The 53,192-nt window shown below is 64.6% G+C and carries 47 protein-coding genes and 1 pseudogene; 29 read left to right on the forward strand and 19 right to left on the reverse strand.

The window, feature by feature from the left end:
- Positions 1 to 41 precede the first annotated feature (41 nt).
- Positions 42 to 335, reverse strand: coding sequence for a hypothetical protein (locus HGQ17_RS12690; RefSeq protein ID WP_168888323.1), 294 nt, complete (start codon positions 333 to 335; stop codon positions 42 to 44).
- Between the two features lie 113 nt (positions 336 to 448).
- Between HGQ17_RS12690 and HGQ17_RS12695 the strand changes: the two genes are divergently transcribed.
- A complete protein-coding gene (locus tag HGQ17_RS12695) occupies positions 449 to 1,666 on the forward strand; it encodes a phosphotransferase (protein ID WP_168888324.1) in 1,218 nt (405 codons plus the stop codon).
- A 139-nt stretch (positions 1,667 to 1,805) separates the two neighbouring features.
- Complete coding sequence (locus tag HGQ17_RS12700) at positions 1,806 to 2,054, forward strand: WhiB family transcriptional regulator (RefSeq protein WP_028463811.1); 249 nt, start codon at positions 1,806 to 1,808, stop codon at positions 2,052 to 2,054.
- A gap of 94 nt (positions 2,055 to 2,148) precedes the next feature.
- Here the strand turns inward: HGQ17_RS12700 and HGQ17_RS12705 are convergent, their stop codons facing one another.
- The 4 genes from HGQ17_RS12705 to HGQ17_RS12720 all read right to left on the reverse strand — a co-directional run bounded on the left by HGQ17_RS12705 (position 2,149) and on the right by HGQ17_RS12720 (position 10,614).
- Positions 2,149 to 3,681: a sensor histidine kinase gene (locus tag HGQ17_RS12705; protein ID WP_168888325.1), complete on the reverse strand. Its 1,533-nt coding sequence runs from the start codon at positions 3,679 to 3,681 to the stop codon at positions 2,149 to 2,151.
- Between the two features lie 22 nt (positions 3,682 to 3,703).
- A complete protein-coding gene (locus HGQ17_RS12710) occupies positions 3,704 to 8,524 on the reverse strand; it encodes an NAD-glutamate dehydrogenase (protein ID WP_168888326.1) in 4,821 nt (1,606 codons plus the stop codon).
- A gap of 105 nt (positions 8,525 to 8,629) precedes the next feature.
- Positions 8,630 to 9,973, reverse strand: a complete 1,344-nt coding sequence (locus tag HGQ17_RS12715; protein WP_211090662.1) for an AAA family ATPase — start codon at positions 9,971 to 9,973, stop codon at positions 8,630 to 8,632.
- On the reverse strand, positions 9,973 to 10,614 hold the full coding sequence (locus HGQ17_RS12720) for a CpaB family protein (RefSeq protein ID WP_168888328.1): 642 nt from the start codon (positions 10,612 to 10,614) through the stop codon (positions 9,973 to 9,975). The genes HGQ17_RS12715 and HGQ17_RS12720 overlap by 1 nt, the downstream gene beginning before the upstream one ends.
- A gap of 169 nt (positions 10,615 to 10,783) precedes the next feature.
- On the opposite strand from HGQ17_RS12720, the gene HGQ17_RS12725 reads away from it, so the two are divergent.
- Complete coding sequence (locus HGQ17_RS12725; RefSeq protein WP_168888329.1) at positions 10,784 to 10,996, forward strand: helix-turn-helix domain-containing protein; 213 nt, start codon at positions 10,784 to 10,786, stop codon at positions 10,994 to 10,996.
- Positions 10,997 to 11,009: 13 nt separating this feature from the next.
- Here the strand turns inward: HGQ17_RS12725 and HGQ17_RS12730 are convergent, their stop codons facing one another.
- Positions 11,010 to 11,531, reverse strand: a complete 522-nt coding sequence (locus HGQ17_RS12730) for a hypothetical protein (protein ID WP_168888330.1) — start codon at positions 11,529 to 11,531, stop codon at positions 11,010 to 11,012.
- 123 nt (positions 11,532 to 11,654) lie between these two features.
- Between HGQ17_RS12730 and HGQ17_RS12735 the strand changes: the two genes are divergently transcribed.
- From HGQ17_RS12735 to secA, 3 genes and pseudogenes are all read left to right on the forward strand, one after another.
- Positions 11,655 to 11,927, forward strand: a complete 273-nt coding sequence (locus tag HGQ17_RS12735; RefSeq protein ID WP_168888331.1) for a LysM peptidoglycan-binding domain-containing protein — start codon at positions 11,655 to 11,657, stop codon at positions 11,925 to 11,927.
- A 13-nt stretch (positions 11,928 to 11,940) separates the two neighbouring features.
- Positions 11,941 to 12,522 (forward strand): Rv3235 family protein, encoded by a 582-nt coding sequence (locus HGQ17_RS12740; protein ID WP_168888332.1) that lies wholly within the window; start codon positions 11,941 to 11,943, stop codon positions 12,520 to 12,522.
- A 79-nt stretch (positions 12,523 to 12,601) separates the two neighbouring features.
- Positions 12,602 to 15,187, forward strand: a pseudogene (gene secA, locus HGQ17_RS12745) (preprotein translocase subunit SecA); the annotation flags it as partial.
- Positions 15,188 to 15,225: 38 nt separating this feature from the next.
- Here the strand turns inward: secA and hpf are convergent.
- The 5 genes from hpf to mtrA form a co-directional block, all read right to left on the reverse strand.
- On the reverse strand, positions 15,226 to 15,954 hold the full coding sequence (hpf, locus tag HGQ17_RS12750; RefSeq protein WP_168888334.1) for a ribosome hibernation-promoting factor, HPF/YfiA family: 729 nt from the start codon (positions 15,952 to 15,954) through the stop codon (positions 15,226 to 15,228).
- A gap of 188 nt (positions 15,955 to 16,142) precedes the next feature.
- Positions 16,143 to 16,979 (reverse strand): ComF family protein, encoded by an 837-nt coding sequence (locus HGQ17_RS12755; RefSeq protein ID WP_168888335.1) that lies wholly within the window; start codon positions 16,977 to 16,979, stop codon positions 16,143 to 16,145.
- 62 nt (positions 16,980 to 17,041) lie between these two features.
- On the reverse strand, positions 17,042 to 18,802 hold the full coding sequence (locus HGQ17_RS12760) for an LpqB family beta-propeller domain-containing protein (RefSeq protein WP_168888336.1): 1,761 nt from the start codon (positions 18,800 to 18,802) through the stop codon (positions 17,042 to 17,044).
- The gene (gene mtrB / locus HGQ17_RS12765) at positions 18,802 to 20,526 is read right to left on the reverse strand and encodes an MtrAB system histidine kinase MtrB (protein ID WP_324615286.1); all 1,725 of its coding nucleotides are present in this window, start codon (positions 20,524 to 20,526) and stop codon (positions 18,802 to 18,804) included. The genes HGQ17_RS12760 and mtrB overlap by 1 nt, the downstream gene beginning before the upstream one ends.
- 86 nt (positions 20,527 to 20,612) lie before the next feature.
- Positions 20,613 to 21,296 carry an MtrAB system response regulator MtrA gene (mtrA, locus tag HGQ17_RS12770; RefSeq protein WP_168888337.1) on the reverse strand — a complete coding sequence of 228 codons (684 nt, stop codon included), beginning with the start codon at positions 21,294 to 21,296 and terminating at the stop codon, positions 20,613 to 20,615.
- 119 nt (positions 21,297 to 21,415) lie between these two features.
- On the opposite strand from mtrA, the gene HGQ17_RS12775 reads away from it, so the two are divergent.
- The 9 genes from HGQ17_RS12775 (at position 21,416) to HGQ17_RS12815 (ending at position 30,535) form a co-directional block, all read left to right on the forward strand.
- Complete coding sequence (locus tag HGQ17_RS12775; RefSeq protein WP_168888338.1) at positions 21,416 to 22,432, forward strand: hypothetical protein; 1,017 nt, start codon at positions 21,416 to 21,418, stop codon at positions 22,430 to 22,432.
- The gene (locus HGQ17_RS12780) at positions 22,432 to 23,070 is read left to right on the forward strand and encodes a DUF4129 domain-containing protein (RefSeq protein ID WP_168888339.1); all 639 of its coding nucleotides are present in this window, start codon (positions 22,432 to 22,434) and stop codon (positions 23,068 to 23,070) included. The genes HGQ17_RS12775 and HGQ17_RS12780 overlap by 1 nt, the downstream gene beginning before the upstream one ends.
- Positions 23,067 to 24,302, forward strand: a complete 1,236-nt coding sequence (locus HGQ17_RS12785) for a DUF4350 domain-containing protein (protein WP_168888340.1) — start codon at positions 23,067 to 23,069, stop codon at positions 24,300 to 24,302. The genes HGQ17_RS12780 and HGQ17_RS12785 overlap by 4 nt, the downstream gene beginning before the upstream one ends.
- Positions 24,302 to 25,273, forward strand: a complete 972-nt coding sequence (locus HGQ17_RS12790; RefSeq protein ID WP_168888341.1) for an AAA family ATPase — start codon at positions 24,302 to 24,304, stop codon at positions 25,271 to 25,273. The genes HGQ17_RS12785 and HGQ17_RS12790 overlap by 1 nt, the downstream gene beginning before the upstream one ends.
- Positions 25,274 to 25,289: 16 nt before the next feature.
- Entirely contained in the window at positions 25,290 to 26,585 is a 1,296-nt protein-coding gene (locus HGQ17_RS12795; RefSeq protein ID WP_168888342.1) for a DUF58 domain-containing protein, read from the forward strand.
- Positions 26,586 to 26,616: 31 nt separating this feature from the next.
- A complete protein-coding gene (mnmA, locus tag HGQ17_RS12800; RefSeq protein WP_168888343.1) occupies positions 26,617 to 27,738 on the forward strand; it encodes a tRNA 2-thiouridine(34) synthase MnmA in 1,122 nt (373 codons plus the stop codon).
- A gap of 130 nt (positions 27,739 to 27,868) precedes the next feature.
- Positions 27,869 to 28,264 carry a chorismate mutase gene (locus HGQ17_RS12805; RefSeq protein ID WP_168888344.1) on the forward strand — a complete coding sequence of 132 codons (396 nt, stop codon included), beginning with the start codon at positions 27,869 to 27,871 and terminating at the stop codon, positions 28,262 to 28,264.
- The gene (locus HGQ17_RS12810) at positions 28,261 to 29,343 is read left to right on the forward strand and encodes a uroporphyrinogen decarboxylase/cobalamine-independent methonine synthase family protein (protein WP_168888345.1); all 1,083 of its coding nucleotides are present in this window, start codon (positions 28,261 to 28,263) and stop codon (positions 29,341 to 29,343) included. Before HGQ17_RS12805 ends, HGQ17_RS12810 begins: the two co-directional genes overlap by 4 nt.
- A 109-nt stretch (positions 29,344 to 29,452) precedes the next feature.
- Positions 29,453 to 30,535, forward strand: a complete 1,083-nt coding sequence (locus HGQ17_RS12815) for a hypothetical protein (RefSeq protein WP_168888322.1) — start codon at positions 29,453 to 29,455, stop codon at positions 30,533 to 30,535.
- A gap of 27 nt (positions 30,536 to 30,562) precedes the next feature.
- On the opposite strand, the gene HGQ17_RS12820 is transcribed toward HGQ17_RS12815, so the two are convergent.
- Both HGQ17_RS12820 and HGQ17_RS12825 read right to left on the reverse strand, forming a co-directional pair.
- Complete coding sequence (locus HGQ17_RS12820; RefSeq protein ID WP_168888346.1) at positions 30,563 to 31,270, reverse strand: M50 family metallopeptidase; 708 nt, start codon at positions 31,268 to 31,270, stop codon at positions 30,563 to 30,565.
- A gap of 48 nt (positions 31,271 to 31,318) precedes the next feature.
- Positions 31,319 to 32,266 (reverse strand): LysR family transcriptional regulator, encoded by a 948-nt coding sequence (locus HGQ17_RS12825; protein WP_168888347.1) that lies wholly within the window; start codon positions 32,264 to 32,266, stop codon positions 31,319 to 31,321.
- Positions 32,267 to 32,357: 91 nt separating this feature from the next.
- On the opposite strand from HGQ17_RS12825, the gene HGQ17_RS12830 reads away from it, so the two are divergent.
- Entirely contained in the window at positions 32,358 to 33,326 is a 969-nt protein-coding gene (locus tag HGQ17_RS12830; protein ID WP_168888348.1) for an EamA family transporter, read from the forward strand.
- On the opposite strand, the gene HGQ17_RS12835 is transcribed toward HGQ17_RS12830, so the two are convergent.
- A complete protein-coding gene (locus HGQ17_RS12835) occupies positions 33,308 to 34,534 on the reverse strand; it encodes a cysteine desulfurase family protein (RefSeq protein ID WP_168888349.1) in 1,227 nt (408 codons plus the stop codon). The two genes, HGQ17_RS12830 and HGQ17_RS12835, sit on opposite strands and share 19 nt — an antisense overlap.
- 38 nt (positions 34,535 to 34,572) lie before the next feature.
- Here HGQ17_RS12835 and HGQ17_RS12840 point away from each other — a divergent pair, with 38 nt between their 5' ends.
- Genes HGQ17_RS12840 through HGQ17_RS12850 form a run of 3 tightly spaced genes read left to right on the forward strand, consistent with a single transcriptional unit; the run spans position 34,573 to position 37,743 of the window.
- A complete protein-coding gene (locus HGQ17_RS12840) occupies positions 34,573 to 35,574 on the forward strand; it encodes a J domain-containing protein (RefSeq protein ID WP_168888350.1) in 1,002 nt (333 codons plus the stop codon).
- Positions 35,571 to 36,080 carry a tRNA (cytidine(34)-2'-O)-methyltransferase gene (locus HGQ17_RS12845; protein ID WP_168888351.1) on the forward strand — a complete coding sequence of 170 codons (510 nt, stop codon included), beginning with the start codon at positions 35,571 to 35,573 and terminating at the stop codon, positions 36,078 to 36,080. Before HGQ17_RS12840 ends, HGQ17_RS12845 begins: the two co-directional genes overlap by 4 nt.
- Before the next feature lie 46 nt (positions 36,081 to 36,126).
- On the forward strand, positions 36,127 to 37,743 hold the full coding sequence (locus HGQ17_RS12850) for an anti-sigma factor domain-containing protein (protein ID WP_168888352.1): 1,617 nt from the start codon (positions 36,127 to 36,129) through the stop codon (positions 37,741 to 37,743).
- A gap of 189 nt (positions 37,744 to 37,932) precedes the next feature.
- Here HGQ17_RS12850 and HGQ17_RS12855 read toward each other — a convergent pair whose 3' ends face one another.
- Positions 37,933 to 38,694 carry a PIG-L deacetylase family protein gene (locus tag HGQ17_RS12855; protein ID WP_168888353.1) on the reverse strand — a complete coding sequence of 254 codons (762 nt, stop codon included), beginning with the start codon at positions 38,692 to 38,694 and terminating at the stop codon, positions 37,933 to 37,935.
- Positions 38,691 to 40,616, reverse strand: coding sequence for a S1C family serine protease (locus HGQ17_RS12860; protein ID WP_168888354.1), 1,926 nt, complete (start codon positions 40,614 to 40,616; stop codon positions 38,691 to 38,693). Before HGQ17_RS12860 ends, HGQ17_RS12855 begins: the two co-directional genes overlap by 4 nt.
- A gap of 52 nt (positions 40,617 to 40,668) precedes the next feature.
- Between HGQ17_RS12860 and HGQ17_RS12865 the strand changes: the two genes are divergently transcribed.
- The 6 genes from HGQ17_RS12865 (at position 40,669) to HGQ17_RS12890 (ending at position 46,084) form a co-directional block, all read left to right on the forward strand.
- Positions 40,669 to 42,174: a hypothetical protein gene (locus HGQ17_RS12865; RefSeq protein WP_168888355.1), complete on the forward strand. Its 1,506-nt coding sequence runs from the start codon at positions 40,669 to 40,671 to the stop codon at positions 42,172 to 42,174.
- A gap of 120 nt (positions 42,175 to 42,294) precedes the next feature.
- Entirely contained in the window at positions 42,295 to 43,101 is an 807-nt protein-coding gene (locus HGQ17_RS12870; RefSeq protein ID WP_168888356.1) for a PspA/IM30 family protein, read from the forward strand.
- Positions 43,102 to 43,181: 80 nt separating this feature from the next.
- Positions 43,182 to 44,093 (forward strand): pyridoxal 5'-phosphate synthase lyase subunit PdxS, encoded by a 912-nt coding sequence (pdxS, locus tag HGQ17_RS12875; protein ID WP_168888357.1) that lies wholly within the window; start codon positions 43,182 to 43,184, stop codon positions 44,091 to 44,093.
- The gene (pdxT, locus tag HGQ17_RS12880) at positions 44,093 to 44,683 is read left to right on the forward strand and encodes a pyridoxal 5'-phosphate synthase glutaminase subunit PdxT (protein ID WP_168888358.1); all 591 of its coding nucleotides are present in this window, start codon (positions 44,093 to 44,095) and stop codon (positions 44,681 to 44,683) included. The genes pdxS and pdxT overlap by 1 nt, the downstream gene beginning before the upstream one ends.
- A 68-nt stretch (positions 44,684 to 44,751) precedes the next feature.
- Entirely contained in the window at positions 44,752 to 45,513 is a 762-nt protein-coding gene (locus HGQ17_RS12885) for a DsbA family protein (RefSeq protein ID WP_168888359.1), read from the forward strand.
- Between the two features lie 124 nt (positions 45,514 to 45,637).
- Positions 45,638 to 46,084, forward strand: coding sequence for a hypothetical protein (locus HGQ17_RS12890; RefSeq protein WP_168888360.1), 447 nt, complete (start codon positions 45,638 to 45,640; stop codon positions 46,082 to 46,084).
- A gap of 10 nt (positions 46,085 to 46,094) precedes the next feature.
- Here the strand turns inward: HGQ17_RS12890 and HGQ17_RS12895 are convergent, their stop codons facing one another.
- A complete protein-coding gene (locus HGQ17_RS12895) occupies positions 46,095 to 47,168 on the reverse strand; it encodes a serine hydrolase domain-containing protein (protein WP_168888361.1) in 1,074 nt (357 codons plus the stop codon).
- 44 nt (positions 47,169 to 47,212) lie between these two features.
- On the opposite strand from HGQ17_RS12895, the gene HGQ17_RS12900 reads away from it, so the two are divergent.
- Together HGQ17_RS12900 and HGQ17_RS12905 are read left to right on the forward strand one after the other, a co-directional pair.
- A complete protein-coding gene (locus tag HGQ17_RS12900; RefSeq protein ID WP_168888362.1) occupies positions 47,213 to 47,608 on the forward strand; it encodes a hypothetical protein in 396 nt (131 codons plus the stop codon).
- Positions 47,609 to 47,618: 10 nt separating this feature from the next.
- Complete coding sequence (locus tag HGQ17_RS12905) at positions 47,619 to 48,149, forward strand: hypothetical protein (RefSeq protein ID WP_168888363.1); 531 nt, start codon at positions 47,619 to 47,621, stop codon at positions 48,147 to 48,149.
- 14 nt (positions 48,150 to 48,163) lie between these two features.
- On the opposite strand, the gene HGQ17_RS12910 is transcribed toward HGQ17_RS12905, so the two are convergent.
- Entirely contained in the window at positions 48,164 to 49,024 is an 861-nt protein-coding gene (locus HGQ17_RS12910) for an N-acetylmuramoyl-L-alanine amidase (RefSeq protein WP_211090663.1), read from the reverse strand.
- A 172-nt stretch (positions 49,025 to 49,196) separates the two neighbouring features.
- Here HGQ17_RS12910 and HGQ17_RS12915 point away from each other — a divergent pair, with 172 nt between their 5' ends.
- Positions 49,197 to 49,691, forward strand: coding sequence for a hypothetical protein (locus HGQ17_RS12915; RefSeq protein WP_168888365.1), 495 nt, complete (start codon positions 49,197 to 49,199; stop codon positions 49,689 to 49,691).
- A gap of 78 nt (positions 49,692 to 49,769) precedes the next feature.
- Here HGQ17_RS12915 and HGQ17_RS12920 read toward each other — a convergent pair whose 3' ends face one another.
- Positions 49,770 to 51,692 carry a C69 family dipeptidase gene (locus tag HGQ17_RS12920; RefSeq protein ID WP_324615287.1) on the reverse strand — a complete coding sequence of 641 codons (1,923 nt, stop codon included), beginning with the start codon at positions 51,690 to 51,692 and terminating at the stop codon, positions 49,770 to 49,772.
- Positions 51,693 to 51,874: 182 nt separating this feature from the next.
- Between HGQ17_RS12920 and HGQ17_RS12925 the strand changes: the two genes are divergently transcribed.
- Complete coding sequence (locus HGQ17_RS12925) at positions 51,875 to 53,041, forward strand: IS1249 family transposase (protein ID WP_168888366.1); 1,167 nt, start codon at positions 51,875 to 51,877, stop codon at positions 53,039 to 53,041.
- Positions 53,042 to 53,192 lie beyond the last annotated feature (151 nt).

Genomic DNA, 53,192 nt, shown 5'->3' on the forward strand with positions numbered 1-53,192 from the left:
TCACCCGGGCCCTACTGGACACCGGAGGATTCAGGCCCCTCCTACACCCTCATCTGCGATGAGCCGGTTTGGGGGTCGATGCCGCTTTCATGCAGGACCACGAATTCCTCCGCACCGGCCTGCAGCTCAGCGTTGATCCGGTCCTCGACCTGGATCTGCTGCAGGAAAAACACGGTGTAGCCGGCGACGATCAGCCCCATAGCGGCAAGGCCCACGACGGCGGCGAGTATCCTGGCACGCACGGAGAATCCGCCCAGGGGCAGGCGGCGACGTCGCGGTTTCTCACCGGAAGGGGCTTCTGCTTCCCCGTTTTTGGGCACGCTGACATCACTCACGCTGATTAGTTTCTCATTAGTTGGAGCCCAGAATGGCACCAAAGTGATGAGAATTTTCTCATTGTGCCCCGCAGCACATGGTTAGCTTCGGCTTCGCTGACACAATAGCGGGGATGAACTATGCGGCAGAGCAGTTTCTGCGCAGCGAGCAGATGGGCCCGCTGCTGGCTGCTGCTGTGCGCTCCACCGGACTGCACCTACGGTCCTGGTCCCTGGAGCGGGTCTACTCCCGGCCGCATTCGGCGACCTCAGCCCGGTTCGGTGTAGATGCCTCGGGCCACCCGGTGACCCTGATTGCCAGCACGAGGCCGCTGACCGATACCCAGCGGGATCAGCTGGGTGCCGTCCGGTGTGAGTCGCCATTGGCCGTGCTGCATATTTGGGCCCATCCCACGGATCCGGAGCTGCCCGGGCTGCAGGTGGTCGAGGACCAGGAGGCTCTTAGCTCCCGGCTCAGCGAACTGATGGCCGTTGATCTCGAGGTCGATCAGCTGCAGATGCTGGTGCTGCGCCCACTGCGCCGGGCTGTCTACCGGGTGAGGCTGAAGTCCGCCCTGGGCTACCGCACCGTGTATCTGAAGATCGTCCGCCCGCATAAGGTGGCCGAGCTGCTTGATCGGCATGCCGGCTGTGACCTCACCCCTGCCACAGCGGATCTCGGGGATGGGATCATCCTGCTCGATGAGGCCCGCGGTGCACCGCTGACCGAGCTGCTGTATCACCCAGTCTCCCCCAATCCAGGAATCACTGTTGAACCGGAGGTCATTCTCAGCGCCTTGGAGGGACTGAATGACAAAGCACTTCTGCTGCCGCCACGTCAAGCTCCGGCTCAGCGACTGGAAGGTTTCAGTGCGCCGCTGATCGCAGCCGGAGCCGATGCCGGGGTGCTGGAGGAACTCATTCGGGATATCTCTGCTCAGCTGGATGAGGAGCCCGGTGAGCGCGTGGCAGTACACGGAGATTTCCATCCTGCCAACCTCTTTCTGAGCCGGGACGGCAGGGGTGTTGAGGCCCTGATCGACGCTGATACGGTGGGCCCCGGCCACCGCGCTGATGATCTGGCAATGATGCTGGCCCACCTCTTAGCACTGCCCAGCTTCGACGCCGAGGGTTACCGCGGGGTCGCTGACCTGGTGGCCCGACTGTGGGCCCGACTGGTGGCCGATGGGGAGGCCGGTGATCTTCCAGCCCGTACTGCGGGGGCACTGATCTCCCTGGCACCCGGGGCTCGCAGCGCCGAACAACTCGATTTCTACCTGGCCACAGCGCAGCGATTGGTGGCCATTGGTGACATTTCTGCGGCGCAGCACACACCTGGCCAAAGAATGTGATCAATCACACATAGTTTTTTGAAAATTAATCCTTTGAGAGGTCTTGTTTGCCTGGCTGTAACATGCCAGCCTTAAATACAAGCCCATTAGCACATCTGACGTGATATCGAGCGTCGGCACCCAAGGAGTAGTGATCGCCATGGATTGGCGCAGCCGAGCAGCATGCCTTGATAAGGACCCCGAGCTGTTCTTCCCCGTCGGCAACACCGGCCCCGCCCTGCTTCAGATCGAAGAAGCAAAGAGCGTCTGCCGGCGCTGCCCCGTTATGGACACCTGCCTGCAGTGGGCCCTGGACACCGGCCAGGACGCTGGCGTGTGGGGCGGTATGAGCGAAGACGAGCGCCGAGCCCTCAAGCGGCGTGCCGCTAGAGCGAGGCGCGCGTCATAAGAGACCAAGCAGGGTTCCCTGCAAAGCCGTAGCTTTGCGAGGGAACGGAGCAGAGTGCGCTGAAGCGCCGCGCAGCCCGCGCCCACCGCTGGAACTAGCTCAGGATTGGGGCCCGGAGCACGACTCGTGTTCCGGGCCTTCCTGTATCTGCCGCCGTTCCGGCACTTTCACCCGGCAGCCATTCAATGGATCCGGAGAGTTCCCCACGGACCAGAGTCTTGACGATCTGCAGGCCCAGGCCCGGCTCCCAGTCCTCCTGCGGGATCCCCGTGCCGTCGTCGATGATCTCCAAGTCCAGGCGTTGCCGTCCTGCCACATCACTGTGTCGGCTGACTTCGAGGATGACATGTAGCTGATCCTCGGATTCTGCACCGGAGAGACCGTGTTCCACAGCATTGGCCACCACCTCAGTGATGACCAGAGCCAGCGGCGTGACCATATCTGGGGACAGCTGACCGAAGCTGCCGCGCAGCTCGGTATGGGCGATCCGTCCGGACTGGGCCATCTCGGCTGCCAGATGCAGCTGTCGACGCATGAGCTCGTCGACGTCGACGCTTTCCTCCAAGCCCTGGGACAGAGAATCGTGGACCATTGCGATGGTCTCCACCCGGCGCATGGCCCGCTTCAACCCCTCTTTGCCCTCCTGGGAGTCCATCCGCCGGGTCTGCATACGCAGCAGAGCAGAGACCGTCTGGAGATTGTTCTTCACCCGGTGGTGGATCTCCTTGATGGTGGCGTCTTTGCTCATCAGCTGCTTTTCCCGGCGGCGCAGCTCGGTGACGTCCCGGCAGAGCACCAGGGCGGCAAACCGCTCCCCCGCCTTATGCAGGGGGATGGAGCGCAGGGTCACGGCCGCACCATGGGCCTCCAGTTCTGCGCGCATGGCCCGGCGGCCGGTGAGCATCATCGGCTGGGATTCATCCACCGCGACCCCTGTAGCCCGCTGCAGCTCGGCACCGATTCCAGCCAGGGAACGCCCCTCCAGGGTGTCCTGGACACCCAGACGCAGCAAGGCGGATACCGCATTGGGGCTGGCAAAGGTGATCCGACCCTCGACATCTAGACGCAGCAGCCCGTCACCGACCCTTGGCGCCCCGGAGTAGCCGGTGAACTCCTGGCTGGTATCGGGCCAGGAACCATTGGCCACCATGCCCAGGAGGTCAGCCGAACAGCGCCGGTAGGTCAGCTCAAGTCGGGAGGGGGAACGCATTGCGGCCACGGAGAAGTGCAGGGTCAGCACAGCCACTGTCTGTCCCCGGCGTAGCAGGGGGATGGCTGTGACTCGGGTACGGGCCGGTGCCGGCTGGCCCTGATCCGAGGAGTTGGTCTCCACCTGTGAGGTCCAGGCCCGTTCCACCAGAACCCGGAGGTCGGCCCGGATCCGATCACCGACCACATCCCGGTGGATGAGAGTCTGGGTGGTGGAGGGCCGGGCCTGGGCCACCGCGATGAAGGACCGGCCCTCAGCTGAGACCATGCCCTGGTGGGTGTGGGGTGCCCACAGGACCAGATCTGCAAAGGAAAGATCCGAGAGAAGCTGCCAGTCACCTAACAGGGCATGGATCCACTCCACATCCGTGGGGTCCAGATGCGGGTTGGTGTCCAGTCGGTCGCTCAGCACGCCCATCCAGCTGGTTCCGGTTCTCGGCTCAGGCGCTGACCAGGCCGCGCAGGTGGCGCAGCAGCACGGTGATCGAGGCTACGGAGCCGGAGTCCTGCTCGGCCTCCTCGATCAGGCGCTCGGCCCGCTCCAGGCGAGTGGAGCGGTTTCCGCGCCAGGCCTCCAACCGTTCCTGGGCCGTACCGGATTCAGTGCTGGCCAGCACCGACTGGGTGATGTCCCGGACCGCTGAGTAAAGCTCCTCGCGCTGGGCTCCGCGGGCCAGGGCCTGCCATTTATCGGTCCGCGGCAGGGCCGAGATCCGTTCCATGATGGCATTGATCTCGAAGGCCGAGTAGACCGCGAAGTACACCGAGGCGGTCTCTGCTGAATCGGTGCCCAGCTCATCGGATACTGCTGCGATATCGAGCAGGGAGTAGGACTCGTAGAGTTCGGCGTGCCAATCGGCCAGTTCCTCATCGGCCCCGTGGGAGATCATCTCCTTGCGCAGCTGCTGGCGCCGCTGCTGCTCACCCTCGCAGAGGTGGGCTTCGAGGTTCCGGTACAGCGGGGTGATGTGCTGGGCGTAGCTGGCCACCTCTTCGGCGATGCTGCCGGTCTGCCAGGATCCACCGTGGGTGATCAGCCAGCGCACGGCGCGGTCCAACAGCCGGCGCATATCCCGGTGCATCTCAGCCCATACCTCAGTGGGGAAGCTGACCGGCAGCTTCCGCATAGCCTCTTCGAAGTCCTGGAGTTTGAAGATCTCCTCGGCGACCACGAAGGCCCGCAGGATGACATCCTCTGAAGCGAAGGTCTCCTCGGCGGTGCGGAAGACGAAGGTTGCCCCGCCCATATTCACCGCATGGTTGGCCAGGGTGGTGCCGATGATGCGCTGGGCCAGGGGGTGGCGCGGCAGCTGATCGGCCCACTGGTTGGTGATCCGCTCCGGGAAGTAGGCCTCCAGCCAGCTGTGGAACCAGGGGTCCTCGAGCAGTTCGCTGCCGGCCAAGGCCCCCTTGAGCTGAATCTTGGCATAGGCGGAGAGCACTGCCAGCTCCGGGGTGGACAGGGCCGGCACCCCGTCCTGAGGGCGGCGCTGCATCTGCTCCCAGCTGGGCAGGGCCTCCAGCTCCCGGTCCAGTCCGGCAGTCTGCTCCAGCCAGTCGGAGAGCCGCCCGAAGGAGGGCGAGAATTCGGTCAGCCGGTGCCGTTCGGCCAGCAGGAGGGTGTTCTGGTCCTTATTGGTCTGCAGGACCAGTCCGGCCACATCCTCAGTCATCTCCTCCAGGAGGTCGTCACGGTTCTCGGCCTCGAGGTGCCCGGAGCTGATCAGCCCGTCGAGCAGGATCTTGATATTGACCTCGTGGTCGGAGCAGTCCACCCCGGCGGAGTTGTCGATGGCGTCGGTGTTGATCAGCACCCCGTGCTGGGCCGCTTCAATCCGGCCGGCCTGGGTCAGCCCGAGGTTGCCGCCCTCGACCACCACGCGGGTGCGCAGATCGGCACCGTTGACCCTAATGCCGTTATTGGCGCGATCGCCGACGTCGTCGTGGGTCTCTTCACTGGATTTCACATAGGTGCCGATTCCGCCGTTGTAGAGGAGGTCCACCGGGGCTTTCAGCAGTGCGCTGATCAGCTCCGGCGGGGTCAGGGACTCGGCGTCGATATCGAACCGTCGCCGCATCTGCTCGGTGATGGTGATGCTGCGGTCGGTGCGGGAGAAGATCCCGCCGCCAGCCGAGATCAGCTCGGTGTTATAGGCATCCCACCCGGATTTATCGGCCTCGAAGAGGCGTTGGCGCTCGGCGAAAGAGGCTGCCGGGTCCGGATCGGGGTCGATGAAGATATGCAGGTGGTTGAAGGCTGCCACCAGCTGGATGTGCTCGGAGAGCAGCATGCCGTTGCCGAAGACATCGCCGCCCATATCGCCGATGCCGACCACGGTGAAGTCCTGGCTCTGGGTGTCGTGGCCCAGTGTGGCGAAATGGGATTTCACCGATTCCCAGGCTCCGCGGGCGGTGATGCCCATGGCCTTATGGTCGTAGCCGGCCGAGCCGCCGGAGGCGAAGGCATCGCCGAGCCAGTGGCCGTATTCCTGACTGATCGCATTGGCGGTATCGGAGAAGGTGGCCGTTCCCTTATCCGCAGCCACCACGAGGTAGGGGTCATCGTCGTCGTGGCGGACCACCTGCTCCGGGGGCACGATGGTGACAGTGCCGTCCTCATCGGTCTGCTGGTTATCGGTGATATCCAGCAGGGCGCGGATGAAGGTCTTATAGGCCTCACGTCCGGCCTCGAACCAGGCACCCCGGTCCGCGCGGGGATCCGGCAACTGTTTGGGGAAGAAGCAGCCTTTGGCCCCGGAGGGCACGATGACGGCGTTCTTAGCCATCTGGGCTTTAACCAGGCCCAGCACCTCCGTGCGGAAGTCCTCGGAGCGGTCGGACCAGCGCAGCCCACCGCGGGCGATGGAGTCGAAGCGCAGATGGGTGCCCTCCACCTGCGGGGAGTAGACCCAGATCTCGTGTGCGGGCCGGGGCCGGGGTGCGGCGTCGATATCGGCCGGGCGCAGTTTCAGCGCCACCCACTGGTGGCCCTGGTAGAGGTTGGTGCGGTCGGTGGCGTCGATCAGCGCCAGGAAGGTCGAGAGTACGCGGTCGGCATCGAGGGTCTTGACCGTCTCCAGTGCCTCGGTGACCCGGCTGCGGCAGGCGGTGATGGCCTCACTGCGGCCCTGCTGCAGATTGGGGTCGAATTTGGCGGTGAAGTAGTCGATCAACGCCCGGGCAACACTGGGGTTGGCCAGCAGCGCCTCGGCCAGGAAGTCATAGGAGTGCGACATCCCCAGCTGACGCATGTACTTGGCATAGGCCCGCAGGACGGTGACCCGCCGGATGTCCAGCTGCAGGTGCAGCACCAGCCGGGAGAACTCATCGGATTCCACCTGGTCGGTGAGCACCTTGTGATAGGCCTCTTTGAAGACCTCGGTGGTGGCATAGGGGTCTACCTCTGCGGGGTAGCAGATGCCCAGATCGTAGAGGTAGAAGCTCTGCCCGTCCGGGGTGGTGATGGTGTAGGCCCGTTCATCCAGCAAGGCCAGGCCGAAGTCATCGATGATCGGCAGGGTGTCGGTCAGGGTCTTGGGACCGGTGAGGTAGAGCTTCAGCCGCATATGGGCTGGGTCGTCCTCACCCGGCGGGTAGAAGGAGAGCCGGGGGCCGTCATCGGGCTGGGCTTCCAGAGTTTCGAATTCGGCGGCATCGTGCAGGGCGTCGGAGACCTCGTAGACCACTCGGTATTCCGGTGGGAATGCCTCGCCCCAGCGGCTGGAGATCCGCTCGGCATGGGACTCCGAGTACGACGACGATGCCTCCTCGGCGATACCCTCGCCCCAGGAGCGCACCGCCCGGGCCAGGCGCTGCTCGAGCTCCTCGGGACTGATCGTGGGTTCGGCGGCGTCCTTGCGCAGGCGCATCCGGAAGAAGACCCGGGCCAGCACGGAGTCTGAGAGCCGGACGTTGAAGTCGATGGATTCGGCATCGATATGGGCCATGAGTTCGTTCTCGGCCCGGCGGCGGGTCTGGGTGTTGTACCGGTCACGGGGCATAAACAGCAGCGCGGTCATGAACCGGCCGTAGTGGTCCTGCCGCAGGAAGAGTTTGACCCGGCGGCGCTCCTGCAGCTGCAGGATCTGCCAGGCGACATCCTCGATCTCCGCGATCTCCATCTGCATGAGCTCATTGCGGGGGTAGGTCTCCAGGATCTGCATGAGATCGGTCCCGGAGTGGGAGTCCGGGCTGAAGCCGGAACGGGCCAGCAGCGCTTTGGCCCGCGAGCGCAGCAGCGGGATGGTAGTGATCGACTGGGTGTAGGCCCGTTGGCTGAACAGGCCGAGGAAGCGGCGTTCCCCGGTGACCTCACCGGCGGCGTCGAAGGTTTTGACCGCCACATAGTCCATATAGGTCCGACGGCGCACGGTGGACCGGGAGTTGGCTTTGGTGATCACCAGGGCTTTGGGCTGCCGGGCCCGGGCGCGGCCGGCGGCGGAGAGTTCTGAGGAGCTCTTCGACCGCGGAACCCCATCGATATCGGCCAGGATCCCCTGGCCGGTGCCGGGGATGGGTTCCAACCGGGCGTCCTCACCCTCTTCGATGAACTGATACTCCCGGTAGCCGAGGAAGAGGTAGTTGCCCTGGGCCATCCATTCGACGAATTCGGCGGATTCATCCCGGTCCTCCACGGAGTCCAGGCGCCGGATATCGGCAGCAGTCTGCCGTGCCTGGGCGGCCATCCGGTCCTGATCCCGGTGGCTGGCCCGGACATCGGAGAGGACACGTTTGAGTCCGCTGACGAGGTCCTCCACGGCCTCCTCGGACAGTGAGCGGTCGACTTCCACCGTGATCCAGGATTCGACCTGGGTCCGGTCCTGCTCCTCGAGAAGGGCGGTGACTGTGGGCAGGCTCTGGGTGTCCCCGGAGGACCAGGACCGGCCCTGGCTGGGGAGGTTGAGCACTGCTTTGAGGGTGTGGTCCTCGGCTTTGCGCTTGGTCAGCAGGATGGGGTGGACCACCAGGGTGATGGCGTGGCCGCAGCGGGTGACCTCGCTGGTGACCGAATCCACGAGGTAGGGCATATCGTCAGTGACCACCTGGACGATGCTGCGGTGGCCGATATCGGTGACTCCAACCGCGGGTTCGGCCCCGGGCCGGTCATTGGCCAATTGGATATGGGATTCCAGGAACTGGTGGCGCTGCGGTTGGTCCAGTTTGCTGAGGTCCGCGGAGGCGATGTGGGCGAAATAGGCTTCGGCCAGGGTGTCGAGTGTGTGGTCCTGATGTGTCCAGAGTGTGCTCGGCTGCTCCGCCATCGCTGTGGTCTCTCCCCTTTAGGAATTGTGTGGGTTTTTCCTACCTCTGCCGTCTCCTCAGCCTATCTGGTGAATCGGGTCCCAGGAAGACTGAACGCGCTCTGATCAGGCTGCTTCGCGGCGGCTGCGCAGGCGGCGTCGAGGGTTGGGAATTCGGGCTCCGGCTAAGGCGGCGATCTGGTGGCGCAGCGGGGAGTCGGCTGCGGCTTCGGCGAGTACCTGACCGGCCTGAAGTGCGGCGTCGCAGCTGCCCGGATCCCAGGGCAGGAAATCCTCTATCGCGGTGCCGGCTGGACCCAGCTGGGCCCAGGCTTCGCTGAGCTGGCGGCGCGGTGCTCGGCCGACGGCGGATTTGCGCAGTTTGGTCACCAGGAACCGGAGGTTCTCCACTGGTACTGGGAGGTCCTCGCTCTGGGTGAGCTTCACCAGTCGGGTGAAGCCCTGGGGATCGGCCGAGCCGAGGGTGAAGATGTGATCGGCGGCTTTCAGCGCGGTCAGGGCTGCGGTGTTGCGGCCGGGGGTGACCTCGGTGAGCTCATCGATTCCGGCGTGCTGATCGGGTTGGATATCGGAGGCGATATCGACGACGACGGCGCGGTAGTGGGTTCTTGCCACATCGAGCAGCCGCTGCAGGGCCCGGGGACGCAGTTCGGTCCAGCGTTCGGGCCTGGGCAGGCCGGTGAGCACCTCACAGCCGGCACCGTCGAATTCCACCTCGGTGGCTGCCTGTCTCAGAGTTTCGATATCGAGTCCGCCGAACTCCGCGGCCCGGCAGGCCTGGGCGATGCCGGCTGATTCCTGCAGCAGTCCCAGGTGCAGGGCGATGGAGGCTGCATGAGTGTCAGCGTCGATGAGCAGGACCTCAGCTCCGGTGCGGGCCAGTTCGGCAGCGAGGTTCACCGCCGTGGTGGTCCGGCCCGGTGCGCCTGGGGTGCCCCAGAGGACGATCACGCCACTGAGTCCGGCAGTTGGTGTCGGCTCATCCTGGACCAGCTCGGTCTCTGGCTCGCCCCCTGCCGGTTGGGCACCATCCCGGAGCCGCTGCTGTTGGGTATCGACTGCCTGGGCCGGTGGCGGGGGCAGCTCTGGGTGGTCGTCACCGGTTCGGTCCGCTTCGTCCTGCAGGGCCTCGGCCAACGTGCTCGCTGGGGTCTCATCACTGAAGGCTGCAATACCCAGTTTGGCCAGTCGGCTGCGTTCTGCGGTGACATCGGAGATCGCCACAATCCGCAGTCCGGCCTGCTGCAGTTGGGCGTGGACGGAATCGGTGATCACCTCGGTCTCCCCGATGATCAGGGCGGCATCTGCCTGGGTGAGTCTTGCGGCTGCCAGCAGTTCAGCCAGATCCTGGCAGCGGCGTTGGATGGTCACCGCAGAGTGCAGGGCTTCCAGGGCGGCAACATGATCGGTGGCCAACTGGCCGGTGGTCAAGACCGTGCAGCGTCGCATCAGCTGCCCGCCCCGGAGGTTGCCGGCAGGACTGTGATCGCCGAGCCGGTGCCGGAGGCGGCCAGAATCTCGGTGATCTCCTCGGGGTCCACCAGCAGTTCCACGGTGACCGTCGATGTTGCAGCGAAGCCGGAGTCCGGCTCCCGAATCTCGGCGACCTCTGCTGCGGCAGCCAGGAGGTCCACCTCTGCGGCGTCCTCACCCGGGGCTGTTGACCAGACATCGACCTCACGGCCGGGCTGGACCCCGCGGGCAAGCTCATGGTCGATCGCCACTGTCACCGCCTGCCGTCCCTCCGGGTCCCCCTCCCCCAGGGCAGCAGCCGGAATGAGCTCACCCTCGGAGACCAGGCGCAGCAGCTGGGTGTTCTCCGGAAGCTCGGAGTCGGCGGAGAGATAGTGGCCGACGGCGTCGTCGATATTGACCTGAACCACCCGGAGGTCCTCCTCGGTGAGTTGATCCCCGGTGCTGAGTGTGCGGTCGGCGGCATATACCGCATGGGTGGTGTTCTGCGCGGCCACCAGTGTGGCGACCCCAGCCACTGAGGCCAGGATGAGCAGCACACCGGCGATCAGTCGGGGGTCTCGCCAGCTGGGTCGGCGCAGGCGATGGGACGGCTGGGTGGGCTGAGCAGCTGACACGTTCTGACTCCCAGGGATGCGGTGCGTAGTGTTCACAGATGCTAATCGAAGTTCAAGACTGTGGGGAGACCCCAGTCACAGACTGTGGATAACTACGCCGCCTGTTGTCGGCACGATCAGCGGAGAGTAAAATGATCAAACGACATCAAATGACCCGAAAGGCCCGTTCATGCGCAGATTCCTCACCCTCCCTGATGTGGCTGAGGCGCTGAACATCTCTATGTCTCAGACCCGCGCGCTGATCAATCGGGGCGAGCTGGAGGGCATTCAGATCGGCGGCCGCGGCCAGTGGCGGGTCGAGGAGGCCAAGCTCGATGAGTACATCGACCGCCTCTATGCCGAGCAGCGTGAGGCCCGGGCTGCCAAAGCTGAAACCCAGTAGGCAACTTTCTGTTTTAGTAGCGCCGACTGCGCAGCATCACCAGCGCGGAGACCGGGATGGTCAGCCGGCGCTGCTGGTCGGCGAGGTCGAAGTGGTCCTGTCCGGCGGCATAGAGCACACCCTCTACCGGTGGACCCGCTGAGGCAGTGGTGACCGTAACCTCTTCCCGGTGCTGAGCCAGGGCTCGCAGCGGTGAGGTGATGCTCAATCTGCGCCGGGCCACCGAGGCCTCGGGCTTCGCCTTCCAACCCAGGGAATGGACCGCGAGCACAGCGTCCAGCGAAATCAGGATGCTGCGGCCCCGGTGCTGACCGCTGAGCCAGTCGCTGCCGACCTCCCCGATTTCACATTCGATCCGACCGGCACTGGGCAGCTCCAGCTGCAGGCTGCTGCCGGTATGGGCGCGGAGCCGATCAGCCAGAGGCATGCGGGCGCGTTCGATCTCCACGGCCTCGACTGTCTCCGCCTCCAGGTCCTGGTGGCGTTGGTCCTCCCACTGCGCCTGAAGATCGGCGAAGAGCGCATCCCAGCGCATACTGCCTCCTTCACTTCTCATCACCAGGATAGACAGCACCCTGTTGCAAGCTGCAAACCTCATGTACTATCTGTTGTCACCAAACAGCATCAAACTATATGTTCGAGTACCTGTGAGGTTGATATGCCGCCATTCATCCCTGAACGGATAGCAGCGCTCTCCCCGCGACTGGCCGGAGCCCCGCAGCGCAGTGAGCCCTCAGCACCGCTGGTCGAGGTTCGACCCGGGCAGAGCCTGTGGGATATTGCCGCCGATCACTTGGGCACTGCCGCCACCGACTGGGAGATCGCCGCTGAATGGCCGCGCTGGCATGCGGCCAATGCTGAAGAGATCGGCCCCGACCCCGCCGCTCTGAAACCGGGGACTGTTCTCTCCCCACCTAAGTCCCAGATCTGAAAGGACCCCGCTGATGAACACCGCCGAAGCCCTTACCCCAGTCCCAGAGCCCCCAGCGGCGCAACCGCATCCGCTGGCCGGCAGACCGCTGCGGATCGAGCAGGAGGAACCCACCTCAGAGGGTTGGACCGCCTTCCAGCGCAATCCTCGGTTCCGGCTCAAGCGTGAGGATGAGGTGCCCAGACTGCTGGCTTCCCAGGGGCAGGCCGCAGAAGAGGCTGATCTTCAGCGGCCCACCGCTCTGGCCGGATTTCAGGAGGAGCGCCGGCAGATCCTGGCCATCTGCCGGGTGGTCTGCCAGGCGACCGTGGAGACTCTGAGCGGACTGCGCTCCCCTGCCCAGCTGCAGCGCTGGCTGGAACGCGAGGTCCAGCACAAGGTATGGCAGCGCGCCCAGCTGATGACTCGCCGCCGAGGCAACACTCCGGTGACACCCACCCCGCTGCAGTTCCTCTCTGAACGCACCACACCAGTGCGCTCGGGAGTGTGGGAGGCCGCCGTCGTATTCAATGACGGGAACCGGGTCCGAGCCTGTGCTCTGCGCCTGCAGGCACACCTGCGGCGTTGGCGGGTTACAGCCTTAGAACTGGGTTAGGTTCGCAGCGCCGCCTTTGGGCGCTTACACTGGCAAGTGGTCCAGTCTGCGAGAAATGAACTGACGGAGAGACGTTACTGTGCCCACTCTGCTGGAGAAAGTCCTCAAAACCGGGGACAAGAAGATCCTCAAGCGCCTGCGCGGCATCGCCGATGCCGTGAACCTGCTCGAGGAGGAGTTTAGGGAACTCTCCGACGCCGAGCTGCGCGGGGAGACCGATCGGTTCAAGGAGCGCCTGGCCGAGGGCGAGTCGCTGGACTCCGTCCTCCCCGAGGCCTTCGCCGCGGTCCGCGAGGCCGCAGACCGCACCCTGGGCCAGCGGCACTATGACGTGCAGATCATGGGTGGCGCCGCCCTGCATATGGGCAATATCGCTGAGATGGGCACCGGTGAGGGTAAGACTCTGGTCGCCACCGCCCCGGCCTATCTCAACGCCCTGACCGGTAAGGGCGTCCACGTCATCACCGTCAACGACTATCTCGCCAAATACCAGGCCGACCTCATGGGCCGTGTCTACCGTTTCCTGGGACTGACCACCGGCGTGATCGTCAATAACCTCAAATCCGCTCAGCGCCGCGAGGCCTATGCCGCTGATATCACCTACGGCACGAATAATGAGTTCGGCTTCGACTTCCTGCGCGACAATATGGCTCAGTCCCTGGAAGACCTCGTCCAGCGCGAGCACCACTACGCGATCATCGATGAGATCGACTCCATCCTCATCGACGAGGCCCGCACCCCGCTGATCATCTCCGGTGCCTCCAATAACGACATCTCCCGCTGGTACGCCGACTTCGCCAAACTCGTCCAGAGCCTGAAGAAGGATGAGGACTACGAGGTCGATGAGAAGAAGCGCACTGTCGGAGTCCTGGAATCCGGTATCGACAAGGTCGAGGACTACCTGGGTATCGAGAATCTCTACGAAACCCAGAACACCACCCTGATCCAGTACCTGAACAACGCGATCCGGGCCAAGGAGCTCTATAAGCGCGATACCGACTATGTGGTCACCAAGAATGAGGTCCACATCGTCGATGAGCACACCGGACGTATCCTCAAGGGCCGCCGTTACAACGAGGGCCTGCACCAGGCCATTGAGGCTAAGGAAGGTGTCCGGATCAAGCCGGAGAACCAGACCCGGGCCACAGTGACCCTGCAGAACTACTTCCGCGGCTACGACAAGATCTCCGGTATGACCGGTACTGCCGAGACCGAGGCCGCAGAGTTCATGTCCACCTATAAGCTCGGTGTGGTCCCCATCCCGCCGAACCGCCCGCGCCAGCGGATCGACCACAATGACCTCGTCTACAAGAACGAGATCGTGAAGTTCAATGCGGTGGTCAAGGACATCGAGGCCCGCTACGAGAAGGGCCAGCCGGTGCTGGTGGGCACCGAGTCCGTGGAGAAGTCCGAGTACCTCTCGAAGATGCTGGCCAAGAAGGGCATCCGGCACGAGGTGCTCAACGCGAAGAACCACGAACGTGAGGCCGCTATTGTGGCCCAGGCCGGACGCAAGGGCGCAATCACTGTGGCCACCAATATGGCCGGCCGTGGTACTGACATCATGCTCGGCGGCAACTCCGAGTTCAACGCTGTGCACGAGATGGAGAAACTCGGCCTGGATCCCGAGGAGGACGCCGAGGAGTACGAGGCCCGCTGGCCCGAGGTCTTCGCCAAGGCCAAGGAAGAGGCCGAGCGCGAAGGTGATGAGGTCCGTGACCTGGGCGGTCTCTATGTCCTGGGCACCGAGCGTCACCAGTCCCGCCGTATCGACAACCAGCTGCGCGGTCGTTCCGGCCGTCAGGGTGATCCCGGCGAGTCCCGGTTCTACATCTCCCTGACCGACAACCTCATGCGCCTGTTCAACGCCGGAGCCGCCCAGCGGATCATGAACTCCCCGGCCATGGACGAGGAGACTCCAGTGGAGCACAAGATGGTCTCCGGGGCCATCGCCTCCGCCCAGCAGCAGCGGGAGTCCCAGAACACTGAACAGCGCAAGAACGTGCTGAAGTACGACGATGTGATGAACCGTCAGCGTGAGGCCATCTACTCCGACCGCCGACGGATCCTTGAGGGCGACGACGTCCACGAGAAGGTCCAGCACTTCATCGAGGATGCAGTGGCCCTGATGATCGATGAGAAGACTGTGGCCTCATCCTCCGAGGACTGGGACCTCGAAGGTCTCTGGGAGGAGCTGAAAGACCTCTACCCGATCACCCTGGAGATCGAGGACCTCATCGAGGAGGCTGGCGGTATCGACCAGCTCTCGATCAAGATGCTCAAGCGTGAGATCACCTCCGATGCCAAGATCGCCTATGAGCAGAAGGAGGAGGAGGTCGGCTCCGAAGCGCTGCGCCAGCTGGAGCGCCGGGTGCTGCTCTCAGTCATCGATGAGAAGTGGCAGGACCACCTCTACGAGATGGACTACCTGAAGTCCGGTATCGGTCTGCGCTCGATGGCCCAGCGCGATCCCCTGGTGGAGTACCAGCGGGAGGGTTACCTCCTGTTCCAGGGGATGGCTGAGGATATCCGCGAGGAGTCGGTCCGTAAGCTCTTCCAGGCCGAGGTCCGCGCGGTCACCCCGAAGACCGAGGCCCCGGATCTGCCCGGTATCAAGGACGGTCGGATTGCTGCCGCCGGTAAGCAGATCCAGGTCCCCGGTCTCAAGGATGCCAAAGGCTCCTCCGACTAGGGAGAGACGCCTTAAGCAGCGGTGACCTGCGGCAGTGTCGTGCCGTTATCGGGGCGGTAGGCCCGCTCCTCCGTCTGCGGCTGGTCCGCCTTATGCTCTGCGTCCAGGGCGATGACCCCGTAGGTCCAGCCGCGCCTGCGGTAGACCGCTGAGGGCAGCGAGGTCTCCGCGTCTATGTAGAGGTAGAAGTCGTGGCCGAGCAGTTCCATATTATCCACGGCTGCATCCACTGTCATCGGTTCGGCGGGGAAGACCTTCCGGCGGATCCTGATCGGCTCGTCCCAGGCATCCTCCTCCGGCGGCAGGTTATCGGCCTCTTCGGCATCCAGCACCTGCTCGTAGAGCGGGCGGTCGGGGTCAACCGGGGTGAGCCCGGCCATGGCCTGTCCCACCGACTGCGCAGGGTGTCCCAGAGTGCCGTTGCTGCGGGCCTTTGACTTCTTCTTATCCCGTGCCCGTCGGAGTCGTTCCAGCAGTTTGTCCCAGGCGATTTCGAAGGCAGCGAATTTATCCCCAGCCTGGGCCTCCGAGCGGATGACTTTACCCCGGCCGATCACCGTCAGCTCCACGGTCATCGTGGTTTCGGCCCGGCGGTGTGCATTCTCGGACGAGACCTTGACTTCCAGCCGCTGCCCTTTGTCGGCCAGCTGCTCGACCTTCTCGAGCTTGGCTTCTATGTGTTCCTTGAACGCGGAAGGGATTGAGATGTTGCGGCCGGTGAAAGTGGTCTGCAGAGCCATGATTTCCTCCTTGACGTCCGTCCTGTTGTACACAGCGACGGCGGAGGACTCGTCTCGAGCCCACCGTCACTGCGATGGGTCTCTTTCGGTCAAGCACCCATACTCCACCGTAGGACGAAAGTCTGGGAACAGGAAGTGTTTTTTCTGAATTCGTCCTTGACTTGGGAACTCCTTCGGCTGCCCTCGGCTCACCATCCTGCCGGAGGGGTTGCCGCCAGTACTGCTGCGGCGTGAACCCGGGCTCCGGCGGCAGTGAGCACTCCGTAGAGGGCTGCGAGGGTGGCCCCGGTGGTCAGCACATCATCGATCAGCAGGACATCGGCTCCGCTGAGCCGTTCAGCGGCCCCTGGGGTGAGGATGAACTGGCTACCTGCCTGACGGCGTCGTCGTTTGGATCGGGTCTTCTGAGCATCCCCGGTGACCGCGGTGATCACCGATCCGGAGGGTCTGACCAGCCCAGTTGTGGGTGTGCAGCCGGCTGGAAGCTGGCAGGCGGTGACCAATTCGGTCACCGGGCACCGGCCGCGTCGAATCCGGGATCGCAGTGAGGCCGGGGGCCAGATCAGCAGTGCCCCCGAGTCCACAGCACCGACGGGTGGAAGGAGGTCCTCCGCTGCTGCGGCCAGTGAGCGGGACAGTGCTGCGGCCAGCAGCGGGCGCAGCCGGATGCGCTCGTCGTCCTTGAACCGGATCACCAGTTCGGAGACCAGAGTGCTGTAGAAACCGGCGGCATAGGCCGGTAGGACCATCAGACCATCGCCAGCTGCCGGCGGGGACTGGATTCCGGTCACCGGCAGTGCCTCGGCATGCCCTTCAGCGCGGAAGGGCCTTGCCGTCATCGCCCGGAAATCCGCAGTGCAGTCGGCACAGAGCTCTTCACCGGGTCTGTGCTCCTGTGCACGGCAGCCCAGACACCAGACCGGCGCGGCCAGTCCGAATGCCTCTGCTGCGGCGCTGCGGACTCCTCTGCCGGCCCGGGAGAACCACATCCGGTCCAGTCCGGCCAGGAGGCGTTGGGTGTCCATACCCGAAGTCTGACCGCACCGGCGGGATCTGGCCAGAGGGGTCAGCAGCTGCTGTGGATAACTCAGCCGGAGTAGGAGAGGTCCTCGACCCCGTCCATCTCCTCCTGGATGGACCATTCCTCACCGATGAGCATGTAGACACCTACACCCTGCTGCTCGGCGTAGACCGACAGCGAGGAACCCTCACCGACGGCGACGTTTAGGAGGTTCGCGAAGCCCTCCTCGGGGTCGCTTCGGGCACCGGAGAGGTCGATCCGCTGGATGTACTCAGGGGCGACGTCGTCCTCATCGGGGTCATAGGGCTCCCAGACCACGACCTCGGTGGCATCAGCCCAGCGGACCTCCTGGAGTCCCACCTGGTCATCGGCCTCCAGTCGAGTGTGCTGGCCCAGCCCGCGGGGCAGACCGGTGGTGCCATCACGGATCACCGAGGCGATATAGAGGCTGGTCACCCCGGCATCCTCGACGACGATGGCAGCCCGCGCCCCGTCCTGGGAGATCCGCAGTGAGGTGACCTCACGGTCCTCCAGGAAGGCGGCCTCGAACTGGGTGCTGGTGGTGTCCTCGGGGTCGTCATAGGAGTAGGCGCGGATCGTGGGGTTATCGCCCTCATGGGTCACCGTCCAGGTCCAGCCGAAGTTGTCCATCGAGGGCCGGGTCATATTCTCCGACTCCACCAACAGGGTCGGCTCCTCGGTGTCCGGGCGGACATGGTAGAGCTCGTCGAGGTCCTCGGACATGAAGGCCACGACCTCACCGGTGGAGGCAGTGGGCATCGCCGGGAAGCGCGGACCGATATCTGTCAGATCAGGCATACCCGAGAGCGCACTGGTGGTGCCGCCGGTCTGCAGGACCAAGGCGTCGTCGCGGACTCCGATCATGGACTCATCGGCGCTGGGTCTGGCGTTGATGTCCAGCCGCTCCCCTTCGGGGAGGTCACCGGGTTCAGGGACATCGAGCTCATTGCCCCCGGAGGTGAACTCCACCCGTTGGACTGTGCTGAGCTGATCCAGGGTCATCTGCATCTGGTAGTGCATCAGGGCCAGTTCCCGGTCGCTGGCCCCGGAGACCGCACTGGGTGCCAGATCCACCCGGGCCGCGCCGGCGTCGATTGGCACTGAGGGGCTGGCCAGGGAGGCCTCCTCGTCGAAGGCTGAGACTACCCCTTCGGAGAGCCAGGGTGCCGGTCCGCGCAACAGTTGGTTGGCGATCTCAGCGGGGAGTCCCGCCCGGTTGACGAACCACCGGACGTCCGGGACCACATAGCTCTCCTGGGGATCGAAGAAGAACAGGGTGTAGGGCTGGTAGACCGAATAGAACATATTCGCCTCCAGGATGGTGCCGTCGGGCGGGGTGCTGATCCGCCACTCACCGTCGACCTGTTCCAGTTCGAAGGTCATCCCCTGCACATCCTGGGGCCGGGTCATGATCCCGTCGGAGTCGATATGGGCGTCGACCACCAGTTGGACGTTGTAGATCGACTCCCCGGAGGGGCTGGTCTCCCGGTTATCACCCTCGTAGACGAGGGTGCGCTCCCCCGGGTTCCATTCCTCGGCAGCCTCATCGGTGAGGTATTCGCGGGCGATCTCGTAGTCGTTCTGCGGACCCGCCCCGGCATCGAGGAACCCGTCGATGATGTCCTCGGGCATGGCCCCGGATGTGGGGCCTGCCGGATTGGGGCCGTACTCCTCGTAGTCAGCGTCCAGGGGCACGCCCACCGACTCCACCTCACCCTCTGTGGGCAGAGTGGGTGCGCAGCCGGTGAGCACCAGGGCGGCGGCAGCGACGACGGCAGCGGCTCGGCTTGTGGTCAACCGCAGCATCAGCCCTCCTGCTCCTTCTGGTACAGCGACTGTTCATTGACCCGGTCATGGGTGATCTCTCCGGTGATGGTCTCAGGATCTGCTGAGACTTGCATCCGCTGGTGGTCACCATAACTGGGCGGCAGGCCCAACGGCGAGCTGTGGAAGGACTGGTCCTGCCGGCGAGGCAGCACCAGTCGGAAGCAGGAGCCTTTACCTTTCTCACCCCAGGCGTCCAGGGTGCCCTGGTGCAGCCGGGTGTCCTCAGTGGCAATGGACAGCCCCAGCCCGGAGCCGCCGGTGGTGCGGGCCCGGGCTGGATCGGCACGCCAGAACCGGTCGAAGACGTGAGAGACCTCCTCGGTGGTCATCCCGACCCCGTAGTCGCGTACGGCGATGGCCACCGAACTGGGGCTGGACTTCAGCACCACATCCACGGGGCGGCCCTCGGAATGCTCGATGGCGTTATTGACCAGATTGCGCAGGATTCGGTCGATGCGGCGGCGGTCCACCTCGGCGATGAACCCGTCACCGGAGTCCTGGACGACCATGTACAGCTCCGCGCCGGCGGCCTCGGCAAGGGGCACTGCGGCGGTGGCGACATCCTCGCATAGGGCCCAGAGGTCGACATCGGAGAGCGCCAGTTCGGCAGCACCGGCGTCGAAGCGGGACATCTCCAGAAGATCGGCCAGCAGCGCCTGGAAACGTTCCACCTGGTGGTGCAGCAGCTCAGTGGAGCGCTGGCTGACCGGGTCGAACTCCTCGCGGGATTCGTAGAGCATGCTCGAGGCCATGCTCACCGTGGTCAGCGGGGTCCGCAGCTCATGGGAGACATCGGAGACGAAGCGCTGCTGCATCTTCGAAAGATTCGCCAGCTGGGTGATCTGCTCCTGCAGAGTCGAGGCCATCCGGTTGAAGGAGACACCAAGTCGGGCGATCTCATCCTCACCGACCACGGCCAAGCGCTGGTCCAGCTGGCCGTCGGCGATCCGTTCGGAGACCTCGGCGGCCTGGGAGACCGGCCGGACCACCGAGCGGGAGACCCAGGCTGCGATGAGCATATTCATCACCACGATGGCCCCGGCTGCGGTGAGGAAGACCCTGAAGACGAAGTTCACATTGTCCTGCACCGAGGAGAAGTCGTAGACGTAGAACAGACCCCAGGACTGGGGCACACTCAGCGGCACGGAGGTGCCGAAGGCGACACCGGGGACCGTCTCACCGGTTTCGGGGTCCTCGATGGCCACCGGCTGCCGGTGCTGGACCTCCGGCCCGGAGGCCAGGACCTCACTGCGCAGCTGGTCACTGATGACCGCCTCGATCACACCGCCGGTGGACCGTGGCATGATCTGCGGGTTGCCGGTCTCCTCCAGGGGCAGCAGCAGGGTCCCGCGGGGCAGGGCGGCTGAGCCTTCCAGGCTGGACTCCACATCTGCGACCTGTTCCTCCAGCTCGGTGGTGTCGGTGGTCGGAGACATGGAGGCGAATTCGGAGATGGCCTGGGCCAGACCGATAGTAGCCTCGGCCTCCACCTGGTCCATCCGCTCCTGGTAGAGACCAGTGGTGACCTGCTGGACGAGGATATAGGCGATCAGGCCGGTTCCGACCAGGGTCAGCAGACCGGTGAAGAACACGGCCCGAACCATCAGCGAGCGCGCCCAGAACCTGGGCAGGCGGGAGAGCCGGCGGCCGAAGGTCAGCAGTGGGCGGACCCGCTCGGCGGGCCGGACGCGCCGGTCCACCACGGGGTGTGGGACGGTCTCGGTGACCGGTTCGGCCGTCTCCTCCCCTCCGGTGCGCTGATTCTGATCAGTGATGGTGGTGCTGCTTCCTATCCGCCGGCCTTATAGCCGATTCCGCGAACGGTCTGGATGATCTCGGGGTTCTCGGGGTCCTTCTCCACTTTGGACCGCAACCGCTGGACGTGCACATTGACCAGTCGGGTATCAGCCTGGTGCCGGTAGCCCCAGACCTCTTCGAGCAGCATCTCCCGGTTCCACACCTGCCAGGGCTTCTTCGCCAGAGTGGAGAGCAGATCGAACTCCAGAGGAGTCAGGGAAATCTTGGTATCACCGCGGCGTACCTCATGACCGGCCACATCGATGGTGAGATCCCCGATGGTCAGGGTCTCGGCGTCGGAGCGGTGGTTATTATCCGAGGGGCGCAGCCGGGCACGCACCCGGGCGACCAGCTCGGCCGGTTTGAAGGGCTTGGGCACATAGTCATCAGCGCCGGCCTCCAGGCCGCGGACGACATCGGCGGTATCTGATTTGGCGGTGAGCATCACGATCGGGGTATCAGCCTCTTCGCGGATCTCCCGGCAGACCTCAATTCCGTCCTTGCCCGGCAGCATGAGGTCCAGCAGCACCAGGTCAGCATCAGCGGACCGGAATGCTTCCAATGCTCCGTCTCCGGTGGCGCAGAATGTGGGCTCGAAGCCGTCATTGCGCAGCACAATGCCGATCATCTCCGACAGTGCTTCGTCGTCGTCGACCACCAGGATCTTCGCCTTCATCGACTCGTCCTTCCACTCCTTGGATGTATCCGCCCGTAGGGGCTGGGGCCCCTGAGGTCTCAGGATATATGAGGCGTTAGAGTTAAGAATTGAATGAGTCTTTCGGAGGTGGGGGCGCGTTGAACTCTGCAGCGGAGCTGAGGCCGGCACCAACGCTGCGCCCCGGGGCGGTCTACCCCCTGCGTCCGTTGGCCCAGGATGAGACATTCTCCGCGGCCTTCGCCGTGATCCGGCACAGTCCTCGGGCAGTTCTGGGACTCCCATTCCTGGCCGGGCTGATCAATGTGCTGACCCTGCTGGTGCTGCTGGCAGTGTTGCCCTCGGATGCTTTCCTGCGCATGCTGGCCGATCCCCTGGCCTTCGACAACCAGGAGCTGATGCTGGCCTCGCTGGTGGACGGCTGGATGATCGCCCTGCTGCTGCTCTCCTCTTTCATCGGCTGGCTGATCATGCTGATGTCCCTGGGACTTTTGGCCATCCCGGGACTGCGGGCCGCCTATGGACTGCCGACCTCGCTGCTGCAGACGGTGACCATGCGGGCCGGCCGACTGGGCTGGCTGCTGTTACATCTGGTGGTGGTCAGTCTCCTTCTGGGCCTGGTGGGTTTGGTCGCAATGGTCATCGGGGCACTGCTGATCGGTCTGACCATGCTCGTCGGGGCAATTGTGGTGCTGCCGGCAATGTTTCTGCTGCTGTGCTGGGTGACTGCAGCATTTATGTTCGGCCCCCTGGTGGTTGTCGTCGAGCGGCGCAATGCCTTCTCCGCCCTCGGCCGGTCCTTTGCGCTCAACCGGGGCCAGTGGTGGCGGCATATCGGGGCTGTTGCCCTGCTGTACCTGATGCTCGGGGTGGTGATGACGATCAGTTCGATTCCGGCCGGGGTGATCGCTGGAATCGGTGGGGATCTGGCCTGGCAGTCCGCTGAGGGCAATGAGGATCTGCTGGTGCTGGCCGTGCTGGGCTTCGGCCAGCTCTACGACGCGGTGCTCTCGGCCCTTTTGGTCTCCCTGGCCGGAACGGTGATCGCCATGATGTATCTGAACTCCCGATTCCGACGCGAAGCCCTGGATATCGATCTGGCCCGAACTGCCCAGCAGACCGAGCCGGCCGAGCGGATCCTTCCGGGAGGCTCCTGATGTCTGCTCAAGTCTATGACCGGGATTCTGCCCGCAGCCTGCTGGAGGATGAGCTGGCCGATGCCCAGTATCAGCGGGAGCTGGCGGGCCCACTGCGGGATCTGATCGATTCAGTTCTGGAGTGGTTGGAGGGCAGTGCCCTGAGCCTGGGACCGGTGACCGTGCAGTGGGGGCCGATCCTGGTAGCAGCCCTGGTGGTGGCCGCCGCACTGCTGGTGATCCTGCTGGTGCGCCCACGGATGCAGCGGGGCCGCCGCAGTGAACCGGCGGTCAGTATTGAGGCGGGGATGACTGCGGCAGACCTCAGGAACCGGGCCGCCGCCCATGCCACGGCCGGAAGGTACGACGACGCCGCCCGGGACAGTTTCCGGGCCATAGTCCGCACTGCGGAGGAACAGTTTGTGCTCAGTCCGCAGGATGGCCGTACTGCCAGCGAGATCGCCACTGCCCTGACCACTGCCTATCCCCGTGAGGCTGGTGGGCTGCGGGAGGCCGCTGAGCTGTTCAACCAGTCGGTCTATGCGCGCCGTCCCCTGCAGCAGGGGCATTTCCACCGGCTGAGTGAGCTGGATCTGCGACTTGCCGGGCAGGCACCGAGCGCCAGTGCTGTCGCCTCATCCCTGGGGAGCCGACTGTGAGCACCGCCAGCGCCTCGACCTCCTCCCCGGCTGGGCTGCGCGGCACTGCCTCCCGCTGGCAGTTCTGGGTAGTGCTGCTGTGCTTCGGTGTGATCGCCGCCCTGCTGCTGCAGCTGAGCGAGACTGAGGACACCGAGGTCTATGGACTGGGCAATACGGATCTCGACGGCTATGCCGCATTGGTCTCTGTCCTGGAGGAAGAGGGGGTTGAGATTCGCCGGGCCTACTCCGCCCAGCAGGCCCAGGAGCTGATGGATCAGGACCCGGAGGCCGGCGTCGTCGTGCAGATGCGGGGTTTCCAGCCGGATCAGCAGTTCGTCTCCCAGCTGCGGGATGACTACGCCGGTGACCGGAATGTGCTGTGGCTTTCCACCAATACAGGAACCCTGGGGAATCTCTTCGGCCTCGAGGCGGGCCCCGGCCCCTCGATTCCGACCACAGGCACCGGGACTGCTGATGTGCTCACCACTGGGGATCAATGCCGCCACCCGGCGGCCGCTGCGGCGGAGTCCATCCGGGCCCCGGGTGAGTCCCTGGCCGCAAGCCAGGGCTGCTTCGAGGTCCCGGGCTCACCCTCAGGTTTCCTGCTGACCGAAGTCTCGGCCGGGACTGTCTTCACCGCCCCAGAGGCATTCACCAATCAGCACATCACCGCTGAGGGCAATGCTGCCCTGGCGCTGAATCTGCTCACCGATGGGCAGGGCGCTGAGCAGCAGCTGATCTGGTACACCCCTTCCGGAGCCGATACTGCCGAGGCCGACTCCACCACCTGGGCCTCTCCCTTCGAGTATCTGCCGCGATGGTTCGAGCCGCTGTTCTGGTGGTTGGTGGTCTGCGCACTGATCGCTATGTTCGCCGCCGGCCGTCGCTATGGTCCGGTGGTCACCGAACCGATGCCAGTCTCGGTACCGGCCGGGGAGACTGCAGCCGGCCGGGGACGGCTCTATCAGCGGGCGAACGCCACTGTGGCCTCGGCCGAGGCGCTGCGCAACGCTCATCTGCTCCGCTTGGCCCGGCTGCTGCGCGTAGGCCGGAAGGCACCGGCGGCTGCAGTGGCGGCAGCCGCCGCTCAGGCCCTGGGCACAGCATCGGGTGAGCCGGCGGATCTGCTGGCCGCACCGGCGCAGGTGCGGAATAATCGCCAGCTGGTGGCCTATGCCCAGGCTCTGTCCAAGCTGGAGGACGATGTGGTCAAGGCTGTGCGGGTTGCGCAGCAGAACGGAGAACACTGATGACTGAGACTGCCCCGACTGCTGATGAGCTGCGGGAACGGCTGACCCAAGTCCGTGGGGAGGTCGCCAAGGCCGTAGTGGGCCAGGATGCTGCGGTCACCAGTGTGATCATCGGCCTGCTGGTGCGCGGCCATGTGCTCCTCGAAGGTGTCCCCGGGGTGGCCAAGACTCTGCTGGTGCGCACTCTGTCTGCGGCTCTGGACGTGCAGACCTCCCGAGTGCAGTTCACCCCGGATCTGATGCCCGGTGATGTCACCGGCTCCCTGGTCTACGACTCCACCACGGGGGATTTCAGCTTCCGCGAGGGACCGGTCTTCACCAATCTGCTGCTGGCCGATGAGATCAACCGCACTCCGCCGAAGACTCAGGCCTCCCTGCTGGAGGCCATGGCAGAACGCCAGGTCTCCGTTGATGGGGTGGCCCGGAAGCTGCCGGATCCGTTCCTGGTGGCCGCAACCCAGAACCCGGTGGAGTATGAGGGCACCTATCCCTTGCCGGAGGCCCAGCTGGACCGGTTCCTGCTCAAAGTCACCCTGGATCTGCCCGAGCGGGACCAGGAGATCGAGGTCATCCGCCGGCATGCCCAGGGCTTCAGCCCCTCGGATCTCGCCGCGGCCGGGGTGACTCCGGTGGCCTCTGCCGAGGATGTGCTGGCTGCCCGCCGGGCGGTGGCCGCCGTACAGCTCTCCGGTGAAGTCGCCGGCTATATTGTGGATCTCGCCCGGGCGACCCGGCAGGCCCCCAGCTTCCAGCTCGGAGTCTCCCCACGTGGTGCCACTGCCCTGATGAACGCTGCCAAGGCCTGGGCCTGGCTGACCGGCCGGGACTATGTCACTCCCGATGACGTCAAGGCCCTGGTCCTGCCGACCTTGCGGCACCGGGTGGCGCTGACTCCGGAGGCCTCGATGGACGGTGCCTCCGCCGAGGATCTGCTGCAGTCGATTCTGAGCACCACGGCCGTCCCTCGGTAGATCGGAACCACTGCCGATGCTCACCCTCCGCTTTCTCTGGCTGGCCCTGGGGGCCAGCCTCCTGGTGGTGCTTCTCCCCGGCTATTTCTGGTGGATCCTGGCCCTGGTCCTGGCCCTCGCCGTTGTCGATGTTCTGGCCTGTGGGTCCCCGCGCCGGGTGGAGGTGCACCGCCTGGCCGCCGATCCGGTGCGTCTGGGTGAACCCACTGCTGCCGAAACTCTTATCCGCTCTCGGGGCAGGCGTCGGTTGCGCGGCTGGGTCAAGGACGGCTGGCAGCCCACTGCCGGGGCTGATCCCCTGCAACAGCTGGATATCGCAGCCGGGGCTCGGCTGGTGGCCTCAACCCCGCTGCGGCCTACCCGGCGGGGTGTGCTCAGCAGTGAGTACCTGAGCATCCGGTCTGTGGGGCCCCTGGGCTTGGCCGGCCGGCAGGCGACCCACCGGGTGCCGCAGAGCCAGCAGGTGCTGCCCAGTTTCGCCTCCCGGAAGCATCTGCCCTCCAAACTGCGCCGACTCCGCGAGCTCGAGGGTGCGACGGCGGTGAATCTGCCCGGTGCCGGCACGGAGTTCGACTCCCTGCGGGACTACGTCCGCGGAGATGACGTCCGCTCCATCGACTGGCGGGCCACGGCCCGGCGGCAGGATGCTGCCCGACAGCATCTGGTGGTCCGTACCTGGCGCCCGGAGCGGGACCGCCGGGTGATCCTCTGTCTCGACACCTCGCGCACCTCCGCGGCGCGGCTCGGTGATGAACCCCGGTTGGAGGCCGGAATCGAGGCGTCTCTGCTGCTGGGCACTCTGGCTGCTCAGGCCGGGGACCGGGTGGAGTTTCTGGCTTTCGACCGGAGTATCGGGGCCAGGGCCTCCACTGCCGAGCGCGGCAATTTCCTCAAAGTGCTCTCCCGCGCCACCGCCGATGTGGAACCGGCCCTGGTGGAGGCTGATTTCAGTCAGCTGCCGACCCAGATCGCCCGGCTGACCAGCCAGAAGTCGCTGGTGGTCATCCTCACCGCCGTGGACTCCCCTTCGCTGCAGGAGGGCCTCCTTCCGGTCTTGGCCCCGCTGACTGCGAAGCACCGGGTGGTCTTGGCCTCGGCGGAGAATCCCGAGCTGGCTCAGCAGGCAGCAGCACGGGCAACGGCCAGTGAGGTCTATGCGGCCGCGGCCGCCGAGCGTGCCCTGCTGGAGGCTGAGGCGGTCTCGGCAGAACTGGGCAGCCTCGGCGTCGAAGTGGTTCAGGCGGCCCCCGACCGGCTGGCCCCGGCCCTGGCCGACTGTTATCTGCGACTCAAGGCCGCCGGCAGGCTGTAGTCGCCGGCTGCCTGGTTGGTACCGTAGTTATATGAAGGTTCTTGCTGCGATGTCCGGCGGAGTGGACTCCGCTGTGGCGGCTGCCCGCGCGGTGGACGCCGGCCATGAGGTGGTCGGAGTGCATCTGGCGCTGTCCCGGATGCCCGGGACGCTGCGCACCGGTTCCCGGGGCTGCTGCACGATTGAGGATTCCTCCGATGCGTGGCGAGCCTGCGAGAAACTGGGGATCCCCTTCTATGTCTGGGATTTCTCCGAACGGTTCAAGGCCGACGTCGTCGATGATTTCTTCAGTGAGTATGCGGCAGGGCGCACCCCGAATCCGTGTATGCGCTGCAATGAGAAGATCAAATTCGAGGCCCTTCTGGATAAGGCCATCGCCCTGGGCTTCGATGCGGTGGCCACGGGTCATTACGCGAAGATCATTGAGCTCGAGGACGGCACCCGGGAACTGCACCGGGCTGCCACCTGGACCAAGGACCAGTCTTATGTGCTGGGGGTGCTGAACACTGAACAGCTGGCCCACTGCTATTTCCCGCTGGGTGATACACCCTCGAAGGACCTGGTGCGCGCTGAGGCCGCCGAACGGGGTCTCTCGGTGGCGCAGAAGCCGGATTCCCATGACATCTGCTTCATCCCCGACGGCGACACTCGCGGCTGGCTGGCCGAACAGATCGATATGGAGCCCGGCCCCATCCTGGACGACCAGGGTGAACAGATCGGTGAGCATGAGGGCGCCCAGGCCTATACGGTAGGCCAGCGCCGCGGACTGAAGCTGGGCCGGCCTGCCCCGGATGGCAAACCTCGGTTCGTCCTGGAGATCCGGCCCAAGGAGAACACTGTGGTGGCCGGTTCCCGGGAGCTACTGGATGTGGACATCATCACCGGTATCCGGCTCAGCTGGGCGGGTCCGCCGGTGGCCGAGGCTGCCACCGGTGAGTGGTTCGAGATCGACCTGCAGATCCGCGCCCATGCTGATCCAGTGCCGGCTAAGGCGAAGGTCGTCGAGGATGAGGATTACCAGATCCTGGTGGAGCTGGCTGAACCGCTCAAGGGGGTTGCCCCCGGTCAGACTGCGGTGATGTACCAGGGCACCCGGGTGCTGGGACAGTCCACTATCGACTCCGCCCGTTCCCGCCATTACCAGCCGGCCTGACCCCTCGGTCTCTGGCTGCCTGAGGTTCGCGCTGCCGGTGGATCCTGCCGGTTCTCATCTAAGCTGGTATGCGTGCATGCCGGAGACCCGGTGGGGCACACCCAGCGATGAGAGGGGAAGCGAGTGAACGATGAGCACTGATCCACGCGCCGGCGATGCCGCCAAATACGTTGACCCAGAGATTATGTCCGAGCTGCTGTCGATGCGGTCTTCGATCGACAATATCGACGCCGCCCTGGTGCATCTTCTGGCTGAGCGCTTCAAGGCGACTCAGCGGGTCGGAGTGCTCAAGGCCAAGCATAAGCTTCCGCCTGCCGATCCCGGACGGGAGAAGGCGCAGATCGAACGGCTGAAGCGGCTGGCCCATGATGCCCAGCTGGATCCCGAGTTCGCCGAGAAGTTCCTGAACTTCATCATTGAGGAGGTCATCCGGCATCATCAGGCCCTGACCGGTTCCTCTGAGCAGCCCCCGCAGGCCCCGCGTGACCCCAATGCGCCCTTTGACTGGGCCAGCGACCAGGCATGACCGGTTCTCGGTCTGCGGTGGGCTTCGCCGCCCCGGCAGTGATGCCCGGGACTGATCTGCGCCGGTCCGTCCAGCTGCTGGAGGCTGAACTGGGCCCCGGGGATTTCTCTGCCCTGCCCGAACTGCCTCAGCGTGGTCACCATGGAACCCTGCTGGGCCGGTCGGTGACCCAGCTTGCTGAGCTCTATGCGGAGCTGACCTCCTATGGCTGGCGACTGGTGCAACGCCCGGGGGCTGATCATCTGCGCGCCACCACGAGACTGAGCGCCGATGTGGACACTCTGGCGGATGTGCGCGGGGAGCGACAGGAGACCGGTAACGCTGAGCCTGGCCCACTGCGGGTGGAGATTCTGGGGCCGGTGAGCCTGGCTGCCCGGCTGCATCTGCCCCAGGGGGAGAAGATCCTCATCGACCACGGTGCCCGGCGGGATCTGGCGGCCTCCCTGGCCGCGGGCCTGCAGGCTCACTGTGAACATATCCTCAGTTCAATTCGTCCGCCGGCTCTGGAGGTCACCGTCTGTGAACCGGAGTACCACCGGGTGCGCCGGGGCGCGGTGCCCACGGTCAGCGGCTACCAACAGATCCGTTCCCTGGGCAGGGATGAGACCCGGGCCCTGGTCACTGAGGTGCTCAATGCTCTGCGCGCCGCCGGGGTGGATTCAGTGGTTCTGGACACCGGGCGACCGGTAACCGCTGAGCAGGTGGAGGACTTCTTCAGTCGCAGCCGGTCCGGTGCCAGCACAGCAGTCGACGGTTTTGTACTGCCGGTGCACCGGGCTGAGGCCGCCGATTGGGAGCGTGCCGCGGAATTGGCCGAGGCCGGGGCGCGACTCCAGGCTTCGCTGCTGCGTCCTACGGGGTCTGAGGCGCTGCCGGAGGTTTCGGCTTTGGCTCAACGGGTCAGCGGTCCCTGGCAGGCCCTGGGTATGCCGCTGTTCTCTCTGGAGGCTTTCACCCTGACCCCGATTTCGACTGGCGAGCGGGACCAGTTCGCCCAGCTCACCGAGCCGGCTGCCCTGCGGGCCACGACCCGGGTCCGTGATGCCGCCTCGGCACTGACCGACCAGATGCGGGCCTGAGCCACCACGGCCAGAACCACCACAACCCTGGGCAGCATCACCATCTGAGCAACATCACAGCAGAGCCACCGCTGGATCAGTAGACTCGGTTCCCAGGAGGGAACACTGTATGACTCATGCCAGCACACCGGAAGACCCCGAGGACGCCAAACCCACTGAACGGCTCTCTGCTGAACCTCAACCTGTAGAGCAGCAGCCCGCGGCCGGAGTGCAGGGACCGCCGCTACCGCCGGATCAGGATGCCACCCAAGCTCTGGATCCCACCCAGGCTTTTCCGCCGGGTACTCCCCCTGGGGCTACCATGCCGATTTCGCATTCGATGGAGAATCCCGGCCAGGACGCCACTCAGGCGATGCCGGGGGTTCCGCCCCAACAACCGGCTCCGTATCAGGAGGAGGAGACTCTCTCCAGCTCCGCCCATGAGCCCACCTATCAGCAGCCTCCGCAGGGATTCGGCCAGCCGGGCCAGGATTACCCCACTCAGGCATATGCTCCGCAGGACTATCCCCCACCGAACTACCCACCCCAGGACTACTCGGGGCAGAACTACCCGCCGCAGAGCTATGGGGCGGCACCTGGCCCCTACGGGCAGTATGACCAATATGGCCAGTACGGTCAGCAGCCGGGCCAGTATCCGCAGGGGCAGTTCCCACCCGGACAGCCACAGCAGGGTCACCCCCAGCCTGGTAGGCCCCGCAGGAAGGCCAGCCGTGGGGCCTGGTTCGGAGTGCTGCTGACCCTGTTCCTGAGCGTCTTCGCCAGCTTCGGGACAGTGCTGGTTATGACCATTTGGAGCGCTATGACCTGGGGGGTAAGCTTCGGCACCGCCGTCCAGGAGGTCTTCAGTGGGCTGACCTCGGACTTCGGGGGCTTCATGACCATTCTCACCGACTACTTTATGGCCCTCTTCGTGGCCAGCATCCTCTGCCTCATCGCCACCTTCCTCATCCCACTGACCAATCCCGGTGCACGCACGGTCGGAATTCTTGTGCTCTTGGGCGGAGCTGTCACCTATACCCTGGGGCTGATCTACGGGCTCAACTCAGGCACCTTCACCGGCACCTTCAACCGGTGGAGCAATTTCCCAGACTGGTGGGACAACCCGAACATCGGTGATCTGTATCTGGTCCCGTTCTTCTTCCTGGTGACCCTGATCGCCCTGGGGTCCACCAAACCCCGCAAGATCCGATAAACCTCTCCGGTTGGTCGGTCCGCGAGCTCAGATCAGTAGCCAGACGGTACCGGCAGCGGCACCGAAACCGGCGAGCAGGAAGAAGAGCAGCCACAGGAAGACTGGCGTCCTGCCCCAGGCCCGGGCTGCCTGACCGGCGTCACTGGAGCGCGCCTGGTGCTTATCCCGGATATGCACCCGGATCAGATCGAAAGTGCCGCGGACACCGGCCAGTGCGTAGAAGACCGCCAGAGCAGTCACGGTCCAGACCACTGCCTCGGGGTGGTTGATCCACCACACGGCCCCAGTGGCCAACAGGGAGACCAGGCAGGAGAAGATCCCCACCGCATTGCGGGAGAGGATCAGGGCCAGCAGCATGACCACCTGGTAAAGGGTCAGTGCCGCCCCCGCATGGCCGGTGGTCAGCAGCACGGCCATCCCCAGGCCCAGCAGCCCGGGGGCGGGATAGCCGGCCAGGGCGGTGAAGAGCATTCCTGGGCCCTTCGGCTTCCCCCTGGAGACGGTGACCCCGGAGGTGTCGGTGTGGAGTTTGATGCCGCTGACCCTTCGGCCGCTGAGCAGGGCGGCGAAGACATGTCCCATCTCGTGGACGATGGTTGAGGCCTGGCGCAGGATCCGCCAGACGCTCGGCACCGCGGTCAGCAGGACCACGGCAGCGGTGATCGCCCAGACGATCTCCGGTTCGGGCTGGGTCTGCACCGACCAGCGTTCAAGGATGAAGTCCCAGATAACCACCTGGACAGTGTGCCAGAGAAAAGCCCAGATTCCGCCCTTACCCCGGGTTCAGGAACTCATTCCGGCCAGGGTCTGCTGGGTGGTCAGCGCCTGTACGGCAGTGGATTCCAGGATCTCCATGGTCTCGCGCAGCAGGGTCCGGCGTTCGTTTCCGCGCCGGAGCACCATCAGCAGCGAGCGCACCGGCGCCGTCGGACCGGAGAGAGTCACCCGCACCACTCCGGGATGGATCGGGGCCATCCGAGGCAGCAGTGAGACCCCCAGCCCGGCGGCCACCAGCGTGGAGACTGAGGTCCAGTCCTGGGCGTGATGCCTCTCAGCGGGAGTGAATCCCGCTTTGGAGCAGTGTTCGAGGATCTCCTGACGTGAGCCCTGGCCCACTGAGCCGAAGATCCAGGGGTCATCGGCGGCCTCCTGCAGGGTCACCTCATCCTCCCGTGTGGCCAGGGGGTGACCGCGGGGGACGATGATGTCCACCGGCTCCACCACTAGCCGGTGGACGCTGAACCGCGGGTGATCGGAGGCCGGGGCATGGGATCCGGCGGGCATAATCACCAGATCCGCCGCCCGTGAGGTCAGCAGCCGCTGCGCGTTGAAGGGCTCAGATTCCCGGATATTCCAGCTGGCCGCGGGACGCTGCTGGGTCCAGCGGCGCAGGGCTGGGACCACAATCGAGGAGATTGCCAGCACATGGGCAGCCACCCGGATCTCCCCGGCCTGGGGGTCGGTGGCCTCCACCAATGCTGCCCGCACTCGCTCATCGGCGGCATGCAGATGCGGCGCCTCCCGCACCAGCGCCCGGGCGGCCCCGGTGAGCTCCACGGCCCGTCCTCGCCGGCGCAGCAGCGGCACCCCGAGGTCATCGGCCAGACGCTGAATCTGCCGGGAGATTCCAGAGGCATTGCGGCCGAGCACATCGGCGGCGGCGTTGACGCCTCCGTATTCGGAGACAGCCTCCAGAAGTCCGATGGCGGGGTCGATGAGCTGGGCTTTCATTCAGCCAGTAAATCATTGCCGCCTCGGCAATGAAAAGACCGCTGATGATGCCGTGGACGCATACTGTCAGTACGGTCCAGAGTTATCCCTCGTGACTATTCTCTGTGCAGTCCTGGCCGCGGCGATGTTCGGCGCCGGACACTATATGAGCGGCACCGTCAGCCGCCGGGTCGGACCGGCCACGGTGGCCTATTGGACCCAGTTCGGTGTGGTGGCCGTGGCCGCCGTGCTGCTGCTGGCCCGCCCCCTGCCCGAGCAGTGGAGCATCCCCGCCCTGGCCTGGGGAACCGTGGCCGCCATCGGCGGTGTGGCAGGTTCCTTGTTCCTCTACAAGGCGCTGTCCAAGGCGACCTTCACCCTCGCCGTCGGCGCCTCCACGGTCACCACCACGGTGACCCCCGCCATTGTGGCCCTGCTGTTCCTAGGCGAGCAGATCACTGTGCTGCGGATCGTGCTGATCCTGCTGGCAGTGCTGACCGTCTGGCTGCTGGTCTCCCAGCGGCGCAGCAAGGGAGTTGCGGTGGTCACCTCTCCCCTGCCGGTGATCACCTCGCAGATGCCAGTGGTCTCAGCCGAGGACGACGCCGACTCCCCTGCCCCAGAACCGGTGGAGCATACCGGCCCCTCAAGCCCCGGTGCCGGCCTCCTGGCCCTGGGCGCGGGGCTGGGCTATGCCACAGAACTGGTGGGGGTCGCCCAGATTCCGCAGGAGGATTTCGCCCAGGGTCTGCTGGCCTGGGCAGTGGTGTCCTTCCTGGTGATGCTGGTGATGATTCTCCTCCGCCGCGGCCCCCAGGCACCCCGGCTGCTGCCCCAGGGCGGGGCCGGTGCCCTGGTGATCCTCGCCGGCGGATTCAGCGCCTTCGGCATGCTGCTGTTCCATATCAGCGCTGCCGGAGTGGGCTTGGCCACCACCTCGGCCATTGTCGCCGTCTATCCGGCGGTGCCGATTCTGCTGGCCGTACTGATCCTGCGTGAACGCCCCAGTCCCCGCGGTTGGGCCGGTCTCGCCTGTGCCGGACTGGTGGTAGCCCTGGGCGCCTACGGCACCTCACTGTAGCCGGCCATACCGGCAGCCCGGGACTGACCGATGATCCCGGGCAGGGCATCGGCCAGGGCCGTGATGTCCTCCTCGGTGGTGGTCCAGCCGAGGCTGAACCGCTGGGCCCCGCGGGCTGCGGACTCGGGCAGCCCCATCGCCAGCAGCACATGGGAGGGCCGGGGCACCCCGGCGGTGCAAGCCGAACCGGTGGCAGTGTCGAAACCGGCCATATCCAGCATGAACAGCAGGGAGTCGCCCTCGGCGCCGTCGACAGTTATATGCAGGTTATTGACCAGCCGCTTCTCGGGGCTGATCCGGGGATCAGGTCCCCCCAGGGTCACACCCTCGAGGTCCACCACCGCGGCCAAGAGCTGATCCCGCAGGCCGCTCAGCCGCTGGGCTTCCTTGTTTCGCTGAGCAGCGACTTCCTCGGCCACTGCTGCGAAGGCGCAGATGCCCGGGGCATCGAGTGTTCCGGAGCGGATATCGCGTTCCTGCCCGCCGCCGTGGAGCACGGGGGTGAGTTTCACATCCCGCCGGACGAACAGCGCCCCGATCCCCACCGGGGCACCGAGTTTATGTCCGCTGATGGCCATCGTGGCCGCCCCTGATTCGGCGAAGTTCACCGTCGGGGCTCCTTCGGGTTCATTGCCGAAGGCCTGGACCGCATCGGTATGCAGCGGGACCCCGGCCTCCGCGCAGAGCCGGGCGACCTCGGCCACCGGCTGGATGGCCCCGACCTCGTTATTGGCCCACATCACCGTGGCCAATGCGATGGTCTCCGGCTCGTCGGCCAGCAGCTGCTCCAGGGCGTCGAGGTCGATGATCCCCTCAGTATCCACGGGGATGAAGACCAGCTCGGCACCCTCCTGGGCTTCCAGCCATTCGGCGGTGTCCAGTACTGCATGGTGTTCCATCCCCGGCAGCAGGATCCGGCGTCGCCGGGGGTCGCCGTCGCTGGTTTTCGGGTCCCTGCGCTGCCACCAGAGTCCTTTGAGCGCGAGGTTATCGGCCTCAGTTCCCCCGGAGGTGAAGATCACCTCGGAGGCATCGGCCCCAGCGGCTGCGGCCAACTGGGCCCGGGCGGAGTCCACTGCAAGCCGTGCCCGGCGTCCGGAGCCGTGCAGGGAGGAGGGATTGGCCAGCTGCGGCAGCAGCTCGGTGAGCACACGGACCGCAGTGGGCCTCACTGGTGTGGTTGCGGCATGGTCAAAGTAACGGGACATCAGAAACCGATTCTACGCGCGGTAACCTAGTGATCCTGATGAGTGAGCCGGATTTCTATGCAGTGTTGGGGGTGCCCCCGGAGGCGGATTCCGCCACCATTCGCAGCGCCTACCGCAAGGCTGCCCGGCAGCATCACCCCGACCGCGGTGGCTCCGCCGAGGAGTTCCACCGGATTCAGGCCGCCTGGGAAGTGCTGGGCTCGGCCAGTGCCCGTGATGAATATGACCGACGAAGACGCCAGGGCAGCTCGGCCACCAGCGCCACCTCCCCGGCACCCACGGAGGAGGGCGCCGGGTTCACCTACTCCCGCTCCGGGGCGGCCGGAGCCAGCCGCAGCAGGCGTTCGACCAGCACTCGCCGCCACCCGGCTGCCGATCAGGCCCCGGTGTATCAGCCTCCGCTGTCCGAGCCCGAACCGTTGAACCTCACCCTGACGAGCCAGAAGGTCCATGGTGAGTTCACCTCCCGGGGGCTTTTCGGCGGTAAGGCCCAGCGCCGCCAGCAGCGCACTGCTGAGGTGTTGGAGAAGCATGTGCTCTCTGCTCTTCCGGCGGCCCGGCTGTTCAATGATGTCCTGCTGACCCCCGCCGGGGATTCGCCCCGGAAGGCGAAGAACGCGCCCCGGGTCGATCATGTGCTGCTCTGCGGCCGGACGGTGCTTCTGGTCGGCTCAGTGGAGGTCGCTGCCCCCACTGCCTCCTGGGACGGCCGGCTGCTGCGGGCTGCCGGGAAATCGGTGAGCCTGCCGGAGCTCAGTGCAGCAGCCAAGCAGCTGCGGCTGAGCCTGGCCGAGGAGATCGGCGGCCAGCTCAGCGCCGATCACCAGGTGATCCTGCTGTCCACCGATGGGGATATGTTCCACCCCGTTGTTGAGGCCCAGGGCGCGGGCCGCCAGGGTGTTCAGCCGCTGGCAGCCGGACGCGCCATCGGACATCTGGCCAATGTTTTGGCCGCCTCCGCCCAGGCGAATCTGGTGGACCGGGGGCTGATGGCCGCGCTGCGTCGTCGTTGTCTATCCCCGGATGGGAGTGCTGCATGAGCCCCGCGAGCAATCTGGGGCTCCATGTGGTCCTGGACCAGCCGGAGATCCCCGGCAATACCGGCAATATCATCCGGCTGGCCGCTGTGGTGGGCTTCGATCTGCATATCGCCGGGCCCACCCTCTTCGACTTCTCTGACACCAAGCTCAAACGCGCCGGTCTGGACTATCACGATCTCGCGGTGATGACTGAGCATGAGAACCTCGAGGCCACCTACCGTTCGCTGGGGGTCGTGGAAGCCGCGCCCACGGCCGACCGGCGGATCTTCGCCTTTACCGGTGAGGGTGAGACCTCTCACACCGAGATCAACTACCGGGCCGGGGATGTGCTGCTCTTCGGCCGGGAGTCCACCGGATTGGATGCCCAGGTCAAAGCCGACCCCCGGATCACCGAGCTGGTGCGGATCCCCATGCTGCCGGGCCGGCGCAGCCTGAACCTGGCCAATTCGGTCTCCATCGCGGTCTATGAGGCCTGGCGTCAGCAGAACTTCCGCGGAGCTGCCTGAGTGTTGATGGCCCCTCCTCCCAGCTGGGCTGACTAGACTCACAGCCATGACGGAACACTCCGGAACCGGCGAGCCACCCCATGATGAGGACACCCCGCGCCCTGACGCGCAGGACCCCACGCCTGAGGGCCCCGCAGAGGAACCGGAGTCCGCAGAATCATCCGAAGGTGCTGAGCCTCAGGCCCCTGAGTCCAATGAGCCCCCGACGCTGACCGAGCTGCTCACCGGGGCTGCCCGCGGGGATCAGCCCTCCTTCTCGGCATTCTTCGACGCCACCTCCGATGTCGTCTACGGCATGGCCCTGTTGATGCACGCAGACTACGACGACGCCCATTCCTCCACGGTGGCCGTCTACCGGAACCTCTGGGACCAGGCCGATGCCCGGGCGCGGGATCTGCGCCTGCAGACCCAGACCTCCCAGCTGCTGACCGATGAGCATTCCGGGTTCAGCAATCCCGAGGATCTGCCTGAGAGCACCACCTACCGGCCCACCGAATACGAGCTGGTGCTGGAATGGCTGGTGCCCCTGGCCCACCGGATCTTCGTGGAGCGGTTTCGGGAGGGGGTCACCACTCCGATCCCGCTGACACCGGTGCCGCAGAGTGAGGGCGGCGGTGTGGCCGGGATGCCCGAGGAGGTCCTCGATGACATGCTGGCCCTCTCCGACTCCCAGGCCCAGGCCCTGGCGATGACCTATCTGGGTGGCATGACCCACCAGCAGGTGGCCGAGACCGTTGGCGCGGCAGTGCCTTCGATCAAGTCCCGGCTGCGGGATGCGATGGCCCGGCTGCACAGCCAGCGCCAGGCCCGCGATGCCCAGACCAATGACCCCATTCTGCGGGCGGCGGTGACCAAGGAGGATGTTGCCCGCGGCAGCGGGGTCAACCGCAATTTCAGCAATGAGATCGCCGCCGACCTGGATAAGGGTCTGCTGGTGGAGCTGGCTGAGCTCTACGCCCTGGACGCTCTGGACGACACCGAACGCGCCCTGCTGGATGAGAAGGCCCTGACTGCCGATGCCCACCAGGCCCAGCAGTGGGACACGCGTGTGCTGGCCGCCCGGCGCACCCTCTCCGAGGTCTTCGCCTCCGATACCATCGCGCCCCCGCCGCAGCTGTTGGATGAGGTTCTGCAGTCCGTGGGCGACCAGGAGGTCGGTGTGGGGCTGGTCGAGGATATCTCCACCCATACCGGGGAGTCCGAACGCCGGACTCCGGTGGTCAAACGGTGGATGTTCATCGCCGGGTTCATTCTGGTGCTCATCATCGGCATCGTGGTGATCTGGCAGGTCACTACCCCACAAAATGTGCGAGCGATCGCCGAGGCCGATGAGGATGCTCACGTGGTGGAGGGCTACGAGATGGCCGAAGGTGGCCAGCTCGATGCGGTGCTCTCCTCCGCTGAGGACGTCGGATTCGTTGATTTCGAGGATGTCCCGGAGCTCCCCGATGGGGACACCTACCAGGTCTGGTTGATGCCTCAGGGTGCCAGTGAGCCCTCATCCCTGGGCAACTTCACCGCAGAGGAGCTGGAGGAGAATGGGGTCGAGATCCCCCGCATGGCTCAGTACCGCTCCCTGCTGATCACAGTGGAGCCCATCCGCAACCAGGAACGCCCCGAAGGCGAATCCGTCGCCCAGCTGGACCTCCACTCCCGAAACTGAAGCAGGGCCAGTCCCGCCCCAAGCTGAGCCGTCAAGAATTGTTACTATTCGCGTGGCGTTGGCGGTAAAAGCAACACGATTTGCCCCTGGTGAGCTGGGAGCGCAGCGACCCAGCGACTTCAGGCGTGAAGCTCGGCAAGGCCTTGCCGAACGAGAGGTGGCGGGACGTGTACCCGCCACCGGGAAAGTTCAGAACCCGGAGATGGTCTCCGGGGCGTTGACCACCACATGGTGGAAGTCCTCGGCGTAGCCGCCGGCACCGTGGATCCGCTGCATCTGCTCGGTGACGAACTCGCGCATCCGCTCAGCATCCCGGTGCTGACTGAAATGCCGTCCCAGTGCTGCCAGTTTCTTGTCCTGGTGACCTGTGATGTCCACGCGCAGATTCACGTGCTGTGCCGGGGAGCCCATCAGCAGCAGATGCTTCACTTTGAAGGCGCTGAGCCCGGCTTCTTCGAGTTCGGGATAGGCGAAGGGGTTCTCCACCGCCGGGTAGCAGGCCCGCACCACGGCCTCCCCGCAGGCCAGGTGGTCGGGGTGTGACTTCTGCAACCGGTCCCAGGCCCTCTCGGGGTGGAAGCTCAGCACGGCATCGGGCCGGTGGCTGCGCATCTGCCGGACGATCTTGCCGACGAGCTCATAGCTGGGTTCGACAAACCCGTCCCGCTCATCGAGGACCTCCACAGATGAGATACCGACGACGGCGGCCGCCTCCTCCTGCTCCTGGCGTCGAAGCCTGGCTGTCTCCTCCGGTGAGCGACTGAGGTCGAAGCCTCCGGCATCGCCGACAGTGAGCAGACAGAGGTGGACCTCCACCCCCAGGGCGGTGATCGCAGCGATCGTCCCCGAGGCCCCGAAGTCGATGTCATCGGGATGGGCGGCGAAGGCCAGAACACGGTTCAGTCCCAAATCACCGAGCAGCTGCTCAGGTGTTTTCAGCCCTTCGCTCACATCGTGCCCAGGGTGACGTCGACGTCGATGCTCTCCCCGTCCCGGCGGACGGTCAGAGTGATGGTCTCACCGGCTGCGTATTCACGCACGATGGAGGTCAGATTGGAGCTGTCCTCGATCCGCCGGCCTTCGACCTCCTCGATGATGTCGCCCTCTTCAATGCCGGCCTCGGCCGCCGGGGAATCTGGGGCGACCCCAACCACCAGACCGCCGACGCTGAAGCCGGGCATCTGAGAGAAGGAGAGTCCCTCGATCTCCTCCTCGTTGACGATCGCGTCATTGACCTCTGGATCGGGGGTGGCATGGGTGACATGGACACCGAGGAGCCCATGGGAGGCCTCACCGTTCTCGATGAGGTCCTCGGCGATCCGCTGCGCATAGTCAATGGGAATGGCGAAGCCCACACCGATACTGCCAGCACCCTCGGAGCCCATGGGACCGCCGCCACCGGCCGTTGCGATGGCGACATTGACCCCGATGACATTGCCCTCGGAGTTCACCAGGGCGCCGCCGGAGTTGCCCTGGTTGATGGCGGCATCGGTCTGGATGACGTTGAGGTAGATCATCTGCCCCGGCGCTGTGGGGTCCTGACCCGGGAAGTGGAATTCATAGCCCTCCCCGTCCTCGGGCAGCCGCTCATCCTCTTCCTCGGTTCCCTCCTCGAGGCCTTCGAAGGTGTCGCCGTCGTGTTCGACCTCCTCGGGATCGGCCGCCGCGGAGGCCACCTGGATTGTCCGGTCCAGGGTGGAGACGATGCCGGTGGTCACTGTCCCATCGAGGCTCAGTGGAGCGCCGATGGCGATGGTCTGGTCCCCGACGTTGAGTTCGGAGGAGGTCCCCAGTTCTGCCGGTACGAGGTTCTCAGTCTCCTCCAGCTGGATCACCGCGAGGTCGCTGAGGGTGTCGGTGCCGACGACTTCGGCGGAGCTGACCCGGCCGTCGGAGAGCCGGACCTGGATCTCCGGTTCGGCCTCGGCGCCGCCGAGAGTCACCACATGGGTGTTGGTCAGCACATGGCCCTCGTCGTCGAGGATGATCCCGGATCCGGATCCGGCACCTTCCTGACCTGCCACAGCGAGGGTCACCACTGAGGGGGCGGCTTTATCGGCTGCCGCGGAGACGGCGGTGACGTCGTCGGTGTTGTTGATCTCGATGCCCTGGTGGCCCACCGACCCGCCCTGGTCGGTGTCCTGGTCGCCGAGCAGATGCTGACCACCCAGGGCCGCGCCACCACCGATGAGTCCGGCGATCAGCACTGCGGCGGTGACCCCGCCGATACCCACGCCGCGGCGTTCCTTCTCCGGGACTGGCTGGTGTTCGGCATATGCGCTCTCGGGCCGGGCCGGGGCCGGTTGCAGTTCCCAGGGCAGTTCCGAATCCTGTTCCGGCCGCTGCGGGTCCTGCTGACCCGGCTGCACGGAGCTCGGCTGCACAGGTCCGGCACCGAATGTTTCGGTATGTGTCTGAGTGCCCTCTGGTTCGGGGCGGGAGGCTCCGGCAGCGGCGGGGCCGAATGATTCGCGGCCGCGCTCAATCCCAGGTGTCTCAGCGCCGAATCCCTCAGTGCCTGATGCCTCTGGACCGGATCCCTCTGGGCCGACTGACTCAGCGCCCGGTGTTTCAGTGTTGGAGGGCTCCCGAGGCGGTGTCGGCACACCCGGGACACCGTAATGGCTCTGGCCCGGCTGGGCGCTCTGGGCATCATGGGGTGTCTGGCCATCCGGCCCCGGAATATGAGCTGTGGGGCCGGGAGCTATCGGACGATCCTCAGCCCAGGCGCCCCAGCCTGGGGTCGGCGTACCCGGCTCAGGCTGCCGGGCTTCGTTTCCGGAATTCTCCGCTGCAGAGGTGTTCGTCTCCGGTCTCTGCTTCTCAGGCTCCGAAGGTGTGTATCCGCCGTCGTGGCCATCATGGTGTGACATGGGGGCTAACCATACTCCCTTTGACTTGGGGGCCTCTTATAGACTCCTAGACATGGTGCCAGAGACGCTGTTCATTATCCCAGTGACGGTAGGTGCCGTCATCGTCGGCCCTATGATCATCGGTGCAGCCATCTTGGCACTGATCGGCTTAGGGGCAGTCTATCTCTCGGGCGGGTCCAAGAAGCCTAAGCGGATCACCCCCGGAGCCGGTCCCGGCGGTCAGATCAGCGCTGGCAAACGCGACCCCTTGGATGACAAATCCACTGAGGAGCTGCGCTATGAGGCTGGCGAGATGCTGGTGGCCGCCGATAACGCCGTTCAGGCCAGTGAGCAGGAGCTGCTCTTCGCCTCGGCCTCCTATGGTGATCAGAAGGTGGCCACCTTCCAACAGGATCTGAACTCGGCCAAGGAGCATCTGCGGGAGTCCTTCCGGATGCAGCAGCAGGTCGACACCGGTCAGGATGCTGATGAGTCCCGCGCCCGGGACCTCTATAAGCAGATCATCCGTCAGTGCGAGAAGGTCAATGAGACCCTGCAGTCGCATAAGGAGCAGTTCGACGGTCTGCGCGATCTCGAACGCGACCCCCGTCCAGCCCTCCAGGAGTTGGCCGGGCAGCTCTCGGATCTCACCTCCCGCCGGCAGCGTGCAGAGACTGCGCTGACCAGCCTGGCCGAGAGATACGACGACGACGCCCTCCAGCAGTATCGGGACAATCTCACCCAATCCGCCCAGACCCTGCAGGCTGCCGAGGATTCCCGCAGCCAGGCGGAGACTGCGGTGGAGTCCGGGCAGAGCGCCGATGCGGTATTGGCCCTGCACTCCGGTGAGCAGGCTGCCGCTGACACCAAGGCGCTGGTGGAGTCCATGGAGGAGACCTCCGAGCGGCTGGAGAGCGCGCGGAAGAATCTCGATATCGGCATTGCCCAGACTGAGCAGGATCTCGCCCAGGCCAAGGCCACCCATGCCGCCGGTCAGGCTCCGGAGCTGGCCGGACCGATCGCTGCGGCGGAGACCGCGGTCCGCCGGGCCAAGGAGGCTCTGGCCTCCGCTGGCCGGATCGACCCCCTGGAGCTGCTGCAGTCCCTGGAGCTGGCCCACCGGGAGCTGGACACCCCACTCAACAGTGTCCGCGATCGGCAGGCCCGTGACCGCCGGGCCCGGGAGATGCTGAACCACGAACTGCTCACCGCCCGTAATCAGGTCCAGTCATCCCTGGACTTCCTGCGCTCCCGGCGCTACGGCATCTCCTCCACCGCACGGACCCGCATGGCTGAGGCTGAGCGCTGCCTCACCGAGGCCCAGACCATCGGTGACTCCCAGCCCTCCAAGGCCGTGGATCTGGCCCAGCAGGCCAAGACCTTGGCCATCCAGGCCGCCCAGATCGCCGAACGTGAGGCCGCCACCGCGAACATGCAGAGCATGGGCGGCGGATTCGGCAGTGGAGGCTACGGCACCGGTGGTGGTTTCGGCGGATTCGGCTACGGCTACCATCGCCGCAGCTATGGTGGCTTCGGATCCGGGGGCTTCCGTCCGCGTCGACGCAGGGGCTTCTTCTGAGGTTCACCTGGTGTTTAAGAAAATCCACCCAGGGGCTGATGTGATGTCGGCACCAAGAGTTAGTATCGGGAGGGTGATCGTTCGAACAGGTTCGACGCCCCTCAAGGAAAGGTGATCACCGTGACTAAGCAGTCCATTTTCGGCCGGATGTCCCAGCTGATCCGCGCCAATGTCAACGCGATGCTGGACCGCGCCGAGGATCCGGAGAAGATGCTGGATCAGATGGTGCGTGACTTCACGAATAACATTCGTGAGGCTGAGGAGGCCGTCGCCCAGACCATCGGCAACTTGCGGATGATGGAGGACGATTACAAGGAAGACCTCGAGACTGCACGCTCCTGGGGCCAGAAGGCACTGGCTGCCTCTCGGAAGTCCGATGAGTTCCGCTCCGAGGGCAATGAGGAGAACGCCGCGAAGTTCGACAACCTCGCCAAGGTTGCCATCCAGCGCCAGCTGGACAGCGAGAACTCCGCGAAGAGCGCTGAGCCCACTATCCAGTCCCAGCGCGAGATCGTCGAGCGGCTGCGCACCGGCCTGGAGCAGATGAAGACCAAGCGCCAGCAGCTGATCTCCAAGCGTGATGAGCTGGTTGCCCGTTCCAAGGCTGCACACGCCCAGTCCCAGGTCCACGACGCCGTCAAGGCCATCGATGTCATGGACCCCACCTCCGAGGTCGGCCGGTTCGAGGAGAAGATCCGCCGCGAGGAGGCCCGGGTCCGTGGTCAGAACGAGCTGGCCGCGTCCAGCCTGGACTCCCAGTTCGAGCAGCTGGAGGACCTCGGTGAGCAGGCTGAGATCGAGGCCCGCCTGGCGGCTCTGAAGTCCGGCGGTTCCTCCCCCGCAGAGATCGGCACCGGCAGCGATTCCGGAACCGGTATCACCGAGGCTGACTTCGCCGATCTGGAGACTGAGACCGATAAGGCCTGATCCAGAATAATTAACAGAATAATCTGAGATAATGGGGAGCTGACACAATCAGCTCCCCATTTCTCGTGCCAAGGAGACGCATGACCATCACGTCGAACGACAACGGAACTCCGGCCACCGGCGCCACCACTGTCAATACCGGTCTGGCTCAGATGCTCAAGGGCGGTGTGATCATGGATGTGGTCACCCCTGAGCAGGCAAAGATCGCCGAGGAGGCCGGCGCCGTCGCTGTCATGGCTCTGGAGCGCGTCCCCGCAGATATCCGCGCCACCGGCGGTGTGGCCCGGATGTCCGATCCCGATCTGATCAGCGGTATCATCGATGCCGTCTCCATCCCGGTTATGGCCAAGGCCCGCATCGGCCACTTCGTGGAGGCCCAGGTCCTGGAGCACCTCAAGGTGGACTACATCGATGAGTCCGAGGTGCTCTCCCCCGCCGACTACATCCACCACATCGATAAGTCCAAGTTCAAGGTGCCCTTCGTCTGCGGGGCCACCAACCTCGGCGAGGCCCTGCGCCGGATCACCGAAGGTGCTTCGATGATCCGCTCCAAGGGCGAGGCTGGCACCGGTGACGTTTCCGAGGCGATGAAGCATATCCGCACTATCAACGCCGAGATCGCCCAGCTGACCTCCCTGGCCGAGGACGAGCTGTACGTGGCCGCCAAAGAGCTGCAGGCCCCCTATGACCTCGTGAAGCAGGTGGCCAAGGACGGCCGTCTGCCCGTGGTGCTCTTCGTCGCCGGCGGTGTGGCAACCCCTGCCGATGCTGCGATGATGATGCAGATGGGCGCTGACGGTGTCTTCGTCGGCTCCGGAATCTTCAAGTCCGGCAACCCCGAGGCCCGTGCGGCCGCCATCGTGAAGGCCACCACTTACTACGACGACCCCGCAGTCATCACCGATGTCTCCAAGGGTCTGGGCGAGGCCATGGTCGGCCTCAACGTTGCCGATGTTCCTGCTCCCCACCGGCTTGCCGAGCGCGGCTGGTGATGACCGCTCCACGTATCGGAGTTCTGTCCCTGCAGGGCGCAGTCGCCGAGCATGAGCGCGCTCTGCGCTCTGCCGGGGCAGAGGTCACCAAAGTACGCCGACCGGCTGAGCTGGAGGGCCTGCACGGTCTGGTAGTCCCCGGTGGAGAATCCACCACGATGGCCCGCCTGGCCTCACCGGTGAATCTCATGCCGGCCATCCGCGAGCGTCACCAGGAGGGTATGGCGCTGTTCGGCACCTGTGCGGGAATGATCCTGATGGCCAATGAGATCACCGATGCCGAGGCTCTGGAGGGCTTCGACCGAATCACCGGGCTCGACGTCGTCGTACGCCGCAATGGCTACGGCAGCCAGCTGGACTCCTTTGAGGACAACCTCGAGGTCACCGGACTGGAGACTCCCCTGCCGGCAGTCTTCATCCGCGCCCCCATCGTCGAGGATGTCCGCGCCGGAGTCGACGTCCTGGCCGAGGCCCAGGGACGACCGGTGGCTGTGCGGCAGGAAGGAATGCTGGCTGCCAGCTTCCACCCCGAACTCACCCCGGACCACCGACTGCACCGGTACTTCGTGGACTCCGTCGTCGGCTCCTGAAACACTCGTCTCTGAATAAGAACCGATCCTGACCGCTTCCAGCCCTTGACTTATTGAGGAGCATCTCAGTGCCAGTGGAAACCTCGTCTTCAGCCCGTGCCCGGATCTTCGCCGTCGGCGGCATCGCGCTGCTCGGCCTGCTGACCGCTTGTGGCGACAATGACGACGCCGATGCGAACGGTGACTCCGCAGCAGAAGAGGAGCGGGCACCGTGGGAGGGGCCCGAGGACTCCGATGCTGAAGGCGAGGCGAGCGACGGAGATTCCGCAGATGCGGCTCAACCCGCGGCAGCCAATGAGGCCGGCGGCTTCGTCCTGACCTCCGCCACTGAGATCGACTCCGATGGGGAAGGCGCCGATGGTGCCCCGCATGTGCTGATCTACAGCGATCCGGGCTGCCCCGCCTGCGCCCAGTTCGAGGATCTCTACAGCAGCTCCCTGGAGGAGCGGGTGGACAATGGAGACATCACCCTGGAATACCGCAGTGTGGTCTTCGTCGACCCCGAATACTCCGCTGATGCTTCCGGTGCATTCGCCTGTATGGCCGAGGAGTCTCCCGAGAAATACCTCGCCTATGTCGGCGAGGTGACCTCCCAGGCTGCTGATCAGTCAAACCGCGAGATCGAAGATCTGGTCTCCGAGGCTGAGGCTCTGGGTGCCGATATCGGTGAGTGTGTTGAGTCCGGCACCTACAGGGATTTCGCGGAGGCGACCACTGACATCGCCACCGATGAGGACGGGATCCGGGGAACTCCAACCGTACTTATCGACGGTGAGCAGCTCTCGGATCTCATGGCGCTGGAGCAGGCTATCGAGGATGCCTCCAACTGAGTGGGGCCTTCTGCGGGGACGTCACAATGGAGTCACCGTGGAGCTGGCGTCCAGAAAACTTGCCTAGCGTCATCTGTTAGCGCGGCATGAACGGTGTCGTACGAAACGCACGGAAGGAAATGTGATGATGAACACCACCTTGAAGAACCGAAGCAAAGCTCTCGGCGGCACCGCAGCAGTCCTGGGACTGCTGACTGTCACTGCCTGCGGCGGCGGAAGCTCCGTTGAGGCCTACTGCGATGTCTGGGAAGACGGCCAGGAGCAGTTCGAGCAGTTCGAGTCCGCCGATATGGAGAACTTCGACGAAGTCCTCACCGATGTCGAGTCCATGCTCGATGACGCTGTCGATGCTGCCCCCGATGACATCGAGTCCCAGACTGCGAACATGCGGGACGCCATCTCGGCCATCAACGACTTGGACATCGACTTCAGCGATCCCGAGGCCATGATGGACCCCGAGGCCATGGAAGAGCTCGAGCAGCTTGAGCAGGAGTTCGAGACCATCGAGTCCGACTCTGCGGCTGTTGAGGAGTACGTCGAGGAGAACTGCGAGAACGTCGACCTCAGCTGAGGACTAGTTCTCAGTCTAGGGATTGGATGAGCTGCCAGCCCAGCTCTGTGTTCTGGTAGGCGTAGTTGGTCAATATCACCACGCCGAGATCCTCCTCGGGATCGATGAAGACGATACTGGCGTATCCGTTGGAGATCCCGTTGTGCCAGAGGTAGTCGCCGTCGGCAGCCCATCCGAGTCCCATCCGGGGTTCCACATCTGTGGGCTCCAAGGCAGTCATCCCTGGGGCCTCGCCCCGGTGGATGGCCTGCATCAGCTGCACCCAGTCCTCTGTGCTGGAGCGCAGCGAGGATGAGGGGCTAAAGGCCTCAGAGGCGAAGCTCTCCACCTCTCCCCCATTCGAATAGCCTTCGATCAGCAGCTCATCGGAGTCATGGCCCCGGTGGTCGGAGGCGAAAGTCTCTTCCATCCCCACTGGTTCAGTGAGCCGCTCGGCAAGCAGATCTTCATAGCTCATCCCAGCCTGGGCTGCTAGGGCATGCCCCAGCAGGGAGGTCCCCATATTCGAGTATTCATAGCTTCCCGGGGAGCCCAGCGACTGCTGGGTTGCCAGGTCGATGAGCCCATCGGCAGTGATCGGATACGGGTTCCGCCCCTGTGCCCGCCAGCCGTCTGATTCTTCGTCATAGTCCTCTGCTGTAGGCACTAGGGGCAGTCCCGAGGTGTGGGTGGCCAGTTCCAGCAGAGTCACCCCACCGACTTCAGTCTCAGCCAGCTCAGGCAGCAGCTGACCGAGCTCGTCTTGGAGGTCTACTTCTCCCCGGTCTTCGGCATCAGCCAGAAGCATCCCGGTCAGCGGCTTGGACATTGAGGCGATCTCGAAGACAGTGTCCATATCTGCCCCATCGGTTGAAGCTGTGATCACTTCTTCCCCGTCGACGACGGCCACTACTGCTTCCTCGGGAAAGGCTTGGTCATTGTCCTCGATGAACCCAGCCAGTTCCTCCTCAGTCACCGGGGTCTCCACCACCGATTCTCCCCCACATGCGGTCAGGGTCAGGAGACCGACTGTAAAAGTGGCCCAAATCCCTCGACCTGCGGCGGCCCGGCGCGATGTCTGCAATGTCTCCCGCAATATCTCCATGCCCTCTACGAATGCTCGGTAAGCTTCAAGTGTAGTTTTTGGATGTGGAGGCTCCTCAGGAGGAGGATTCCGCCGAGGAGGCGCCGGAGCGTTCTGTGGATGCCTATTGCGAGATCTGGCGGAACGGCGAGGAAGCCTTTTCGGATGCCAACTCAGCAGAGCTCGAGGACTACGCTGAGGCCCTGGAGAATCTTGAGACTGTGCTCCACGAGGCCACGCAGGCTGCTCCGAATGAGATCGTCTCCGAGACTGCGAATATGCGCAATGCCATCACCTCCATCAGGAACCTCAATATCGACTTCACTGATCCCGATCTCGAGGATGATCCCCAGCTCCAGGATGAGATGCAGCAGTTGGAGCAGGAGTTCGACGATCTGGATGAGGACTCTGACGCGGTCGGTGAGTTCGTCGATGAAAACTGCGAGAACGTGGATCTGTGAGGAGACTCCAATGAATTTCACCTCTGAACTGAACAAGCCTCTGTGGGGTTCCCTCGCTGCGCTTTCCCTAGTGGATCTGACAGCCTGCGGTGGCGAGGATGAGTCTGAGGGCGACTCCGGCACTGCAGGCGGACCCTTCGCGGACGGCTCCGCTGATACCGGCAATGACGCAGATGAGGCTCCGGAGCGTTCTGTCCAGACCTATTGCAAGGTGTGGTCAGATTTCGAATCCTGGGCTGACGGGGTCGATGACAGTGATATGTCCCAGCTGGGCGTACTCGTCGAGGAGCTAGTCGATTCGCTGAACCGCAGTGCTGAGGTCGCACCCGAGGAGATCCAGGAGGAGTCTGAACGGGCGGCAGATGCCTATTCTCGTGTCATCGCCGAAATCGACACCGATGATCCCGATACCTTCATGACCCCAGAGTTCCAGGACACGATCGATGAGATCGAAGCCGACTTCGAGGATCTCGACGGCGATTTCGAAACTATCGAGTCCTATATTCAGCAGGAATGCGGGTTAGACCCCAATGAGCTCTGAGGACGCCTGAGAGCTTACTCCTCTGTGATCTCCTCTTGGGTCTCGGCCCAAGAGAGAAGTCCGTTGTGAAGGGCGTCGGCATAGCGCTGGCGCCCTTCTTCCGTTTCCATGACCGCGCTTTCCTCCGCATGGCGCATTTCGCCCAGCTCCATCATCACTGCCGGAACCTCAGCCCAGTTCAGGCCAGCGATATCACTGCGCTGGGAGATCCCTCCGGGGATGAGGTTGGATTCATCGAAGCCTTCCTGCGCCAGCCCCTCATTGAGGTGCTCGGCGACTTCAAGGGAGGGCTCTCCCTGCGCCGCGTTCAGCGGTGGGTCGGAGACAATGGCGAAATAACCGGAGTAGCTGGGATCGCTGCCATTGGCGTGGATGGAGACATACACATCGGCTCCCACCTCCTGGGGGAACTGGCCCCGTTCATCCACGCAGGGACCAAAGGCTTCGTCATTCTCCCGAGTGAGACGGACCTCGGCCCCGTCCTCCTCCAACAGCTCGGTGAGCCGTTGGCTGACGTCCCAGTTGAAGGCGTGTTCGGTGTAACCGCTATTGGTCGAGGCACCTACCGCCTGGCAGTCCTTCCACCCGCCGCGGCCGTCGTCGACTTGAGTCTGGGCTTTTTGGGGGTCAGCAGCAATACCACCGGCATGTCCTGGGTCGAGGGCGATATGAACCCCATCCAAGGGGCCTGCTTCGGGCTCCTGTGCAGACTCGTCACCCTCCACACCTGCATCCGCACCCTCGGGAACTGACGTTTCAACAGCCTCGGGACTGTCTTCCTGCTCGCCCTCAGGGGCGGCAAACATATTCGCACAGCCCAATACCCCGAGGAGCATCACTGGGGGCAGGAGCAGACGTGTTGACGTCGTCATCATCTGATGCGCTCCCCCCGCTGCCGCCATAACTCAAGCCTAGTCAGATGAGGCCACGAATCGGGCTCCCCCACGCCCCTTAGCCGACTTGATCGATCAGTTTCTCGGCGGCGGCCTTTGCAGTGGCCACTGCCTGCGGAAAATCTCCTACGGAGTAGAGCACGGCAGCCCCCTCGTGGAGAGCCAGCAACTGTTCGGCAAGCGCTTCGACCGAATCACCGTGGGATTCTGCCAAGAGGTCCTGGAACCCGAGGACGCAGCCGACGGTGACTTCACCGTGGTCGTCATCGGGCCCGATGGTGAGGAGACCAGCACCGGGCTGACTGTCGTCACACCTCCCGAGGATGACGATGACGATGAGGAGCCCTGGCCGACTCCCACGGACGAGGAGCCTTCACCGACGCCGACCGATGAGGAGCCCTCGCCTACCCCGACGGATGAGGAGCCAACCCCGACTCCGACCGAGGATGAGGATCCCTCACCCTCGCCCACGGATGACGGAACTCCCTCTCCCACGGACGAGCCCACCGATGATCCGGCTGACGACTACAAGGATCCCGGCAGTGGACTTGCCACTACCGGTACAACGGCAGGTCTCATCGGCCTGGTCGCCCTGGGACTCATCGGAGCAGGTCTCATCCTGATCCGCCGCAGGAGCGCACTGGAGTAAACTCCGCCGGCGCCTAATAGTTGACCCCCCGTCCAGCTGGGCGGGGGGTCAACTATGTTCTGGGTAGCCTCTGAGGCGCTACTTACTCGTCCGGCTAGCTCGGTTTCGCATCACCAGTGCGACGATGGCACCGCCGATCACTAGACCGACGAAACCGGCCACAGCCGAGGCGACACCTTCACCAGTGCCGTTGGACCCGGTGGCTCCTGCCTGGTCAGCGCTGTCGCCCAGAGCATCGGGGTGACCAGAGATTCGGGCCGCAGAGTAGTCCGGCACATCATCCGGGCTGCCGTAGTCACCTGCACGCTCCAGAGTGTTGCCATCTGCCCAGCCGCCACCGACATCGCAGTGGATCCGGTCCCGGGCGCTCTCCTCGCTGCGCAGCTCCATGGACTGAGAACGCTCCGAGGCTGTCTCTCCATCCTCAACATCGACCTCAGGCTGGTGGATTCCACCATCGGCACGGGAGGCTGCGAGCACATCGTCCAGGAGGTGGTTGCCCAGAGCCAGTCCATGCAGGGCCCGCTCATAGGAGTAGTCGGTCAGCACCTCTGAGGCGTCGTCGCTCTCTACTGCCTCAGCCAGCACCTCATCCCATTCCTCCCGGGACTGCGCGTCGAAGCCTTCCAGGGCGGTGGTCACCTCACCGAGGTGCTCATCCGGACTGGCGCAGGCGGCGTACATCAGACGCTTGTACGTCTGTGTGGCGTACTCCGTGGCCTCCTGCTCGGCGAACTCCGGATCGAGGTAGGTCGATGCAGAATCCGAGGTGAGGTAGCGGTGCTGGGTGTACTCAACCGGCAGTTCCTCAGTACCGATGGCGATCGGGATATACGGTGCGGTGGCCGCAGCAGTCGGTGCCAGCCACAGGGTCGCCAGATCCGGATCCTCAAGATCGTCCCGGAGCTCGGCAACCTGTCCATAACCAGCCCGGTCATCGGACCAACGGGGGTCCCGCACCAGGCGCAGCATGTCATCGAGGCTGAAGTCCTCGAACTGCGCGATCTCCTCTTCCAAGGAGATGGGATTGCGGTAGGGGGCAGGATCCTCGGGGTCCACAGTCTCGTTGACCTCGAACTCCTCAGCGGGGAACGGCTGCCCGTAGACATCCTGGAGGTTGAAGGTCTCATCCTCCTCGGGGTCGTACCAGCCCTGCTCCTCGGCAAAGTCCACGAGGTTCTCCGAGCCCATGAAGTCGGGATGGTCCTCCTCGACGGCTTCCACCGGGAAGTCCTGGATATAACCGGGGTAGGAAACCCGGATATCGTCAGGTCCCAGGCGCTCAGCCGCCCAGAGCCCCTCGCCTCCGGAGAACTGCACCAGCACCCAGCCTTCATTCTCATCGGCGAACATATGCGAGTTTCCGCCATAGGTGGTGTAACCATGCTCATCGATCAGTTCACCGATGATCTCCACAGCCTCACGGGAGGTGGTGGCCCGCTCCATGGCGATCCGGGAGAGATCTGAATACTGCGGGCCGGTCTGGTCCTCCGGGGTCATCTCCCAGAGTTCCTCACGGGAGTTGGACCAGACATCGCGGCCGGCCACATTATGTTCGTTCAGCCCGCCGTTCATCAGCGGCGCGGGGAATCCTGCGAACTCAGAGTAGTTCGAGGTGATGTACCGGTGGGTCTGCTCTGCCTGCGGGATCTCAGTGAGCTCACCGGGCATATCCGCATCCTCAGTGGCACCCACGGTGATGGTGGAGCCTTCGGGATGATCCTGTGCGGGCACAATCTCCACCCAGTGGCTGGATGGTTCGTGGCCGAACCCGCCGAGAAGGGTATGCCCATCGGCGGTGTGTTCCTTACCTACGTAGAAGGCGATCGACTTATCCGGATCATTCAGTGCCGGAGCGGGAACCTCCTGGTCCCCCGGCTCCCCCTCGGCGTTCTGGGTCTCCGCCGATGAGGCAGGAACCGCCAGAGTCAGGGCAAGTGTGGCTGCACCTGCAATGGCTCCTGTCCGGATATAGCGTCTCTTCCAGTTCAGTACCGTCACGTATCTCCTTGTGATGTTGTTATCTCTCTGAACCCAAAATCACGACGACGACGCCCACCCATCAAGAGGAAGGCTCCATCGCGGGTTATAGGCCAAAAACGTGTTGCTGAGTAGCCCTGCTTCCCAACACTGGAGCGGCAGGATCACCATCGGCATACTCTCCAGGCGTATATCCCTGAAGGATGCTTGCATCTTCGGGGGAATGTGATCTCTGCGGTGGCCGGCTCAAGAAGTTCGGCAGAACCGCCGCTGGCACCCAACGATTACGGTGCACCGACTGCGGGGCCACCAGCTCGATCAAGCGCCGCCGGGGGGATGTAGCCCGCCGCCATGAACTCGAAGCGTTCCTAACTTGGCTCACCGGTAAGCACACCCAGGAAGAAGCTGCGAAGAAGGCAGGAATCAGCGGCCGGTCCTTCCGGCGCAGGACCGCCTGGTGCTGGAATATCCGGCCTCGGATCCCGGTCACCGGAGAGATCTATGACCAGATCCAACTGGACGGGATCTATATCGGCTCCTGGTGCTGCCTGATCGCGATCAGCCCCACCGGGGTCATCGGCTACCAGTGGTGCGATACAGAAAAGCGCGCCGCGTGGGAGGAGCTGCTGAAGCGGTTCCCCGCCCCTGCGGTGGTGATCAACGACGGCGGCGCCGGCCTCCTCTCAGCCCGTAAGTACCTCTGGCCCAAGACCCGGGTCCAGCGGTGTCTGGTCCATCTCCAACGCACCGTGCGCAGGCACATCACCACCCGGCCCCGCACCATCCCCGGCAAGGAGCTGCGGCAGCTGTCCTTAGCACTGACCAAGATCAACACCACCGAACAAGCCGCCAGCTGGTTGGCCGCATTAGCGGACTTCCACCAGCGCCACCGTGGATTCATCTTCGCCAGAACCCGGCGGGATGACCACGCCGGGCCGGTGCCGGGGTGGGTGCGCCCAGGCCAGAAATCCTGGTTCACCCATGACCGGCTGCGGAAGGCCTACGTGCTGCTGGAACGGTGTGCCAAGCACGGTGAGCTGTTCACGTATCTGGATGGAGATCTGGACTTCGAAATCGCTTCAACGACGAATCAGATTGAAGGCGGGATCAACGCTCAGATCCGGTTGCTGCTGCGCCATCACCGCGGCCTGCCGGAAGAGCATATGCGCCGGGCGGTGGAATGGTTCCTATACTTACGAAGCGAGGACCCTCAGGCTCCTCACCAACTCATCGAAGAACACCACTACCAACCCAAGCCGAAGCCCCAAGTACTCAGAGAAGAGCCTCTCGGGCCCCAGCTCGATGGGCACGCAGCTACTGCCGAGGAAGGTCTCTGGGGCAGGAGTGGATGGGGAGGACGTAGCCATTGAAATCGGGTGAACACGCCCGGGCCAGCAACACGTTTATGTCCTATAACCCCCTGCTGACTGCAATAAGAACGGACAGCCGCCACCCCGGGTTATAGGCAAAAATGTGTGTACAGGATGGCCCCGGATCGTTGATCTGACGCCGATGTAGGGG

It is taken from the genome of Nesterenkonia sedimenti, from assembly GCF_012641515.1.
Taxonomy (GTDB): domain Bacteria; phylum Actinomycetota; class Actinomycetes; order Actinomycetales; family Micrococcaceae; genus Nesterenkonia; species Nesterenkonia sedimenti.

Excerpts from the sequence above, each read along its gene's own strand:
- HGQ17_RS12695 (WP_168888324.1), top strand. The coding sequence starts at position 449 with ATGAACTATGCGGCAGAGCAGTTTCTGCGCAGCGAGCAGATGGGCCCG.
- HGQ17_RS12700 (WP_028463811.1), top strand. The coding sequence starts at position 1,806 with ATGGATTGGCGCAGCCGAGCAGCATGCCTTGATAAGGACCCCGAGCTG.
- HGQ17_RS12705 (WP_168888325.1), bottom strand. The coding sequence starts at position 3,681 with ATGGGCGTGCTGAGCGACCGACTGGACACCAACCCGCATCTGGACCCC.
- HGQ17_RS12710 (WP_168888326.1), bottom strand. The coding sequence starts at position 8,524 with ATGGCGGAGCAGCCGAGCACACTCTGGACACATCAGGACCACACACTC.
- HGQ17_RS12715 (WP_211090662.1), bottom strand. The coding sequence starts at position 9,973 with ATGCGACGCTGCACGGTCTTGACCACCGGCCAGTTGGCCACCGATCAT.
- HGQ17_RS12725 (WP_168888329.1), top strand. The coding sequence starts at position 10,784 with ATGCGCAGATTCCTCACCCTCCCTGATGTGGCTGAGGCGCTGAACATC.
- HGQ17_RS12730 (WP_168888330.1), bottom strand. The coding sequence starts at position 11,531 with ATGCGCTGGGATGCGCTCTTCGCCGATCTTCAGGCGCAGTGGGAGGAC.
- HGQ17_RS12735 (WP_168888331.1), top strand. The coding sequence starts at position 11,655 with ATGCCGCCATTCATCCCTGAACGGATAGCAGCGCTCTCCCCGCGACTG.
- HGQ17_RS12740 (WP_168888332.1), top strand. The coding sequence starts at position 11,941 with ATGAACACCGCCGAAGCCCTTACCCCAGTCCCAGAGCCCCCAGCGGCG.
- hpf (WP_168888334.1), bottom strand. The coding sequence starts at position 15,954 with ATGGCTCTGCAGACCACTTTCACCGGCCGCAACATCTCAATCCCTTCC.
- HGQ17_RS12755 (WP_168888335.1), bottom strand. The coding sequence starts at position 16,979 with ATGGACACCCAACGCCTCCTGGCCGGACTGGACCGGATGTGGTTCTCC.
- HGQ17_RS12760 (WP_168888336.1), bottom strand. The coding sequence starts at position 18,802 with ATGCTGCGGTTGACCACAAGCCGAGCCGCTGCCGTCGTCGCTGCCGCC.
- mtrA (WP_168888337.1), bottom strand. The coding sequence starts at position 21,296 with ATGAAGGCGAAGATCCTGGTGGTCGACGACGACGAAGCACTGTCGGAG.
- HGQ17_RS12780 (WP_168888339.1), top strand. The coding sequence starts at position 22,432 with ATGTCTGCTCAAGTCTATGACCGGGATTCTGCCCGCAGCCTGCTGGAG.
- HGQ17_RS12790 (WP_168888341.1), top strand. The coding sequence starts at position 24,302 with ATGACTGAGACTGCCCCGACTGCTGATGAGCTGCGGGAACGGCTGACC.
- HGQ17_RS12795 (WP_168888342.1), top strand. The coding sequence starts at position 25,290 with ATGCTCACCCTCCGCTTTCTCTGGCTGGCCCTGGGGGCCAGCCTCCTG.
- mnmA (WP_168888343.1), top strand. The coding sequence starts at position 26,617 with ATGAAGGTTCTTGCTGCGATGTCCGGCGGAGTGGACTCCGCTGTGGCG.
- HGQ17_RS12805 (WP_168888344.1), top strand. The coding sequence starts at position 27,869 with ATGAGCACTGATCCACGCGCCGGCGATGCCGCCAAATACGTTGACCCA.
- HGQ17_RS12810 (WP_168888345.1), top strand. The coding sequence starts at position 28,261 with ATGACCGGTTCTCGGTCTGCGGTGGGCTTCGCCGCCCCGGCAGTGATG.
- HGQ17_RS12815 (WP_168888322.1), top strand. The coding sequence starts at position 29,453 with ATGACTCATGCCAGCACACCGGAAGACCCCGAGGACGCCAAACCCACT.
- HGQ17_RS12825 (WP_168888347.1), bottom strand. The coding sequence starts at position 32,266 with ATGAAAGCCCAGCTCATCGACCCCGCCATCGGACTTCTGGAGGCTGTC.
- HGQ17_RS12835 (WP_168888349.1), bottom strand. The coding sequence starts at position 34,534 with ATGTCCCGTTACTTTGACCATGCCGCAACCACACCAGTGAGGCCCACT.
- HGQ17_RS12840 (WP_168888350.1), top strand. The coding sequence starts at position 34,573 with ATGAGTGAGCCGGATTTCTATGCAGTGTTGGGGGTGCCCCCGGAGGCG.
- HGQ17_RS12845 (WP_168888351.1), top strand. The coding sequence starts at position 35,571 with ATGAGCCCCGCGAGCAATCTGGGGCTCCATGTGGTCCTGGACCAGCCG.
- HGQ17_RS12850 (WP_168888352.1), top strand. The coding sequence starts at position 36,127 with ATGACGGAACACTCCGGAACCGGCGAGCCACCCCATGATGAGGACACC.
- HGQ17_RS12860 (WP_168888354.1), bottom strand. The coding sequence starts at position 40,616 with ATGTCACACCATGATGGCCACGACGGCGGATACACACCTTCGGAGCCT.
- HGQ17_RS12865 (WP_168888355.1), top strand. The coding sequence starts at position 40,669 with ATGGTGCCAGAGACGCTGTTCATTATCCCAGTGACGGTAGGTGCCGTC.
- pdxS (WP_168888357.1), top strand. The coding sequence starts at position 43,182 with ATGACCATCACGTCGAACGACAACGGAACTCCGGCCACCGGCGCCACC.
- pdxT (WP_168888358.1), top strand. The coding sequence starts at position 44,093 with ATGACCGCTCCACGTATCGGAGTTCTGTCCCTGCAGGGCGCAGTCGCC.
- HGQ17_RS12890 (WP_168888360.1), top strand. The coding sequence starts at position 45,638 with ATGATGAACACCACCTTGAAGAACCGAAGCAAAGCTCTCGGCGGCACC.
- HGQ17_RS12895 (WP_168888361.1), bottom strand. The coding sequence starts at position 47,168 with ATGGAGATATTGCGGGAGACATTGCAGACATCGCGCCGGGCCGCCGCA.
- HGQ17_RS12905 (WP_168888363.1), top strand. The coding sequence starts at position 47,619 with ATGAATTTCACCTCTGAACTGAACAAGCCTCTGTGGGGTTCCCTCGCT.
- HGQ17_RS12910 (WP_211090663.1), bottom strand. The coding sequence starts at position 49,024 with ATGATGACGACGTCAACACGTCTGCTCCTGCCCCCAGTGATGCTCCTC.
- HGQ17_RS12925 (WP_168888366.1), top strand. The coding sequence starts at position 51,875 with ATGCTTGCATCTTCGGGGGAATGTGATCTCTGCGGTGGCCGGCTCAAG.